The organism is Achromobacter xylosoxidans (assembly GCF_002192695.1).
GTDB lineage: Bacteria > Pseudomonadota > Gammaproteobacteria > Burkholderiales > Burkholderiaceae_B > Achromobacter > Achromobacter xylosoxidans_C.
Map to the genome: position 1 here is coordinate 54,826 of NZ_MTLG01000120.1, position 41,362 is coordinate 96,187.

At 66.8% G+C, this 41,362-nt stretch carries 42 protein-coding genes (1 of these 42 cut by a window edge); 18 read left to right on the forward strand and 24 right to left on the reverse strand.

Annotated elements, in window-relative coordinates:
* The 4 genes from rimO to BRO63_RS30190 form a co-directional block, all read right to left on the reverse strand.
* A protein-coding gene (gene rimO / locus BRO63_RS30175) for a 30S ribosomal protein S12 methylthiotransferase RimO (protein WP_088143298.1) crosses the window boundary here: on the reverse strand, positions 1-452 show its 5' portion. The gene continues 886 nt to the left of window position 1, outside the view; only the first 452 of its 1,338 coding nucleotides appear in the window; its start codon is at positions 450-452; its stop codon lies beyond the left edge, outside the window.
* A gap of 179 nt (positions 453-631) precedes the next feature.
* A complete protein-coding gene (locus BRO63_RS30180) occupies positions 632-889 on the reverse strand; it encodes a helix-turn-helix domain-containing protein (RefSeq protein WP_088143258.1) in 258 nt (85 codons plus the stop codon).
* 523 nt (positions 890-1,412) lie between these two features.
* Positions 1,413-2,435 (reverse strand): HEAT repeat domain-containing protein, encoded by a 1,023-nt coding sequence (locus BRO63_RS30185; RefSeq protein ID WP_088143259.1) that lies wholly within the window; start codon positions 2,433-2,435, stop codon positions 1,413-1,415.
* Positions 2,436-2,515: 80 nt separating this feature from the next.
* Positions 2,516-3,208: a HEAT repeat domain-containing protein gene (locus tag BRO63_RS30190; protein WP_088143260.1), complete on the reverse strand. Its 693-nt coding sequence runs from the start codon at positions 3,206-3,208 to the stop codon at positions 2,516-2,518.
* A 214-nt stretch (positions 3,209-3,422) separates the two neighbouring features.
* Between BRO63_RS30190 and BRO63_RS30195 the strand changes: the two genes are divergently transcribed.
* Positions 3,423-4,160, forward strand: a complete 738-nt coding sequence (locus BRO63_RS30195; RefSeq protein WP_088143261.1) for a hypothetical protein — start codon at positions 3,423-3,425, stop codon at positions 4,158-4,160.
* Here BRO63_RS30195 and BRO63_RS30200 read toward each other — a convergent pair.
* The 13 genes from BRO63_RS30200 to BRO63_RS30260 all read right to left on the reverse strand — a co-directional run bounded on the left by BRO63_RS30200 (position 4,126) and on the right by BRO63_RS30260 (position 15,944).
* The gene (locus BRO63_RS30200; protein ID WP_088143262.1) at positions 4,126-4,497 is read right to left on the reverse strand and encodes an ATP-binding protein; all 372 of its coding nucleotides are present in this window, start codon (positions 4,495-4,497) and stop codon (positions 4,126-4,128) included. The two genes, BRO63_RS30195 and BRO63_RS30200, sit on opposite strands and share 35 nt — an antisense overlap.
* A complete protein-coding gene (locus BRO63_RS30205; protein ID WP_088143263.1) occupies positions 4,466-5,017 on the reverse strand; it encodes a cob(I)yrinic acid a,c-diamide adenosyltransferase in 552 nt (183 codons plus the stop codon). Before BRO63_RS30205 ends, BRO63_RS30200 begins: the two co-directional genes overlap by 32 nt.
* Before the next feature lie 67 nt (positions 5,018-5,084).
* On the reverse strand, positions 5,085-5,837 hold the full coding sequence (locus BRO63_RS30210; RefSeq protein WP_088143264.1) for an SDR family oxidoreductase: 753 nt from the start codon (positions 5,835-5,837) through the stop codon (positions 5,085-5,087).
* Positions 5,838-5,848: 11 nt separating this feature from the next.
* Positions 5,849-7,282 (reverse strand): aldehyde dehydrogenase family protein, encoded by a 1,434-nt coding sequence (locus BRO63_RS30215; RefSeq protein WP_088143299.1) that lies wholly within the window; start codon positions 7,280-7,282, stop codon positions 5,849-5,851.
* A gap of 70 nt (positions 7,283-7,352) precedes the next feature.
* A complete protein-coding gene (locus BRO63_RS30220; protein WP_088143265.1) occupies positions 7,353-8,429 on the reverse strand; it encodes an isopenicillin N synthase family dioxygenase in 1,077 nt (358 codons plus the stop codon).
* A gap of 72 nt (positions 8,430-8,501) precedes the next feature.
* Positions 8,502-9,743, reverse strand: a complete 1,242-nt coding sequence (locus BRO63_RS30225) for an ABC transporter substrate-binding protein (RefSeq protein ID WP_088143266.1) — start codon at positions 9,741-9,743, stop codon at positions 8,502-8,504.
* Positions 9,740-10,039: a hypothetical protein gene (locus BRO63_RS30230; RefSeq protein WP_143219527.1), complete on the reverse strand. Its 300-nt coding sequence runs from the start codon at positions 10,037-10,039 to the stop codon at positions 9,740-9,742. The genes BRO63_RS30225 and BRO63_RS30230 overlap by 4 nt, the downstream gene beginning before the upstream one ends.
* Before the next feature lie 45 nt (positions 10,040-10,084).
* Positions 10,085-11,050 carry a Bug family tripartite tricarboxylate transporter substrate binding protein gene (locus BRO63_RS30235; RefSeq protein WP_088143268.1) on the reverse strand — a complete coding sequence of 322 codons (966 nt, stop codon included), beginning with the start codon at positions 11,048-11,050 and terminating at the stop codon, positions 10,085-10,087.
* A 17-nt stretch (positions 11,051-11,067) separates the two neighbouring features.
* Entirely contained in the window at positions 11,068-12,012 is a 945-nt protein-coding gene (locus BRO63_RS30240; protein WP_088143269.1) for an ArgK/MeaB family GTPase, read from the reverse strand.
* Positions 12,009-13,136: a CaiB/BaiF CoA transferase family protein gene (locus BRO63_RS30245; protein ID WP_088143270.1), complete on the reverse strand. Its 1,128-nt coding sequence runs from the start codon at positions 13,134-13,136 to the stop codon at positions 12,009-12,011. The genes BRO63_RS30240 and BRO63_RS30245 overlap by 4 nt, the downstream gene beginning before the upstream one ends.
* Positions 13,133-13,549, reverse strand: a complete 417-nt coding sequence (locus tag BRO63_RS30250; RefSeq protein WP_088143271.1) for a cobalamin B12-binding domain-containing protein — start codon at positions 13,547-13,549, stop codon at positions 13,133-13,135. Before BRO63_RS30250 ends, BRO63_RS30245 begins: the two co-directional genes overlap by 4 nt.
* On the reverse strand, positions 13,546-15,168 hold the full coding sequence (locus tag BRO63_RS30255) for an acyl-CoA mutase large subunit family protein (RefSeq protein WP_088143272.1): 1,623 nt from the start codon (positions 15,166-15,168) through the stop codon (positions 13,546-13,548). Before BRO63_RS30255 ends, BRO63_RS30250 begins: the two co-directional genes overlap by 4 nt.
* On the reverse strand, positions 15,165-15,944 hold the full coding sequence (locus tag BRO63_RS30260; protein WP_088143273.1) for an enoyl-CoA hydratase/isomerase family protein: 780 nt from the start codon (positions 15,942-15,944) through the stop codon (positions 15,165-15,167). Before BRO63_RS30260 ends, BRO63_RS30255 begins: the two co-directional genes overlap by 4 nt.
* A gap of 182 nt (positions 15,945-16,126) precedes the next feature.
* On the opposite strand from BRO63_RS30260, the gene BRO63_RS30265 reads away from it, so the two are divergent.
* Complete coding sequence (locus BRO63_RS30265; RefSeq protein WP_088143274.1) at positions 16,127-16,879, forward strand: IclR family transcriptional regulator; 753 nt, start codon at positions 16,127-16,129, stop codon at positions 16,877-16,879.
* Between the two features lie 28 nt (positions 16,880-16,907).
* Here the strand turns inward: BRO63_RS30265 and BRO63_RS30270 are convergent, their stop codons facing one another.
* The gene (locus BRO63_RS30270) at positions 16,908-17,540 is read right to left on the reverse strand and encodes a LysE family translocator (RefSeq protein ID WP_088143275.1); all 633 of its coding nucleotides are present in this window, start codon (positions 17,538-17,540) and stop codon (positions 16,908-16,910) included.
* A 92-nt stretch (positions 17,541-17,632) separates the two neighbouring features.
* Here BRO63_RS30270 and rsmB point away from each other — a divergent pair, with 92 nt between their 5' ends.
* The 7 genes from rsmB (at position 17,633) to BRO63_RS30305 (ending at position 27,067) form a co-directional block, all read left to right on the forward strand.
* Positions 17,633-18,970, forward strand: coding sequence for a 16S rRNA (cytosine(967)-C(5))-methyltransferase RsmB (gene rsmB / locus BRO63_RS30275; RefSeq protein WP_088143276.1), 1,338 nt, complete (start codon positions 17,633-17,635; stop codon positions 18,968-18,970).
* 40 nt (positions 18,971-19,010) lie between these two features.
* Positions 19,011-19,601: a DUF4390 domain-containing protein gene (locus BRO63_RS30280; protein WP_088143277.1), complete on the forward strand. Its 591-nt coding sequence runs from the start codon at positions 19,011-19,013 to the stop codon at positions 19,599-19,601.
* Complete coding sequence (locus tag BRO63_RS30285; RefSeq protein WP_088143278.1) at positions 19,598-21,913, forward strand: sensor histidine kinase; 2,316 nt, start codon at positions 19,598-19,600, stop codon at positions 21,911-21,913. Before BRO63_RS30280 ends, BRO63_RS30285 begins: the two co-directional genes overlap by 4 nt.
* Before the next feature lie 11 nt (positions 21,914-21,924).
* Positions 21,925-22,617, forward strand: coding sequence for a response regulator (locus BRO63_RS30290; protein ID WP_088143279.1), 693 nt, complete (start codon positions 21,925-21,927; stop codon positions 22,615-22,617).
* Positions 22,614-23,993 (forward strand): Trk system potassium transporter TrkA, encoded by a 1,380-nt coding sequence (gene trkA / locus BRO63_RS30295; protein WP_059378200.1) that lies wholly within the window; start codon positions 22,614-22,616, stop codon positions 23,991-23,993. The genes BRO63_RS30290 and trkA overlap by 4 nt, the downstream gene beginning before the upstream one ends.
* A 51-nt stretch (positions 23,994-24,044) precedes the next feature.
* Positions 24,045-25,514 (forward strand): TrkH family potassium uptake protein, encoded by a 1,470-nt coding sequence (locus tag BRO63_RS30300; RefSeq protein ID WP_088143280.1) that lies wholly within the window; start codon positions 24,045-24,047, stop codon positions 25,512-25,514.
* A 308-nt stretch (positions 25,515-25,822) separates the two neighbouring features.
* Positions 25,823-27,067: a YbdK family carboxylate-amine ligase gene (locus BRO63_RS30305; protein WP_088143281.1), complete on the forward strand. Its 1,245-nt coding sequence runs from the start codon at positions 25,823-25,825 to the stop codon at positions 27,065-27,067.
* A 62-nt stretch (positions 27,068-27,129) separates the two neighbouring features.
* On the opposite strand, the gene BRO63_RS30310 is transcribed toward BRO63_RS30305, so the two are convergent.
* Positions 27,130-28,062 carry a methyltransferase domain-containing protein gene (locus BRO63_RS30310; protein WP_088143282.1) on the reverse strand — a complete coding sequence of 311 codons (933 nt, stop codon included), beginning with the start codon at positions 28,060-28,062 and terminating at the stop codon, positions 27,130-27,132.
* 89 nt (positions 28,063-28,151) lie between these two features.
* On the opposite strand from BRO63_RS30310, the gene BRO63_RS30315 reads away from it, so the two are divergent.
* Together BRO63_RS30315 and BRO63_RS30320 are read left to right on the forward strand one after the other, a co-directional pair.
* Positions 28,152-28,850, forward strand: a complete 699-nt coding sequence (locus BRO63_RS30315) for a ComF family protein (RefSeq protein WP_373557804.1) — start codon at positions 28,152-28,154, stop codon at positions 28,848-28,850.
* Between the two features lie 80 nt (positions 28,851-28,930).
* Positions 28,931-29,401 (forward strand): tRNA (cytidine(34)-2'-O)-methyltransferase, encoded by a 471-nt coding sequence (locus BRO63_RS30320; protein ID WP_088143284.1) that lies wholly within the window; start codon positions 28,931-28,933, stop codon positions 29,399-29,401.
* A 50-nt stretch (positions 29,402-29,451) separates the two neighbouring features.
* Here BRO63_RS30320 and BRO63_RS30325 read toward each other — a convergent pair whose 3' ends face one another.
* Genes BRO63_RS30325 through BRO63_RS30345 form a run of 5 tightly spaced genes read right to left on the reverse strand, consistent with a single transcriptional unit; the run spans position 29,452 to position 32,894 of the window.
* Positions 29,452-30,444, reverse strand: a complete 993-nt coding sequence (locus BRO63_RS30325) for a Bug family tripartite tricarboxylate transporter substrate binding protein (RefSeq protein ID WP_088143285.1) — start codon at positions 30,442-30,444, stop codon at positions 29,452-29,454.
* A gap of 48 nt (positions 30,445-30,492) precedes the next feature.
* Positions 30,493-31,575, reverse strand: a complete 1,083-nt coding sequence (locus BRO63_RS30330; protein ID WP_088143286.1) for an NAD(P)H-dependent glycerol-3-phosphate dehydrogenase — start codon at positions 31,573-31,575, stop codon at positions 30,493-30,495.
* An 18-nt stretch (positions 31,576-31,593) separates the two neighbouring features.
* Positions 31,594-32,124, reverse strand: a complete 531-nt coding sequence (gene secB / locus BRO63_RS30335; protein ID WP_088143287.1) for a protein-export chaperone SecB — start codon at positions 32,122-32,124, stop codon at positions 31,594-31,596.
* A gap of 38 nt (positions 32,125-32,162) precedes the next feature.
* Positions 32,163-32,420 carry a glutaredoxin 3 gene (gene grxC / locus BRO63_RS30340; RefSeq protein ID WP_088143288.1) on the reverse strand — a complete coding sequence of 86 codons (258 nt, stop codon included), beginning with the start codon at positions 32,418-32,420 and terminating at the stop codon, positions 32,163-32,165.
* 51 nt (positions 32,421-32,471) lie between these two features.
* Positions 32,472-32,894, reverse strand: a complete 423-nt coding sequence (locus tag BRO63_RS30345) for a rhodanese-like domain-containing protein (RefSeq protein ID WP_173145064.1) — start codon at positions 32,892-32,894, stop codon at positions 32,472-32,474.
* 162 nt (positions 32,895-33,056) lie between these two features.
* Between BRO63_RS30345 and gpmA the strand changes: the two genes are divergently transcribed.
* From gpmA to BRO63_RS30380, 7 genes are all read left to right on the forward strand, one after another.
* Complete coding sequence (gene gpmA, locus BRO63_RS30350; protein ID WP_088143289.1) at positions 33,057-33,809, forward strand: 2,3-diphosphoglycerate-dependent phosphoglycerate mutase; 753 nt, start codon at positions 33,057-33,059, stop codon at positions 33,807-33,809.
* 7 nt (positions 33,810-33,816) lie between these two features.
* Complete coding sequence (locus BRO63_RS30355; RefSeq protein WP_088143290.1) at positions 33,817-35,436, forward strand: murein hydrolase activator EnvC family protein; 1,620 nt, start codon at positions 33,817-33,819, stop codon at positions 35,434-35,436.
* Between the two features lie 59 nt (positions 35,437-35,495).
* Positions 35,496-36,941: a S41 family peptidase gene (locus tag BRO63_RS30360; RefSeq protein ID WP_088143291.1), complete on the forward strand. Its 1,446-nt coding sequence runs from the start codon at positions 35,496-35,498 to the stop codon at positions 36,939-36,941.
* Positions 36,938-37,693: a HesA/MoeB/ThiF family protein gene (locus tag BRO63_RS30365; protein ID WP_059378175.1), complete on the forward strand. Its 756-nt coding sequence runs from the start codon at positions 36,938-36,940 to the stop codon at positions 37,691-37,693. The genes BRO63_RS30360 and BRO63_RS30365 overlap by 4 nt, the downstream gene beginning before the upstream one ends.
* A 107-nt stretch (positions 37,694-37,800) precedes the next feature.
* A complete protein-coding gene (locus BRO63_RS30370) occupies positions 37,801-38,988 on the forward strand; it encodes a GGDEF domain-containing protein (RefSeq protein ID WP_088143301.1) in 1,188 nt (395 codons plus the stop codon).
* A 101-nt stretch (positions 38,989-39,089) separates the two neighbouring features.
* A complete protein-coding gene (locus BRO63_RS30375) occupies positions 39,090-39,809 on the forward strand; it encodes a FadR/GntR family transcriptional regulator (protein ID WP_088143292.1) in 720 nt (239 codons plus the stop codon).
* Entirely contained in the window at positions 39,806-41,218 is a 1,413-nt protein-coding gene (locus BRO63_RS30380; RefSeq protein WP_088143293.1) for an FAD-binding oxidoreductase, read from the forward strand. Before BRO63_RS30375 ends, BRO63_RS30380 begins: the two co-directional genes overlap by 4 nt.
* Positions 41,219-41,362 lie beyond the last annotated feature (144 nt).

Sequence of the window (41,362 nt, forward strand, 5' to 3'; positions counted from 1 at the left end):
GATATCTTCAGATAGGCGTAGTGGCGCGGCGTGAGCTTGATGCCTTGCGGCGGCACCAGGTCCAGGTAGGGGTTGTGGTCCTTCTTGGGCGGCGCGGCTTGGTGCACCGCGCGCACCACCTCTTCGTATTGCTGCGGGCCGGTCACGGCCAGCACGCTGGGGTGCACGTCGCGGATCACCGATTCCTCGACGCCCATGCAGCCGGTCACGATGACCTTGCCGTTCTCGGCCAGGGCTTCGCCGATGGCCTCCAGCGATTCTGCCTTGGCGCTGTCGATGAAGCCACAGGTATTGACGACGACCACGTCCGCGTCGTTGTACTCGGGCGTGACTTCGTACCCTTCGGTGCGCAGCTGGGTCAGGATGCGTTCGGAGTCGACCAGGGCTTTGGGACAGCCCAGGGAAACGAACCCCACGCGTGGGGTTCTGCCGTCGGCGTTGGCGGCGGCGATGGTGTCGGCCAGGGTGGAGGCGGCGGACGCGTTCGCGTCAGCGTTGTTGGCCTTGCCGGGGCCTTTGCCAGGCCGGGAGGTTTCGAGGATTTCCAATATCGTTCACCAAAAAATCGCGCGGCAAGCATGTCGCGCGGCGGATGTGTTGTTCGTGTCGGGGGAGGCCGGGGCGGCAGGCCTCAAGATTCAGTATGTTCGTTGGCGCGCCACGGGGGCAGTTCTCGCAGGGTCTCGGGGTGCAGCATCGCCACCTGCAGCAGGGTCTTCGCCGCGCCCGAGGGGGTGCGCCGTCCTTGTTCCCAGTCTTGCAGCGTGCGTACGCTCACGCCCAGCAGTTCAGCGAAATCCGTTTGCGGCAGGCCCACGCGGCTGCGTGCTTCGCTGACATGCGACGCCTGCCACGATGCGCCGCGCGCCGTCGGGGCAGCGTTCTTCATGGCTCTTCAAAAGTCGGGCGCCTGTGTGGCGTCCCAGGAGGTCATGCCGTCGCACCATAAAGGGGGCGACGGCGAATTTTTAATTATACGGCATTGCCGTAGGTAATGTGCGGCAGGGACGAGACTGTGTCCGATATTTCGAAGCGGACATTGCGGCTCGCAGGCCAGGTCCTTGATATTTGGGACAGGATCGCATCGATCCTTGACCGATTTCTTTGCACCCATGCATAGTTCTTCCAACGCAACCCGCCACACGTGTTATCCACGGATAACGTACCTCGCTCAGAGGCCGTGCAAAAGGCGGGTTTTTCACGTCCATGGCCTGTGTAGCAACAATGACGCATGACGCGCAGGCCGCTTATCCCGCGCCGGCGCGAAAAGACCGCGTTCGCAAAAGGCCATTCATCACGATCTGCAATCGTTGTTGGAGCGCTTTCCCGACATTCCAGTCGAGCTGGGGTTGGGCTTCCCGCCCAATTGGCGGGAGCAGCCCGGTTGGTCGTCCTTGTCTTCCATCCCGAGACTAGCGCGATGATCCGTCGGTCATGCCGCTACGTACACCAATGACATAAGCAGCGCCGCGCGCAACTTCCGGCTGCGGATCCGCCGCCAGCCGCGCTAGCAGCGCTGTCGCCGCCGCGCCTGGAATCTCCGCAAGCGCCTGCGAGATGCGGACACGGGCCTGAACCGGCTGATTGCCGTCGGCCGCCGCAGCTTCGAACCGCGACACGATTTGCTGGGCGACCGTGGAATCCTCCGCGAGCCCGGCCAGGGCATCGGCCGCTTCGACATCGTGATCGCCGGCGACGATCTGTTCGATCAGCAGGGGAATGGCATCATGCGCGCCCCGTGCGCCGAGTGTTCGGGCGGCCCGGTACCGGATATCTGCATCGGAGTCCGCCAGTGCCGCTCGCAACAGGTCGAACGCCTCGTCGCTGCCCAGATAGGCAAGCGCCACCACCGCGCGCTCGCGCACCTTGGCATCGGGCAGGCGCAGGGCGGCCGCAAGCACGCCGATGCTGTCGCCTTCGGCTCTGGCCAGGGCCCAGCGCAGGGCGCCCGCAACGTTCTGGTCGGGCTCCTGCAGCAAAGCCTGGGCCACCCGTTCGCCCAGCGGCGCGCCGCAGGTCGCCGCATCCAGCGCTGCGCGCTGCCGCAGCGGCGGATCCGCCGAGTCCAGTTGGTTCAGCAATTGGACGATATCCAGTACCTTGGGCCAGTCGGCAGGAGCCGCCGCGCGCACCGCGCTCAACCGCGCCAGCAGCTCCTGCTCCGCGGCCAGGCGCTGCTGGCTGCGGGAGATGAGTTCGTCGATGAGGGTATCGGGCAGAGGGCCTTGCTGGTCCAGCGCCTGGCCAACCTCGGAAAGCGCCAGGCCCAGTGTGCGCAGGCTCTCCACCTGGAAAAGGCTCCAGACATCGGCTTCCGAATACTCGCGATAGCCCGCCATGGTGCGGCCTGAAGGTTTGAGGATTCCGAGCGAGTCGTAGTGCCGCAACATGCGCGCGCTGATCCCCGAACGCCTGGCCAGTTCGCTGATGCGCATGAATGCTCTCTCCAGTGTGATCTGCGCCGCAATCTGCAGATCCGCGCCTGCGGGGACGGTTGCGGCCGTTGCTCGGATAATTATCGCTGCCCGGAAGGTCGCGCGGAATCGCTGGCGCACGGCAATGACGGCGCCAAAGTCCGGGCGTCCGCGGGGTCGAGCACGAACGGGCCTTCCGGATCCGCGATCAGCCTGAGGGTGGCGCGTGCGTGGACGCGCACCGCCGGGCGCTTGTGTTCCGCGGCGGCGGCTTGGAGGAGGGCGATTGCGGCGTCTCCAAGCATCGCCAAGGCGTGGCTGAGGCTGCGCTTGAGATCCGTATCGCCGCGCCCCAGTTCGAGCATGAGCTCTCGCGCCAAGCCGTCGCGTTGCGAGACCGGCGCCAGCCCGGCCGCGGTGCGCCATGCGGTTCGAGCGACCTCCGGATCCGGGTCATGCAAGTGCGCGCGCGTGATGGCGGACCAACTGCCAGGATCGCCGATCTTCGAAAGCGTGTGCAGCGCCTGGCTGCGCGCCTGGGCGCGCGGCGAGCTCAGCTCTGCCAACAGCAAGGGCAGGGTGTGGACCTGCGAGTGCCGCGTCAGCGCCCAGGTGAGCATGTCGCGCACGAAAAAATCCAGCTCGGCGCCGCAGCGCGCCACCAGCAGCGGGACGTGGGCAGGATCGGGGAGCGTCCCGGCGCGCAGCGCGGCCGCCAGGCGGACCGATGCGTCCGGATTGCCGAGCGCCGCAGCCAATGCGGCATGGGAACTGCCGGGGTCTTGGTGGGTCATGGTATGCCTCCTTGTCCGGCAGTGGACACCTTCACACTGTGAGAGGGTCAAGCGGGCTGGCAATCGGGCGGACGGAGGTGAGGGCCTGGCGCTGGATTGTCTTGAATGCCGTCGAGCAGGACGAAGGCCGTCTGATTCTTTTGGCAGTTGTTCAGGCGCAGGCTTGTGAGCTAAATTTATTGAAATATTTCAAATTTTTATAACAAGTAAACGCATGACCATGGATATGAGCTTCCCTTCAGTTCGTCGAATCGCCGCGCTGGTGACGTGCGTCAGCGTGATCAGCGGCTGCGCCGCGCATTCCGCCAAACTTACGCCGCCGGCGACCTCGGCCCAGCACATTCGGCTGCAGGATCCCGTTGCTTTCGATAGCACGTACGCCGGAGCGGTAAGCGAGTTCCGGCTGGCTGCCGGCGATTACCGGCCCATCGGCGAAGACCGGGACGGGGCGTACTACAAGGGCCCGCCCTTGTGCTTCAGGCTGGTCTGGACCAAGGTCAGCTGGGCTATCAAGGACTCCATGTTGAACCGCGGCGTATTTGCGGATTGCGGAATTTATGTGCCGAAGAATGCGGAACTGCCCGCCAAGGGTTTCATGAATCCTGCCACGCAGACCGCGTATTTGCCGCCAGAACAAATGGCGGCGGAAAACGCGCGCCAGGCGGCTGCATTGGATCAAGCCCGTGCATTGGCAGAAGCTGCGAGCGCCAAGGCAGCGCAAGACAAGGCCGTGCAGGATTTGTCGATACAGGTACCGGTGCAAATGGCAGTTGCGCCGCCTGTTGGCGTATCGCCGCTTCAGGCCGGCGTGGGAGGGGCCTTGGGAATGGGTCTGGTCCAGGCCATGATTGCAGCAGACGATGGCGATATCGCTTTCCTATCGAAGCAACCTACGGGCAATACGCTTCGTCAGGCCGTCAAGTTTGTAGACGGGCCGGCAGTCGCTCCTTGATGTTGTTGTGGGCATCGTGGGCGATGGTCGTCGCCGTTGGAAGGACGGCCATCGTAAATCCAAAAATATTGACGCCATCCGCACTGCACGCAAACACGTCTCCCCGGTGGACGGCCGCGACGGCCTTGACGATCGCCAGCCCCAAACCATGATGCTTGCCGCCGTGGCTGCGCGCGGCCTGTGCCCTGAAGAAGCGTTCGAACAGACGCGGCAGGGTTTGCTGGTCGACGGGCGTTCCGCAATTGGCGACGCCAACGTGGGCGAATCCGTCTAGACCGCGCGCTGACTCAGGATGGTTCGCCGCGCTAGCGCGAATGCCGGCTGCTCCAATACACATCCGGTAAACCCTGCCGCCGGTTCGCGTCGCGGGCCAGCACGAACATCAGATCCGAAAGCCGGTTGAGGTACTGCCGCGCCGTGGGGTTGAGCCCCTCGGTGCGGCCCAGCGCGACCACCGCGCGTTCGGCGCGGCGGCAGACGGTGCGGGCCATGTGGAATTGCGCTGATGTGCGCGAGCCGCCCGGCAGGATGAATTCCTTCAGGGGCGGCAGGGCGGCGTTGTAGTGCGCGAGGCGAGCGTCCAGATGGGCGATCTGCGCCTCGTCCAGCGCCTGATGCCCCGGGATGCAGAGTTCGGCTCCCATATCGAACAGATCATTCTGGATGACGTGCAGATCCGTCGCGACTTCGTCGGCCAGGTTTTCCGCCAGCAATACGCCGATGACGCTATTCAGTTCGTCCACATCGCCCAAGGCGGCGATACGGGGTGCGTCCTTGGGCGTGCGCGATCCGTCGCCCAATCCGGTGGTGCCGCCATCGCCGGTGCGGGTGGCGATGACGGATAAGCGGTTGGCCATGGTTTCACTCCTGGGTTGGACCGCGCGCGGCGCGCACGCAAACGTCTGAGGGGCTTGAGCCCCTGGCCTAGATGGAGCGTCCGCCGTCGACCGGGACTTCGACGCCGGTCAGGAAGCGCGCTTCGGTGCTGGCGAGGAACACGGCCACGTTCGCCACGTCGTCCGGGTCGCACATCCGGCCCAACGGTATCGTCGACACGAACCGCGCCCGGTTCTCGGCATTGTCGGTTACGCCCATGAAGTCGTTGAGCAACCCGGTGGGCGCCATGACGGGCGAAATGAGATTGACGCGGATGCCGTCAGAGGCGAGTTCGGCCGCCATCGATTTGGTCATGACCCGGACCGCGCCCTTCGAGCTGTTGTACCAGGTCAGGCCGGGACGCGGGCGGATGGCCCCGACCGATCCCACGTTGATGATCACGCCATCCTTCTTTTCCCGCATCAGGGGGATGACCGCCTGCGCCATGAGATAGATCGACTTCACGTTGACCGCGAAGACACGGTCGAAGCTTGCTTCGTCCACGTCCAGCATGGGCTGGTTGCGGTGCGTGGTGCCGGCGTTGTTGATCACGATATCGGGCGCGCCGAAGCGCTCGACGCAGTGGCGCACCATGGCCCGTACCTGGTCGCCATTGCTGACGTCGCATGCGACGGCGCTGCCGTACTCGCCCACTTCCTTGGCGACCCGCTGGGCGGCTTCGAGATTGAGGTCGGCGAGGACGACCTTGGCGTTTTCCTTGGCGTAGGCGCGGGCGATGGCGGCGCCGAAGCCGCTGCCCGCTCCCGTGATGATCGCGATCTTGTTGCTCAATCCGGACATGGTGGCAATCCTTATTCGTAGTGTTGAACAATGGTCTTGGTCGTGCTCATTTCTTCCAGGGCGAGAAACCCTTTCTCCCGGCCGTAGCCGCTTTTCTTGACGCCGCCGAAGGGCAGTTCCACGCCGCCGCCCGCGCCGTAGCAATTGATGAATACCTGGCCGCTGGCGATACGCTGCGCCAAGCGGGACTGGCGGCTGCCGTTCTCCGTCCAGACGCCCGCGACCAGGCCGTAGTCCGTCGCATTGGCCAGCCGCAGGGCATCGGCTTCATCGCTGAACGGCATGACGGACAGCACGGGGCCGAAGACTTCGTGGCAGGCCAGGCGGTGCTCGCGCGGTACCGGACCGAACAGCGCAGGCTTGACGAAGTAGCCGCCGCGGGGCGTGTCCGGCGCCAGGCTGCCTTCGGCCAGCAACGGCACTCCCATGGCGGCGGCCTCGGCAATGAAGCCCTGCACTTTGTCGTGCTGCCTGGCGTTGATCAGCGGGCCGCAATCCAGATCCATCTCGGGCGTGCCGACCTTCAGCGCTTTGAAACTGGCCGCGATGACGTCGACAAAGCGGTCGTAGACACTCTGCTGCACCAGCAGGCGGCTGCCGGCGGAGCAGGTCTGGCCCGCGTTCTGGACGATGGCCCGGACGATGATGGGCGCGGCCTTGGCCAGGTCCGCGTCGTCGAATACGATCTGCGGCGATTTTCCGCCCAGTTCCAGCACGCAGGGCACATGGTTGCGCGCGGTGGCTTGCTGGACCTGGATGCCGACTTCCGGGGACCCGGTGAAGGTCGCGAAGTCGATGCCAGGGTGCGAGGTCAGCGCCGCGCCGGCTTCCGCGCCATAGCCCGAAACGATGTTGAGCGCGCCGGGCGGCAGTCCGGCCGCTAGGGCAAGTTCGCCCAGCTTCAGGGCGGTGAGGCAGGCGTCTTCCGAGGGCTTGACCACGGCCGCGTTGCCCATGGCCAGCGCCGGCGCCAGCGTGCGCCCCATCATCTGCGCGGGATAGTTCCACGGAATGATGTGGGCCGTGACGCCGTGCGGTATGCGGACGACGCTGACGTTGTAGCCGGTCAGATACGGAATGGTCTGTCCGTGGACCTTGTCTGCCGCGCCGCCGTAGAACTCGAAGTAGCGCGCCACCGCCTTCGCGTCGGCGCGCGCCACGGACATGGGTTTGCCGGTATCGCGCGCTTCCAGCTCGGCCAGTTCCTCGCCATGGTCCAGGATGAGTTGCCCCAGGCGTTGCAGGATGCGGCCGCGCTCCGTTGCCGTCATGCTGCCCCAGGGGCCTTCCAGCGCGCGGCGCGCCGCCGCGACCGCCAGCTCCACGTCCGCCGCCCGGCCGCGCGCGATCCGCGTGAAGGCCTCCCCGCTGCAGGGATCGATGACATCTATCGTTTCGCCGTCGAACGCATCGACCCATTGGCCGTCGATCAATAATTTGTTCACGCGCTGCTCCTTGAAGTTGAGGCAGCGGCAGCGGCCATGAAGGCGCGCCGCCACCGGCAGCTACACGTCGTCAGGCCTGCGAGCGGATGCCTTCGGGCTCGACTTCGCTCATGAACTTGGGATCGTTGTAGTGGTACAGATCGTCCAGGTAGGGCACGAAGAAGTCGTAGAAGGAGCGGGAGTCGTACTTGGCCTTTTCGCCCGGCTTGACACAGGCCGGGATGGGGCCGACGCTGGCGTCGTCGTCGGGGTAGAAGAAGAACGTGAGCGCGTAGCGCTTCATCGGCGGATTGACCACGCGGTGGGGCGTGGCGATGAAGCGGTCATTGGACAGGCGGTTGAGGACCTGGCCGGTGTTCACGATCAGCGCGTCCTTGACGTAGGTGACGTTGAGCCATTCCTTGGACGGCGTCATGACCTGCAGGCCGGGCACCGGCGTCATAGGCAGCAGCGTCAGGAAACTGCCGTCGGAGTGCGGGGCCAGGGCGTACTGGCCTTCCTCCATGCGTTCTTCCGGATGGTAATAGGCGCAGCGCTGGTAGTATTCCGGCGCCCTGAACATGTCGCTGAAATACTCCGCCGGCAGATCCAGCGCCCGCGCATAGATCGGCAGCAGCTTGAGCGCGAGCGCCTCCATGGAGGTCTGGTACTTGAACAAGGTCTTGCGGAACTCGGGCAGGCTCTCGGGCCATTGGTTCAGGCCACGATGCCGGACATTGGCCACCACCTTGGGATCATCGGCTGCGCGGTTGCGCATGAAGAGCCAGGCGGCGTTGGTGTCTTTCTTGGTGTTGAGCGCGATCTTTTCCTTGATCGCGGTCGATTGCAGGATCGATGCCTTGGGCGGCAGGTAGCCCTGGTGATGGAAGCCGACCCGGTGCCTGAGCTTCTCTTCCATCGGGATCTCGAAGAGTTGGGCGGTCTGACGGAACGATTCGTCGATGAGTTCCTGCGGAATGCCATGGTTGACGATGGCGAAGAAGCCCAGGTTCTCCTGGATCCAGCGCACGTCCGCCGCCAACTGCTCGAGCGCGCCGGGCTCGCCGGCCAGATAGGGGCCGACATCGAGGATGGGCAGTCCCTTGCCGCTCTCGATGGCTTCCCTGACGTTTTCCGAAGCGCTTACCTGATTCACTGAAGTAGTCATGATCGATGTCTCCTTGATGTATTGGCAATTTCCCAACCACTCTGGTCTTCAAACACTCGGACGGCGTTTTCATCAGTTCCAGAATTTGCACTTGGATTCCGCCTTGGAGGCAAACGCCTGCTCTCCCGGAATCATCTGCACCTGCTTGTAGTAGTCCCAAGGCCCCTTGGATTCGGCCGGGCTCTTGATTTCCATGAGCCGCAGATCGTGGACCATGCGGCCGTCCTCCCGGATGTAGCCGTTCTGGGTGTACATGTCGTTGATTTTGTCGTTCCTCATCTGCGCCATCACGTCCTCGGCCTGGCTGGTGGCCGCGTGCTGGACGGCTTGCAGATAATGCAGCGTTGCCGAGTAGCTGGCCGCCTGCATGCTGGTCGGCATCTTGTTCATCTTCTGCTGGAAGCGGGCGGCCCAGGCGCGCGATTTGTCGTCCGAGTCCCAGTACCAGGCCTCGGTCAGGTTGATGCCGCGGGTCTGCTCCAGGCCCAGGGCGTGGACGTCGGTGATGAACAGCATCAGGCCCGCCAGCTTCATCGACGAAGACAGGCCGAACTCGCTCGCGGCCTTGACGGAGTTGATGGTGTCCGCGCCGCCGTTGGCCAGTCCCAGGACCTGTGCGCCCGAGGCCTTGGCCTGCAGCAGGAAGGACGAGAAGTCGGGCGTGGACAGGGGATGGCGCACGCTGCCCAGCACGCTGCCGCCATTGGCCTTGACGACCTCCGTGGTTTCTTTTTCCAGCGACTTGCCGAAGGCGTAGTCGACCGTCAGGAAGTACCAGGTCTTGCCGCCCTGGCGGGTCATGGCGGTGCCGGTTCCGCGGGCCAGCGCCACCGTGTCGTAGAGGTAATGCACGGTGTAGGGCGAGCATTCCTCGTTGGTGAGCTGGGCCGCGACGCCGCCCGTGACGATGACGATCTTCTTTTTCTCGGCCGCGACCGTGGCGATGGCCAGGCTGGTGCCCGAGCTCGGACCGCTGATGATCATGTCCACCCCTTGGGTGTCGAACCAGCCGCGCGCCGCGGTCGCCGCGACGTCGGGCTTGGCCGAGTGATTGGACGTCACGACTTCGATCGCCTTGCCGTTTACCTTGCCGCCGAAATCGGCGATGGCCATCCTGACCGCTTCGGTGATGCCGGCGCCGCCCATGTCTGAATAGATGCCCGACATGTCGGCCAGCACGCCGATCTTTACCACGTCGCCGCTCGCCTGGGCCCATCCGGGGGTACAGGACGCGATGCAGAACAGGGACGCCATGATGCGGCGGCCCGATGGCGTGAGCTTGCGCAACGAACAGCTATAGGAAGAAGTTTTCATTCCTGTCTCCTGGAGTTCGGTTCCGCCGGCGTTATGTCGTCGGTCGGTTGGTCCATCGTGCCGCGGCGCAGCGTCAGGACCTTCTGCAACTGCGTCGGGTCGGCCATGTGGCTGGCTACTGCGTGGCAGTAGTCCCACAGCGTCTCGTCGACGTTGGCGCCCAGCTGTACTGCGTTTTCCAGCCGCAAGACGGCCAGGCGGTCATGCTTGAATCTCACACTGCGCTGCAACAGGGACAGCGCGGCCGAACGCGCGTCCTGCAACTGCGTCGCCGACGCCTGGGCGCGGGTTCCCACACGCTGCGTCTTCTTCCACGACCGGATCAGCGCGCGCGACATCGGTCAATCCACCTGCGCGCCCGAGGCGCGCACCACGTCGCCCCACTTCAGCGCATCGGCCCGCAGGATTCTTGCGAACTCGTCCGGTTGCGTGATGTAGGGTTCGGCGCCCTGGGCCGCGAAGCTGGCCGCGACTTCCGGCGTGCGCAGGATGTCGTTCACATCGTTGTTGATCTTCCGGACGAGAGCCGGCGGCGTGCGTCCCGGGGCCATGAGGCCGAACCACGGATTGACATCAAAGTCCTTGAAGCCGGCCTGCGCGATGGTGGGAATGCTGTCGAATGCGGCGGCGGGACGTGCGCTGGTGACCGCGATCGGATAGAGGGTGGAACTCTTGAGGGCGCCGATGACGGACGGCAGGCTGGTGAACACGACCTGGATCCGTCCGCCCATCAAGTCCTGCAGCGCCGGCGCCGCGCCCCGGTAGGGTATGTGCGCGAGCTTGACGCCGGTGGCGGTGTTGAACATCTCGCCCAGCAGGTGATTGACCGAGCCATTGCCAGCCGAGCCATAGGTGACGTGTGAAGTGCGCGCGGCGGCGACCACCGCGGAAACGGTCTTGAGCGGTGAATCCGCCTGGGTCACCATCACGAAGGGCAGGGTGGCCAGCGTGGCGACCGGCGCGAAGTCCTGAACCGGATCGAAGGCAAGCTTGCGGTACAGCGCGCCATTGATGGCCTGGGTGCCGACATAGCTCATCAGCAGCGTGTAGCCGTCGGGCGCCGCGCGGACGACCAGCTCCATGCCCACATTGCCGCCCGCGCCGGGGTGGTTTTCGACCACTACCGGCTGGCCCCATTTCGCGGTGAGCTTCTGGCCGATGAGGCGGGCCAGCACGTCGGAGGCGCCGCCGGGCGTCTGCGGGACGATGATCCTGACCGGCTTGGCAGGAAATGCCGCGTCTGCGCCCGCGGCCGGTGCGGCGATGCAGACGGCGGTCAACAACGATGCGAGCAGGCGTGCGAGCATGGCGGGTCTCCGAGGAGTCAAAAGTCGAGCGTGTTGCCGGCCGTGGCGAGTATTCGATCCATCTGCTGGCGCAGCGGCGCGTCGAACAGTGCCTCGTCCGCATGGGCGATGGCATGCGCGATGCGCATTTCGAGCATGCGCCGCAGCCGGTAGCGCAGCCGCTGGGCGCGCAGGCGTTGGCGCCGCTCCGGGTCGGTGGCGCGCCAGGCCTGGTGCCGGTCTATGGCTTGCGATAGGGCGCGGATCGAGTCCGGTTGCGTGGAGGACGCCAGCAGTACCGGTGCGCGCCAAGCGCCCTCGGGCCGCGGGCTTACCGCGGCGATGCGCTGTATGTCGGTGGCCATTTTTTTCGCGCCCGGCAGGTCCGACTTGTTCACGACGTAGATGTCGGCCATTTCCATGATGCCGGCCTTCATGGCCTGGACCACGTCGCCGCTTTCGGGCAGCAGCACCAGGACCAGCGTGTCGACCTGCGCGCGCGCCGCGTACTCGGCCTGGCCGATGCCGACCGTCTCCAGCAGCACCTCGTCGAAGCCGAACTCGTCCATGATGTCGAGCATCTCCGGCAGGTTGTCGGCCAAGCCGTCGCACGTGCGCCGCGAGCCCAGCGAGCGGATGTACAGGTCGCCGATGCCGGCCAGGTCGTCCATGCGGACGCGGTCGCCCAGGATCGCGCCGCCGCTCTTGGGGCTGCTCGGATCCACGGCCAGGACGCCCAGCCGTCCAGTTGGCGCGCGTTCCAGCGCCAGGTGCCCGACCAGGGTGCTCTTGCCGGCGCCGGGAGCGCCGGTGATGCCGATCCGGCGCGCGGCGTGCGCCGTCGCATCGCGCAGCGCGAACCGCGCCACTTCGGCGGCGTCGGCGTTGGCCATGCGCGTGAGCGCGCGGCTCAGCGCCCAGCGGTCCAGGGGCGGCGCGCTCACGGGACGGTCTTCACGCTTGGAGAGGCCCGGCGCGCTCATGTCTTGACCCTGCCCAGCACTTCGTCGCCGTGCTCGTCCAGCAGGGGGGGCAGGCCATAGACGGGCGCGTATCCCTGGAAGCGGATCGGGCTGGCCACCGCCTGCAACGGCAGGTTGCCGTCGCCCAGCGCGACGACCAGTTCGCGGGCGGCGGCGATGTCGCTGGAGAGTGCGGCATTCAAGGTGCCGACTTCGGCCACCACCACGCCCAAAGGACTCAGGCGACGCACCCAGGCTCTGGCAGGCGCCTGGCGCAGTACCTGCGCAATGGCGGCGATGACCTCGGCCCGGTGCTTACGGCGTCCCGCCATGGTGGCGAACTTCGCGTCCGCGATCCATTCGGGGCGGCCGATTTCGCCGCAGAAGGTCTTCCAGAATTTGTCGTGGGTGATGAACAGCGTGAGCCAGCCGTCCGCCGTCGCGAAAATCTGCGCCGGCACTACATAGGGGTGCGACGAATCGGCCAGGCGCTCTATGGTTTCGCCTGCGTTCAGCGCCGCGCCCGCCAGGTAGTTGAGCTGCGAGAGCATGACGTCGTACATGGCGACGTCGACCTGGCCGCCTTGGCCCTGCACGATCTTGGCCAACAGCCCGACCGCGGCAACCAGGCCCGCCGAGTTGTCCACCGCCGAGTAGCCAGCCTTGGTGGGCGGAGCCTCGGGATCGCCGGTCAGCGCCATGACGCCCGTCATCGCCTGGATGACGTAATCGTAGGCGGGGTTGTCCGCATAGGGACCATCCAGCCCGTAGCCGGTCAGCGCCACGCAGACCAGGCGTGGGTTCCAGCGCCGCAACGCGTCGTAGGTGAGACCGAGCTTGCGGATCGCCGCAGGCCGCAGGTTGGTCACCAGGGCGTGCGAGGTTTCGACGATGCGACCCAGCGCGGCGCGCCCCTCGTCGCAAGCCAGGTCCAGCACCACGCTCTTCTTGTTGCGATTCAGGCTGGCGAAGTAGGCATTGTGCGGGCCCACGAAGTGGGGGCTGACGCTGCGGCCGATGTCGCCTTCGGGCGTTTCGATCTTGATGACCTCGGCGCCCATGTCGGCCAGCATCAAGCCGCAGTAGGGGCCGGCCAACATATGGCCGACCTCGATGATCCGGATCCCCGCCAGCGGCGCGTTCATGACAGGCTCTGGGCCAAGGTGCGGACCATGTCGTCCAGCGCCATGTCGGCGGTAAAGATTGCGGCCACGCCCAGTTCTTTCAGGTAGGGCCAGTCTTCGGCCGGAATGGTGCCGCCGACGAAGACCTTTACTCCGTGCGCCCGCAGTTCGCGCAGCTGCGCCATGACTTCGGCGACCAGCTCGCGGTGGCTGCCGGACAGGATGCTCAGGCCGACCGCGTCCACGCCTTCGTCCACCGCGACCTGCGCGATCTGCAGCGGACTGCGGCGCAGGCCGGTGTAGATGACTTCCGCGCCAGCGTTGCGCAGCGTCAACGCGACGATCTTGGCGCCGATGTCGTGGCCGTCCAGGCCGGGCTTGCCGATCAGGATACGCTTGGCCGCCAGGGCGGCAGAGGTCTGTGGGGCGCTCATAGATTCACTGGCTCCTTGAATTCGCCCCACTTTTCCTTCAGGCGCTCCACCATTTCGCCGACGGTGGCGTAGGCGTGGCAGCACTCCACGAGGTAGGGCATGATGTTCTCGTTATCCTTGGCGGCCACGGCGGAAAGCCGGGACAGCGCGCGGTCGACCTCGGATTGGCGGCGCGTGTCCAGCACCCGCTGGTATTTCTCGAGCGCGCGTTCGGCCACGGTCGGGTCCAGCTTGAAGACCTCGCCGACCTTGATTTCCTCGTCTGCCTTCCTGAAGTAGTTCTGGCCGATGATCACGTTTTGGCCGGAGTCGGTGTTGAGCTTGCGCTCCAGGCCGCGCTCGGCCAGGCGCAGCTGGATCCAGCCGTCCTCGATGGCCGGGATCACGCCGCCGTAGGCGTCTATCTCATCCATTACCTTGGTGATCTGCTCTTCCATCCGGTCGGTGTGCTGCTCCAGGAAATAGCTGCCGCCCAAGGGATCGACCGTGCGGCCTATGCCGCTCTCGAAAGCGATGATCTGCTGCGTGCGCACGGCCAGCTCGGCCGAAAATTCAGTGGGGATCTGGAAGGCTTCGTCGAAGGCGCAGGTGAAGATGGATTGCGCGCCGCCCAGCACTGCCGCCATGGTTTCCACCGCCACGCGCGCCACGTTGTTGTAGGGCTGCGGCGCCACCAGCGACGAGCCGCCGCACACCACGCCGAACCGGAAGTGCTGCGCCTTCGGGTCCTTCACGCCGTAGCGTTCCTTCATGAGGCGGGCCCAAAGCCTGCGGCCGGCGCGGAACTTGGCGATCTCGTCAAAGAAGTCCATGTGGACGTAGAAGAAGAACGACAGGCGCTTGGCGAACTTTTCGACGTCGCCGCCGCGTGCGCGCAGTTCGTCCACGTAGGCCAGGCCGTTGGCCAGTGTGTAGGCCATTTCTTCAGCTGCGGTCGAGCCGGCATCGCGCACGTGGGCGCCCGCGATGCTGATGGGGTTGAAGCGCGGCGAGACTTCGTTGGAATAGAGGATCGAATCCGCGATCAGCCGCATCGAGGGGCGCACCGGGAAGATCCAGGTGCCGCGCGCCACGTACTCCTTCAGGATGTCGTTCTGGATGGTGCCGGTGAGCTTGTCGCGCGGGACGTTCTGCTTGTCGGCCACGGCCAGATACATCGCATAGATGATGGCGGCCGTGCCGTTGATCGTGAACGAGGTCGAGATCTTCGACAGGTCCAGATCCTTGAACAGGATCTCGGCCTCGCTCAGGTTGGAGAGCGAAACCCCCACCTTGCCGATCTCCGGACGCGCCATCGGGTGCACCGGATCCAGGCCGCACTGCGTGGGCAGGTCCAGTGCCACGGACAGGCCGGTCTGCCCCTTTTCCAGCAGGAACTTGTAGCGCTCGTTGGACTCTTCGGCGGTGCCGAAGCCGGAGTACTGGCGGATGGTCCAGAGACGGCCCTGATAGCCGTCGGGGAAGATGCCCCGCGTGTACGGGTACTCGCCGGGGATGCCGATGCGGGCTGGGTCGACGGCGTCGGCGCCGACGCTGGTCGGCACTTCGATGCCGCTGGCGCTGGTGGAACTCAGCTGCGGTTCCATGTCGCGCGTTTCGCGGTTCTGTTCGGCGCTCATTTCGAACTCCTCGCAAGAAACGCGTCGGACGCGCGCCAGTGATCGTCGTGCAGCCAGGTATGCATCACCTGTTGCCGTTCGACGGCGCGGCGCGCTTCATACGAGGCGCCTTGGCGCCAGGCTGCGGTTTGCGCCTTGATGGCCCGCAGCACCTGCGGCGCGCAGAGCCGCAGCGGCTTGAGGAAGGCTTGCATGTCCGCGCCCGCCAATCCGTCCGAAACGATGGCGTCGGCCAGGCCCCAATCCAGCGCCACCGGTGCGTCTATCAGTTCGCCGCGGCTCATCATGCGCATCGCGCGGGCGCTGCCCGCCAGCTGGCACAAGTCGACCCCGCCACCCCATACCGACGAGATGGCCAGCCGCGCCTGGATGAAGCCGATGTGCGCGTGGCTGGCCAGCATGCGCATGTCGCACGCCAGGGCCAGTTCGGCGCCGCCGCCGATCGCGTCGCCGTTCAGGTAGGCCAGCACGGGCACGGGGCAGTTGCGCACCGCGTCCAGCGCCGCGCGGGACTGCTCGGCCATGTCCGTGGTGGCCGCTACGTCGCGCACCTCGGCCAGTTCCACCAGATCGCCGCCGGCTGCAAAGTACCGGTCGCCGGCGCCGGTCAGGACGATGAAGCGAGTGTCTGTCCGCCTGCCCGCCGCAAGCACCGCCTGCCCGAGTTCGGCGAGCACCTTGCGTGCAAGCGCGTTGTGCTTGTGCGGGCGCTCGATGGTGATCCACACCTCGCCGCCGGCGCGCTCTTCTACCGCGATGTCCTTGTTCGTCTGCACGCTTTCTGATCTCCGTCGAGGTGTTGCGTGCTGAGGATGGTATGAAGCAAAATATTCGGGAACAAGGACAGTTGTTCGGTATTACGAACAAAATCCTGCGGCAAATCGGAAACGGAACGGATTTATCGGATTTATTCAGCGGGCTGAATTGCGGCCATCTCACTTTCCAAAAAGGAAGCGCCATGTCTGGAGTCACGGTGACCGGAGTCGAGCGAGTGCTTGACGTCTTTGAAGCGTTTCAGGCCAACGAACGGCCCTTATCGCTGACTGACCTGGCCGAGGCGGCTGGCATCCCCAAGAGCACCTGCCACGCCATCGTGTCGACGCTGACGGCGCGCGGCTACCTGTACACGCTGAACCGTCCGCGCACGCTGTATCCCACCAAGCGCATGTACGACGTGACGAGCGACATCCTGGCCAAGGACCCGTTCATCGAGCACGTCACCCAGGTGCTGGAGCGGCTGCGTGATTCCACCCGCGAAACCGTGATCCTGGGCAAGCGCCTGGGGGACTCCGCGATCTACCTGCAGGTCATCGAAGGGCTGCATTCGATCCGCTATTCGGCCAAGCCCGGCGAGTTCAAACCGCTGCATTCGAGTTCCATCGGCAAGGCCTTCCTGGGCACCCTGAAGGAGCGCGAGCTGCGCGCATGGATGGAGGACCAGCAGTTGGCCGCGATCACGCCGGAGACCAAGACCGAGCATGCAGCGCTGATCCAGGACATCCTGGAAAGCCGGAAGAACGGCTATTTCGTGACCCGGGGCGAGAACGTCTACGACGTGTGGGCGGTCGCGACCACGCTCACGATTAACAACGAGACGCTAGCCGTCGCGGTGGCCGGACCCAAGCACCGCATGGAAGGCAACGTGGCGGAATGCGCGAAGCTGCTAGTGGCGACCTGCAGCTTCCTGTCGCGGCAGCTGGGGCGAGCCTAGGCGGCTGTCCGGGCGGACTGAATGCCGTTCAAGGCGCGCTGCGCCGGTACAGCGCCAGCGTCCCGGCCAGCCCGATCAGCAGTCCCCCGCAGACGCGGTTCAGCCAGCGCAGGCCGGCGCCCTGGAAGGCGCGCACCATTTGCGCGCCCAACGCCGCATAGGCCAGCATCACGGCGATGTTCATCAGCGCCATGACGCCGGCCAGCACGGCGTACTGCGCCAGCAGGGGCGCGGCCGGATTGATGAACTGGGGCAGGAAGGCCGACATGAACAGCAGCGCCTTGGGGTTGGTCAGCGCCACCGCGAAGCTGCGCAGGCCCAGCGCCAGGCCAGCCGGACGCCGGGCGTCCGGCTGGGCGGCAGGCATGACCAGCGCGGCGTCCGAGCGCAGCATCTTCCAGCCCAGGTAGGCCAGATAGGCCGCGCCCACCCATTTGATGAGCTGGAAGGCGATTTCGGACGCCGCCAGCACCACGCCCAGGCCCGAGGCCACCGCGCCGATCAGGACCAGGTCGGCCAGCACGGCGCCCGCCATGCCCCAGCAGGCGGCGCGCACGCCGTGGCGCGAACCGTTGCTCATGGCGAGCAGGACGGTGGGGCCTGGCGTGATGATGGTGACGGCCGAGGCCAGGACGAAGAGCAGCAGGGTGGCAAGGGTCATGAGGGGCTCCGTGGCTGGGGCCAGTGTGCCGCGACAGCCGCCGTTCGTCCAGGTCCGGCTACCATAGCGGTCTTATCTCCTGAATTTGCACCATGTCCACGCGTTCCGACTCTCCCAATCTAGCCCCTCCGCTGTCCTCCGTCCTGCTTTCCAGCGCGGAGGTGGTCGAGCGCGTGCTGGACGGCCGCTCCCTGACCGATGCGCTGGCCGAGGTGGAATCGTCCCTGCGGCCCGCCACGCAGGCCGTGTCGTTCCATGCGATGCGCTATCTGGGCTGGGCCGACGCCGTGGGCCGCGAGATGGTGCAGCGCTATCCCAGCGTGCTGTTCGAATCCCTGCTGCTGGTCTCGCTGACCCTGCTGAAGGAAGAGGGCGAAGCCGCGGCAGCTCTGCCGGGAATGCCGGTCTATGCCGCGCATACGGTGGTGGACCAGGCCGTGACGGCCGCTACCCGGACCCGTGGCCTGGCATCCTTTAAAGGCATGCTCAACGCCTGCCTGCGCCGCTTCCTGCGGGAACGCGCGGCGCTCGAAGCCGCGGTCGCCAACAGCCCCGAAGCCCAATGGAACCATCCCGGCTGGTGGGTCAAGCAGCTGAGCGTGGCCTATCCGCAGGAATGGCGCGAGATCCTGGCCGCGGCCAACCTGCCCGCGCCGCTGACCCTGCGCGTCAACCGCCGCCGCGCCAGCCGCGAGCAGGTGCTGGCTGCTTTCCAGGCCGCCGGCCTTGCGGCCGAGCCCGTGGGCCAGTCCGGCCTGGTGTTGGCGACGCCCAAGCCGGTCACGCAATTGCCCGGTTTTGCCGAGGGCTGGTGGTCGGTGCAGGACGCCGGCGCGCAATTGGCGGCCGAACTGCTGGCGCCCGCCGACGGCATGCGGGTGCTGGACGCCTGCTCGGCGCCGGGCGGCAAGACCGCCCATCTGCTGGAGCTGGCCGATATCGACCTGCTGGCCCTGGATGCCGACGCCGGCCGGCTGGCCCGCGTCGGGCAGAACCTGGACCGGCTGGGCCTGGCAAGCGATCGTGTCCAGTTGCAAGCGGCTGATGCCGCGGACCTGGATGCCTGGTGGGACGGCAAGCCGTTCGACGCCGTGCTGGCCGACGTGCCCTGCACGGCCTCGGGCATCGTGCGCCGCCACCCGGACATCCGCTGGCTGCGGCGCGAGAACGACGTGCGGCGCACGGCCACCCTGCAGGCCAGCATCCTGGACGCGCTCTGGCGCACCGTGGCGCCCGGCGGGCGGCTGCTCTATGTGACCTGCTCGATTTTCCCGATCGAGGGCACGCGCCAGGCGCTGGAGTTCATGCAGCGCCATCCCGACGCGAAACGCCTGGAGGCGCCCGGGCAATTGCTGCCTGTTGCGGTCGATGCAACACCCGCGGCCCAGCACGACGGGTTTTTCTACGCCTTGTTTGCCAAGCAGTCCTGAATCGCCAAGAATAGGGGGCATGACGTAGTTCCGGTGCCGTATGTCCATTATTCCGCGCTTATTTCTCGGGTTGTTGCTCGCATCTGCCTTGCTTTCCTTCGTGCCGGGCAGGCAGGCGCATGGGGCTGAACCCAGGGTCACCGAAGTTCGCCCGGCGGTGCGCGACGGCAAGCTGGAAATCGACGCGGACATCGAGTTCGAACTGAACCAGCAACTGCGGGACGCGGCCCAGCGCGGGGTTCCGCTCTATTTCACCGCCGATCTCAACATCAACCGCGAGCGCTGGTGGTGGTTCGACAAATCCCTGGTCGACACCTCCCGCACCTGGCGCATCATCTATAACGCCCTGACCCGGCAATGGCGGGTCGGCGTGGGTGAACTGACCTTCCCGGTCGCCTCCCTGGACGACGCCATGGGCGTCATCCGCCATATCCGCAACTGGTCGGTGGGCGATGCCGACGAGTTCGACGCGGGCGTGCTTTACGGCGGCCAACTGCGCTTGCGCCTGGATACTTCGCTATTGCCGCGGCCCTTCCAGGTCAACGCCTTGAACAGCAGCTCGTGGGTGCAGGCGACGCCCTGGCTGGACTTCACCTTCGTGCTCAGCGACAAGGAGAAAGACCCATCATGAGGCTGTTGCTTCGGCTGGCCCTGATGGTTGGCGCCGCGAGCGGCCTGGCATTGCTGGGCCTGTTGGCGTGGTCCACCGGCAATGCCTCGCGCTTTGCGCGCTACTACGACACGCTGCTGGTGCTGAACGGCATTTTTGCGTTGGCGCTCTTTGTCTGGGTGGTGGCGCTGACCGTGCGGCTGGCCCGTCAGATCCGCCGGCGCCAGTTCGGCGCGCGGCTCACGGCCCGGTTTTCCCTGGCCTTCGCCCTGATCGGCGTGGTGCCCGGCGCCCTGATCTACACCGTGTCGGTGCAGTTCATGTCGCGTTCGATCGAATCCTGGTTCAACGTGCGGGTGGACACGGCGCTGGAAGCGGGCCTGAACCTGGGCCGCGCCGCGCTGGACTCGCTGCTGGCCGATCTGGATGCCCGCGCGCGCTCCATGGCCGTGGAGCTGAACCGCAACTCTGACAGCGGCGTAACGCTGGCCTTGACGCGGCTGCGCGAGGCCAATGGCGTGCAGGAGGCCATGGTGTTCACCGGCAGCGGGCGCATGGTCGCGTTCTCCACCAGCCAGTACGGCCAGTTGCTGCCGGCGATGCCGCCGTCCACGGTCATGAACCAGCTGCGGCTGGCGCGCGGCTATTCCGCCGCCGAAGCCGATGATCCGGTTACGCCTGGCGCCGAGGGCGGCCTGCATCTGCGGGTGGTGATCCCGCTGACGGGACCCGACCGCTACGACAATCTGCTGGGACCGGCGTCCGAACCGCGCTGGCTGCAGCTGTTGCAGCCCGTGCCCGAGCAGATCGCCCACAACGCCAATCTGGTGCAGCAGGGCTTTCGCGACTACCAGGAGCTGGCGCTGTCGCGGCTGGGCCTGCGCAAGCTGTACGGCATCACCCTGACGCTGGCCCTGCTGCTGGCGGCCTTCGGCGCCATCGCCGTGGCGCTGTCGCTGTCCAAGCGGCTGGTGCGGCCGCTGCTCAGCCTGGCGGGCGGCACCCAGGCCGTGGGCGTGGGCGACTACCGGCCCCTGCCCGAACCGCCGGAGCGAGACGAAGTCGGCCAGCTCACGCGCTCGTTCAACGCCATGACGCGCCAGCTGGACGAGGCCCGCCGCATGGTCGAGAGCAACCGGCAGCAGCTGGAACGCTCCAACGTCTATCTGGAAAGCGTGCTGTCGAACCTGTCCTCCGGGGTGCTGGTGTTCGACGAATCGTTCCGCGTCACGACCGTCAACCAGGGCGCCCAGACCATCCTGGGCGCGGACTTGCGCTCGGTGATCGGCCGTCCGCTGGAGACGGTGGGCGGCATGCTGGAGTTCGCCAACATCGTCCGGCAGGCGTTTTCCGCCCATGCCGCGGTGGGTTCCGAGCGCCAGCACTGGCAGCAGCAATTTGAAATCGCTCCGGGGCAGGGCGAGGGGGCGGCCCCGGCGCAGCCCCTGACCCTGCTGGCTCGCGGCACGCATCTGCGCGTGGACGGGCGCGGCAACGGCTACCTGGTGGTGTTCGACGACATCACCGAGGTGATCTCGGCCAACCGGACCGTGGCCTGGGGCGAGGTCGCGCGCCGCCTGGCGCACGAGATCAAGAACCCGCTGACGCCGATCCAGCTGTCGGCCGAGCGTCTGGCCATGAAGCTGGAGGGCAAGCTGCCCCCCGCCGAGGCGCAGATCGTGGAACGGTCCACCAATACCATCGTCAACCAGGTGGCGTCGCTCAAGCAGATGGTGGACGACTTCCGCGAATACGCCCGCACGCCGCCGGCCGTGATGCAGCGCATCGATTTCAACGCCCTGGTGGCGGACGTGCTGTCGCTGTACGGCTGGGAGCCCGAAGGCGGCTCGCCGCGGCTGGCCGAGAAGGCCTTGAACCTGGACGTGACGCTGGCGCCTGACCTGCCTCTCATCGAGGGGGATCCCACCCAGTTGCGCCAGGTGATCCACAACCTGATGTCCAATGCCCGCGACGCCATCGCCGAGCAGGGCGGACTAGGGCGGGTCAGCGTGACCACGCAGCTCATGCGTAGCGAGCAGCCCGACCGGGCGGCCCATCAGGCGCTCAGATTCACGGTCGCCGACACCGGGCCGGGCTTTCCGCCCCAGGTCATGCAGCGCGCGTTCGAGCCCTACGTCACCACCAAGTCCCACGGGACTGGGTTAGGATTGGCAATCGTACGCAAGATCGTGGAAGAACACGGCGGGCGTATCGACCTTGCCAACCGCAAGGAAGGAGGCGCGCGGATCTCGATCTTGTTGACCCGGCTGGCTTCCGAGGCCGATACAATAGACGCGACCGCGCAAGAAAAGGATAATGCGGCTACGCAATAGGTGGATGCTTTATGGCCAGAATTCTGGTGGTTGACGACGAAGTCGGTATACGCGAGCTTTTGTCGGAAATCCTATACGACGAAGGACACACGGTCGAGCTGGCTGAAAACGCGGCGCAAGCGCGCGCCGCACGCTTGCGCATGCGCCCCGATCTGGTGTTGCTGGACATCTGGATGCCCGACACCGACGGCGTCAGCCTGCTCAAGGAGTGGGGCTCGCAAGGCCTGCTGGACATGCCCGTGATCATGATGAGCGGCCACGCCACCATCGACACGGCGGTCGAGGCCACGCGCATCGGCGCCATGGATTTCCTCGAAAAGCCGATCACGCTGCAGCGCCTGCTGAAGACCGTCGCCGCCGGCCTGGCCCGCGGCCGCGCGCCGCACCCGGCGCCCGCCGCCGCGCATCCGGCCGCCTCCAACGCCGCCGTGGCGCTGGAAGACGAACTGGATCCCCCGGTTTTGGCCACCGCGCCCGCCAACGAAGTCCCGGTCACCTCCAACGGCCAGTTGGGCAGCATCTCGCTGGACCAGCCGCTGCGCGAGGCCCGCGATGAATTCGAACGCATCTACTTTGAATACCACCTGGTCCGCGAAAGCCACAGCATGACCCGCGTGTCGGAACGCACGGGGCTGGAACGCACCCACCTGTACCGCAAGCTCAAGCAATTGGGCATCGAGTCCGCCCGCAAGCGGAGCTCATGAAGATCCTGATCATGGGCGCTGGTCGCGTAGGCACCAGCGTGGCCGAGAACCTGGTGTCCGAAGAGAACGACATCACGGTGATCGATTCGGATCCTGTCCAGCTCCAATACCTGCAAGAACACTTCGACCTGCGCGTCGTCCATGGCGACGGCTCGCAGGTATCGGTGCTGGAGGCCGCCGGCGCCGCCGACACCGACCTGCTAATCGCCTGTGCGGCCTCGGATTCGGCCAATATGGTGGCCTGCAAGATCGCGCGCCAGCTGTTCAACATTCCCCGCCGCATCGCCCGCATCCGCTCGGTCGAGTTCGCCGAACACCCGGAACTCATGAGCGAAGAGGGCTTCTGCATCGACGCCCTGATCAGTCCCGAGCGCAGCGTCACCACCTATCTGCACAGCCTGATCGAGTTCCCCGAAGCCCTGCAGGTGGTGGAGTTCGCCGAAGGCCGGGTCAGCGTGGTGACCGTGCGGGTCGGGGCGGGCAGCCCGATGGCCCATTCCCCGGTCGACAAGCTGCGCGACGTCTGGCCCGACGTGAAGGCGCGCGTCATCGACGTGCTGCGCGGCGGCCGGCCGCTGCGGGCGGGCAGCGGCACCGTCATCGCCCCGGGCGACGAGGTGGTGCTGGTGGTGGACTCGCGCGACGCGCGCCGCGCGGTGCGGCAGCTGCGCGAGGCCGAGCGCGCCGTGCGCCGCGTGATGATCGCGGGCGGCGGCAATATCGGCCTGCGGCTGGCGCGCCAGCTGGCCGAGGAAAAATACAGCGTCCGCATCATCGAGCGCGACCAGAAGCGCTGCGAATACCTGGCGACCCAGTTACCCGACAGCGTGCTGGTCCTGCACGGCAGCGGCACCGACGAAGCGCTGCTGGAACGCGAGAACATCGAGGACATGGACACCTGGCTGGCGCTGACCAGCGACGACGAGGACAACATCATGTCCTCGCTGCTGGCCAAGCGCCTGGGCGCGCGCAAGGTGATCGCGCTGATCAACCGGCAAGCCTATGGCGAACTGATGCAGGGCAGCCATATCGACATCGCCGTGTCGCCGTCCCAAGCCACCATGAGCGAACTCCTGCGCCACGTGCGCCGCGGCGACGTGGCCGCCGTTCACCGGTTGCGCCAGGGCGTGGCGGAAGCGCTGGAGGCCATCGCCCACGGCGACCGCTCCACCTCCAAGGTGGTGGGGCGCGCGGTCGGGCAGATCAGTCTGCCCAAGGGCGCCAGCATCGGCGCCCTGGTGCGGGAAGACGAGATCATCCTGCCGGACGCCGATACCGTGATCGAATCCGACGACCACGTCATCGTCTTCGTGCCCTCGCGCCGGCAGATGCCGCGCGTGGAAAAGCTGTTCCAAGTCTCGGCGTCCTTCTTCTGATGCGCGCCGCCTCCCTCCTTCTGCGCGGGCCGCGCGCGGCCGGATAGCTCCATGAAGCGCGTCCTGGGCACCCTCTACATCCTGGGCCTGACAATGGTGATGTTCGCCCTCACCATGCTGATCCCGCTGACCGTCGCCTACGTCGGCGGCGACGGCGCGCGCGAGGCCTTCCTGGACGGGTTCCTGCTCTCGGTGGGCATAGGCGGCGGCCTGGCCGCGATAACGCGCCGCGCCCGCTGCGAGCTGCGCGCGCGCGATGGCTTCGTGCTGGTGTCGGCCGTGTGGGCGGGCCTGCCCCTGTTGGCGGCCATTCCGCTGCTGCTCTACTTCCATGGCGCTGGCTTGCCGCTATCGTTTACCGGCGCCTACTTCGAAGCCATGTCGGGCCTGACCACCACCGGCGCCACGGTGTTGACCAACCTGGACACCTTGCCCCCGTCCATCAACCTGTGGCGGGCCACGCTGATCTGGATCGGCGGCATGGGCATCCTGGTGCTGGCGGTGGCCATCCTGCCCTTGCTGGGGGTGGGCGGGCACCAGGTGGTGCGGGCGGAAACGCCCGGACCCATGAAGGATGAACGGCTCACGCCCCGCATCGCCAGCACCGCCAAGGCGCTGTACGCGGTCTATTTCGTGTTCTCCATCCTGTGCTTCCTGGCCTACCGGGCGGTCGGCCTGTCGTGGTTCGAGGCCTGGTGCCACATGGCCACCACGATGGGCCTGGGCGGCTTTTCGACCTGGGACGACGGCTTTGCCCACTTCGATTCGGTGGCGGTGGAAATGGTGGCGATGGTGTTCATGCTGATCGCCGGCATCAACTTCGCCACCCATTTCAATGCCTTCCGCCAGCGCAGCCCGCGGGCTTATGTGCGTTGTCCGGAGGCGATCCCCTACCTGGTCGTGGTGCTGGGGGTCGGCCTGGTGATTTCGGTGTTCCTGTTCTGGAAAGGGGTCTATACCGACCCGCTGCAGGCGCTGCGCTACGGCATGTTCAACACGATTTCCATGGCTACCACCACGGGCTACGCCAATACCGACTTCGCGCAATGGCCGCTGTTTGCGCCGTTGACCATGCTGCTGCTGTCGGGCTTTGCGACCTCGGCCGGCTCGACCGGGGGCGGCATCAAGATGATCCGGGCGATCCTGCTGGTCAAGCAGGCCCGCAATGAGCTGGTAACAATGTTGCACCCGCACGCCGTCAGTCCGGTGCGCATCAACGGCCGGGCGGTCGAGACCCGGACCATGTCGTCCGTGCTGGCCTTCATGTTGTTCTACGGGCTCTCCATCGCGGTTTTCACCAGCCTGCTGCTCTTGTCCGGCCTGGACCCGATCACGGCCTTCTCGGCCGTTTTCGCCAGCGTCAACAACACCGGCCCCGGCTTGGGGCCGGTCGGCCCCATGGGCAACTTTGCCGTCTTGTCCGATTTCCAGATCTGGGTCTGCACCTTCGCGATGCTGATCGGGCGCCTGGAATTGCTGACCGTGCTGGTGCTGTTCACCCCGATTTTCTGGCGCAAATAGCCTAGGGATAACCCTTTAAAGGGTTGTCCCACCCCTTCCCGAAAGCCCCTTCCACGCTGGCTATCCGGCCGTCGCGGGCCGGGAGCCCGCGCCGTTTCTACGCCGTGAGCGCTCGCTCACTTTTCTTCACAGGGAAAAACCGATTGCTTCGTGATGTTGCACATAAATGTCACGATTTTCCATCTTCTTGCCACAAAACAGCGGCTATCATGCGTGCACAAGCTGCCGTCTAGTGCCCCCCGGGATGTTGCCGGGCTTCAAGGTCGAACGGCGCACACCCTCATCAAACATTCAGAAAGGAGTCCGAGATGGAACAGATCCCGTTCATTTCGTCGGCCCCCAACACCCTGGGCATCGAGCTCGAGCTGCAACTGATAGACCCCCGCAGTTTTGACCTGACCGCAGCCTCTGACGAGCTGCTGGCCCAAATGGCCAACCACCCCATCGCCGACCGCGTTAAACCGGAAATCACGCGGTCCATGATCGAACTGAATTCCTCGGTGCACGAGCACCCCATGGGCTTGCTGGCCGAGATGCGCGAGATGCGCGACGCCCTGATCGAAGCGGCGGACGCCGTGGGCGTGTCGGTTGCCGGCGGCGGCGCCCATCCCTTCATGCGCTGGCAGGAACGTTCCATTTCGGACACCCCGCGCTTCCAGTACCTGGCCGAAATGTACGGTTACCTGGCGCGTCAATTTACGGTCTTCGGCCAGCACATCCACCTGGGCGTCAAAAGCGGCGACGATTCCATCAAACTGTTGCGCCGCCTGTCGCCCTACGTACCGCATTTCATTGCGCTGTCGGCGTCCTCGCCGTACTGCGAGGGTGTGGATACCCTGTTCTCGTGCTCGCGCCTGAACGCGGTCAACAGCTTCCCGCTGGCCGGCCACATGCCGCCCGAAGTGAAGGACTGGTACCAGTTCGAGGCCCATCTGGCGCAGCTGCGCGCCTATGGCCTGGCGGAGAGCATCAAGGACCTGTACTGGGACATCCGCCCCAAGCCGGAGTTCGGCACGGTCGAGATCCGCGTGTGCGATACGCCGCTGACGGTCGAGCGGGCTTGCCAGCTGGCGGCCTTCGCCCAGGCGCTGGCGGTGCTGCTGATGCGCGAAGGCGATCCAGGCGACGGCGCCTGGCTGTCCTATCGCAGCAACCACTTCCAGGCTTGCCGCTTCGGCCTGCAGGGCAGCTACGTGACGCCTGACGGCCAGCGCCTGCGCCTGATGGACCATCTGCGCAACCTGTTCCAGCGCCTGATGCCGGTGGCCGAAGAGCTGGGCACGGGCGACATGATCGCCGCCTTGCGCGATGAGTCCATGCGCAGCGGCAATGATTCCCGCTGGCTGCGCAGCCAGTTCCATCGGCTGCGCGACCTGCCGCTGGTGGTCGAAGCCATGTCGAACGCATGGCGCGGCGTGGCTGCGCCCGGGGTAGGGCCCGCCGAACCCACGGCAGTCTTGAGGCGCCGCATCCGGGCGACTTCCGAACCCATGACGGCCTTGCCGGCTTCCGAGCCTGGGGTCAGCGTGCCGTTGCCGGAACGGCTGCACTAGGGGGGAAGGCCGGCGCCCGCAAAGCGCCGGCCCTGCCGGTCAGCCGTGTTCCGCCCAGCTGATCAGGGCGTGCGGTGCCGGCCGCCGATTGCGCTGACCGACAACCGCGTTTCGCCGGCCGTGTTGCGATGCGCGGCGGCCCGCCAGGCGTGGCCGTAGGCGACTTCGATGCTCAGGACGATCAGGCCGTCGGGCCGACGCTGCGCTTCCAGCGCGGCACAGAGGCGGTCGCGCCAGTCGCGGCCGACCAGGCCGCCGCGCCGGCCTTCGGCGGGGTTGCCGCCCAGCGCGCGCACGTCCTGCAGCAGTTTTTCGGGGCTGCGGTAGGTCAGGGTCAGGATCTCCTGGTCCATGACCGGGTCGGCGAAGCCGTTTTCCACCAGCAGGTCGCCGAAATCATGCATGTCCACGAAGGACGGCGTGGCCGTGCGCAGTCCGGCATCGTCCAGGGCCTGGCGCAGTTCGCGCAGCGTGGCCGGTCCCAGACAGGAGAACATCGCCAGCCCGCCCACTTTGAGAATGCGCCGCCATTCCGCCAGCACGGCGTGCGGGGCGCGGTGCCAGTGCATGGCCAGGTTGGACCACACCAGTTCCAGCGATTCGGGCGCCAGGCCGCTAGCCGCCAGGTCGGCGTTGATGAAGGCCGGGGCGGCCGGGCCGCGGCGCGCCAGCTTGCCGATCCAGGCCGACAGACCGCCGGGGGCGTGGCGCTTGCGCGCCTGCTCCAGCAGCGGTTCGCAGTTGTCCAGGCCGGTATAGGCGGCGCCGGGATAGCGTTCGCGCAGCAGCGGCAGGTTGTCGCCCGCGCCGCAGCCGGCGTCCAGCATCACCAGGGGCTGGACCCGGATGTATTGCAGGCGGCTCAGCATGCGGCGGGCGACTTCCCCGTACAGGAACTGCGCCTCGGCCAGGTCGCCGCGGCGGGCGAATTGCCGGGGCACGTCGGCGCTGACGAGGGGCAGGGTGGGGAGCGTTGCGGATTCTGGCAGGGACATTTCGGTCGCGCCCGCGTCTATCTCGCGGGCGGATCATGGTTTCATGAGGGATGGCATCCATTATTGCGCATCCCGGCCGCGGCTTCCGATTGTCCCTACGGACCATGGGGCGGTGGCTGCTGTCGCGGGTCGGCTGCGACTGCCCGCTGTGCGGCGCGCGGGTGGCGGGAGCGCGGCTTTGTGCCGGCTGCGAAGCCGACATCTGCGAGGCCCCGCCGCGCTGCCCGCGTTGCGCGCTGTGGTTGCGCCCGGACGCGCCGCATTGCGCCGCCTGCCTGGGCGCGCCCCGGGCGTTTTCGCGCACGCTTGCCGCCTTCGACTACGCGCCGCCCGCCGATACCCTGATCCTGATGCTGAAGACCCGGCTGCGGCTCAGCATGGCGCCCGTGCTGGCCCGGCTGATCGCCGCCGCCGTGGTCCGTGGCGGCCCTCTGCCGGATGGCGCCTTGCTGGTCGCCATTCCCGCCAGCCGCGCGTCCCTGCGCCTGCGCGGCATGAATCCGGCGGGCGAGATCGCGCGCAGCCTGGCGGCCGAGCTGGGGCTGCCGCTGGCGCGCGGCGTGTTGAGGCGGCGCCGCGAGACCCCCAGGCAGACCGCGCAGGGCCGCCATGCGCGCCGGCGCGGCGCGCAAGACCTGTTCTATTGCGTGGGCGATCTGCGCGGCCGGCCGCTGCTGTTGGTGGACGACGTCATGACCACCGGCAGCACCGCCAACGCGGCCGCCGCCGCGCTGCTGGCCGCGGGCGCGGCGGAGGTCACGGTGCTGGTGGCCGCGCGCACGCCTTGAGCCGGCCTGAAGGCAAATCGGCGACAATTCCCGGTATGCGGCGAACTTCCCGCCGCAAGCCGTCCCGAGTCCCTAGCGCCATGTTCCACGTCATCCTCGTCTGCCCTGAAATCCCTCCCAATACCGGCAACGCCATCCGCCTGTGCGCCAATACGGGCGCGCAGCTGCATCTGGTGCGCCCCTTGGGCTTCGAACTCGATGACGCGCGCATGCGCCGCGCCGGGTTGGATTACCACGAATGGCAGCCGGTCCGGGTGCATGACTCGCTGGAGGAGGCCCTGGCCGACACCGGCGCCGCGCCGTCCAGCATCTACGCGCTGACCACGCACGCGCAACGCAGCGTGGCGGACATCGGCTTCAAGCCGGGCGACGTATTCGTGTTCGGCCGTGAAACGGCCGGGCTGTCGGACGAACATCAGGCGATGTTCCCGCCCCAGCAGCGCCTGCGCCTGCCGATGCGCGCCGGCCAGCGCAGCCTGAACCTGTCCAATGCCGTCGCGGTGACGGTGTTCGAGGCCTGGCGGCAGCAGGGGTATGAAGGGGGCGTGTGACGGGGGCGCGCTGAATCCGGCGCGCGTGGCCCGTCACTGCGGCGTCGCGATCAATCCAGCGACAGATTCAGCTTTTCGATCACCTGGTCCCAGCGCGCCTTTTCATTCTTGATGCGGGCGGTCAGGGCTTCGGGCGTGGACGGCGCGGGCGTGAAGTACTGCAGAGCCAGCTGCTTGCGTACCGCGTCGCTGTCGATGATGCGCGCCAGCTCGCTGTTGAGCCGTTCGACGATGGGCGTGGGCGTACCGGCGGGAACCAGCACGGCGTTCCAGGAAATGGCTTCAAAGTCGGGATAGCCCTGGGACGCCATCGTCGGCACGCCCGGCAGCGCCTCGCTGGGCTGCAGGCTGGTCACGGCCAGCAGCTTGACCTTGCCGTCGCGGGCCTGGGGCACGGCGATGGCCGGCACCATGAAGCCGGCCTGGACGTCGCCGCCGATGATGGCCGAGATGACCTGCGGGAAGCCGGAATAGGGGATGTGCGCCAGGTCCACGCCCGCGCTTTCCTTGAACATTTCCATCGCCAGGTGAGCCGAGCTGCCCGGGCCGACGGAACCGTAGTTCAGCGAATTGCCGCGGCCCTTCACCAGCGCGACGAAATCCTTGACGTTGTCGACCTTCAGGCTGCTGGGCACGACCAGCACGTTGGGGCTGGTGCCCACCAGCGAAACCGGTTGCAGGTCGCGCAGCGGATCGTAGCCCAGCGTCTTCTTGTACAGCGTGGGCGCGGTGACCAGCGGGCCGTTGATCGTGTAGAGCAGCGTGTAGCCGTCCGGCTTGGCCTGCGACACGATGCGGGTGCCGATGTTGCCGCCGGCGCCCGGCTTGTTGTCGATCACGATGGGCTGGCCCAGCGCCTGCGACAGCGGTTCCGAGATGGTGCGCGCCAGGATGTCGGGCGACGAGCCGGGCGGGAACGGCACGACCATGTGGATCGGACGGTCGGGCCAGTCGGCATGGGCGGCGGCCGGCAGGATGGCGGCCAGGCTCAGGCAGAGGCCGCGTAGCAGCGGGCCGACCCGGAACTTGCGGGCTTGCGTCATGAAGGATGTCTCCTCGGGGTTGTGCGTCGTATTTGTTTTTGGGGCGGCTCAGTGGGGCCGGCTGTCCGGCGCCGCTTCCGTCTGGCTGGCTACCCCGCTTTCATAGCGGGCGTCGCGCGCCAGCAGGGCGGACACGGCCGTCATGGGGGCCACGCCGTCGAACAGCACGGCGCAGACGGCTTCGGTGATGGGCAGTTCGACCCCGATGGCGCGGGCGCGGTCCAGCGCGGCGCGCGCGCAGCGCACGCCTTCGGCCGTGATGCCGCTGGCCAGGATGTCAGCCAGCTTGCGGCCGGCGCCGATCTCCAGGCCCACGCGGCGGTTGCGCGACAGCTCGCCCGTCGCGGTCAGCACCAAGTCGCCCAGGCCGGTCAGCCCGGCGAAGGTTTCGGCCTGGGCGCCCAGCGCCACGCCGAAGCGGGTCATCTCGGCCAGGCCGCGGGTGATCAGCGCGGCGCGGGCATTGGTGCCCAGGGCCAGGCCGTCGCCGATGCCGCAGGCGACGGCGATCACGTTCTTCAGCGCGCCGCCCACTTCCACGCCGACCAGGTCGGTGCTGGCATAGACGCGCAGCGCCGCGCCGTGGAAGGCAGCCGTGGTGGCCTCGCGCAAGGCGGGGCTGTCGCTGGCCACGGTCAGCGCCACCGGCAGGCCCTGCGCGACTTCGCGCGCGAACGAGGGGCCCGACAATGCGCCGCCGGTCGCGCCAGGCAGGGCCTCGCGCATGATTTCGTGAGGCAGCCTGGCCGTGTCGGCTTCAAAGCCCTTGCAGGTCCAGACGATGGGGGTGTCCTGCAATCCCAACGCAGGCAGCCGGCGGGACAGCTCGCCGCAGATGGCGGTCAGGCCGGCCACGGGCACGCCCAGCACGATCAGGCGGCGTGCGCCGTCCTCTTGCAGGCTGCGCAGCGCGGCGTCGAGATCGGAGGAGATATTCAGTGCCTGCGGCAGGGCGATGCCCGGCAGGTAGCGCGCGTTTTCGTGCGAGGCGGCCATGTCGGCGGCCTGCGCGGCATCGCGCGCCCAGAGTACGGTGGCGTGGCGGCGGCTGGCGGCCGCCGCCAGCGCGGTGCCCCAACTTCCCGCACCCAGGACGGCGACGCGCAAGCGTGGCACAACGGGATTGTTCATGGAGGGGCCGTGGCTTGCTTACTGGCGGGTCACGCCGGGGGGCAGGATGATGCCCGAGTCGCTGCCGTTGCCGTTGGCGGCGCCTTGCTGCTGTTGCAGCTCGGCCAGGCGCTGCTCGTACAGGGCCTGGAAGTTCACTTCGGTCAGGTGCAGCGGCGGCATCGAGGTGCGGGTGATCGCGTCGGCGATGTTGGCGCGCAGGTAGGGGTACAGCATGGTCGGGCAGACGATGCCCAGCAGCGGGTCGAGCTGTTCTTCGGGGATGTTGGCAGCCTCGAAGATGCCGGCTTGCGTGCCTTCGACCAGGTACACGACCTTTTCGTTGATGCGGGTGGTGACGGTGACGGTGACCGTGGTTTCGAACACGGTTTCAGCCAGGCGCTGGCCGCCCACGGTGATGCTCACCTCGACCTGGGGCGCTTCCTGCTCCAGGAAGACGTGGGGCGCATTCGGCATTTCCAGCGAAAGGTCTTTCAGGTAGACGCGCTGCAGATTGAACGAGGGCGCGTTGCCGCCTTCTTGCTGGGTGTTTTGGTCTTGATCAGCCATGAGTGTTTCCGTTGGTGGGAGGGGCAAAAAGGGGGCGATTAGCTGGCCAGCATGGGGGCAAGGCCACCCGAGCGGTCCAGGGCCATCAGGTCGTCGCAACCGCCGACATGGGTATCGCCGATGAAGATCTGCGGGACGGTGCGCCGGCCGGTGCGTTCGATCATGACCTCGCGCTGGGACGGGTCCCGGTCGATCTGGATGATTTCCAGGTCGGTCACGCCGCGCTGCTCGAGCAAACTCTTGGCGCGGGCGCAATAGGGACAATAGTCCTTGCTGTACATGACGACTTTATTCATGGGCGCTCCTGTGGGTACAAGAATAGGTAGATGGGGGCGGGGCCCTTGGCTTCAACCCTTCTGGGTCACCGGCAGGCTGGCGGCCGACCAGGCGCGCATGCCTCCGTCCAGCGGCACGACGTCGGCAAAGCCCTGGGCGCGTAGCTTGGCGGCGGCGCGGGCCGAATCGCGGCCATTGTCGCAAACCACGACCAGCGGCTTGTTCTTGGGCAGCGAGGCGGCCTTTTGCTCCAGGTCGGCAGCCGGCACGTTGCGGGCCTGGGCGATATGGCCGGCCTGGAACTGCTCGGCGGGGCGCACGTCGACCCAGACGGCCTGGCGCTGGTTGACCATCTGGATGGCCTCGGTCGTGCTCACGGCCGAACCGGTGCGGCCCTTGCGCAGGGCGGGGATGGCCAGCATGATGCCGGAGATCACGGCAACGGCGACGATGAAGACGTTGTTTTTATCGATCAAGAATTGCAAAAGGTCCACGGGGCATCCTGAAGTACGGCGACTAGCCTGGTATAGGCGAACCCTGATGCGCCGCGCCGCGGAAATGGGCGGGTGCGCCGGGGCAAAATCAAGGGCAAAATCGCTCAATTATAAAATGAGCGCATTCTTTCACTTTAACCCGCGTTACAAGCGTCCCAAATCATGCACAAACTCGTTCTGATGCGCCACGGCGAAAGCCAGTGGAATCTGGAAAACCGCTTCACCGGTTGGACCGACGTCGACCTCACCGACACCGGTCGCGAACAGGCCCGCAAGGCCGGCGAACTGCTCAAGAAAGAAGGCTTTACCTTCGACCTGGCCTACTCGTCGCTGCTCAAGCGCGCCATCCGCACGCTGTGGATCGCCCTGGACGCCATGGACGCCATGTATACCCCGGTCGGCGTGACCTGGCGCCTGAACGAACGCCACTACGGCGCGCTGCAAGGCCTGAACAAGGCGGAAACCGCCGCCAAGTATGGCGACGAGCAGGTGCTGATCTGGCGCCGCGCCTACGCCATCGCCCCGCTGCCGCTGGCGCTGGACGACGAGCGCCATCCGCGTTTCGACAAGCGCTACGCCAAGGTGCCGGCCGACCAGCTGCCCGCCACCGAATGCCTGAAGGACACCGTGGAGCGCGTGCTGCCGTTCTGGAACGAATCCATCGCCCCGGCCATCCGCGCCGGCCGCAATGTCCTGATCGCCGCCCACGGCAACAGCCTGCGCGCCCTGATCAAGCACCTGGACAACGTCTCGGACGAAGACATCGTCAACCTGAACATTCCCACCGGCCAGCCGCTGGTGTACGAATTGGATGATGACCTGCGCCCGATCCGCCACTATTATCTCGGCGATGCCGCCGAGATCGAGGCGGCCATGGCTGCGGTGGCAGCCCAGGGCAAGGCTAAGAAGGACTGATATTCCTATGCGTCGCGCGGCAGGGTTGTTGTTGGCGGTCATGCTGACCGGTGGGGCGTTGTCGGCTCGCGCCGCGCCCAACGACCTTGCCGGCCGCCAGTCCGACGCGGAAAAGCAGCAGGCCGCCTTGCGCGACCGCATCGAGAACCTGCAAAAGGATATCGATGACCGCGAGGCTGCCCGCAAGGAAGCCGCCGACGGGCTCAAGCAGTCCGAGTCGGCCATTTCCAAGATCAACCTGCGCCTGCGGGAGCTGGCCGAGGCCAACCGCCAGGCCCAGGCCGACCTGACCGGCCTGGAAAAGCAGATCGGCGCTCAACAGGTCGTGCTGGCCAAGCGCCGCACCGAACTGGCCGAACAGCTGCGCACCCAGTACACCAGCGGCCTGTCGCCCTGGACGGCCCTGCTGTCGGGCGATGACCCCCAGGTGCTGGGTCGCAACCTGGGCTATCTGGATTACGTTTCACGGGCCCGCGCCGACGCCGTGCAGGCGCTGCGCGAGGACATCGAGCGCCTGGCCGCCCTGCAGGGGCGGGCCGACGCCCGCCGCGCCGAAATCGAAAAAGTCGTGGCCGAAACCTCCGAGCAGAAGACCGCGCTGGTCGGTCAGCAGAAGGAGCGCGCCACGCTGCTGGCGCAGCTGGAAGGGCAGATCGCCGCCCAGCGCGCCGAAGCCAACAAGCTGGGACGCGACGATCAGCGCCTGTCGCGGCTCATTACCGATCTGGACGCGGCCATCGCCAAGCAGATCGAGGATGCCCGCCGCGCCGAGGAAGCGCGCAAGCGGGCCGAGGAAGTACGCCGCGCGGAAGAGGCGCGCCGCGCCGCCGAGGAAGCCAAAAAGCGCGCGGACGCCGAGCGCCGCGCCGCCGAGGACGCCCGCAAGAAGGCCGAGGCCGACCGCAAGCTCGCCGCCGACAACGCGAAGCAGGCCGCCGACAACGCCAAGCGCGAGCGCGACGCCCGAGACGCGCGCGATGCGGCCCAGGCGCGCGAGCAGGTCGAAGCCGCCTCGCGCCAGAGCCGCGGTCCCGTGGCCGTGGCCGATCCGGATGCCGCCGGCCTGCGTCCGGCCGAGCAGAAGCAGTCCCGCCTGACCACGCCCGAGCCGCCTCAGGCCAAACCCGCGGAACCGCCCAAGAAGGCGGAACCTCCAGAGGAAAAACCCGCTCCAAGCCGTATTGAGCCCGCTCAGCAGACCCAGACCCAGACCGCGCGCGCCGCGCCGGTGGGCGGCGGCAATGGCTTGCGCCATGGGCTGTCCATGCCGGTGCGCGGCCAGGTGCAGGGACGTTTCGGGGTCGACCGCCCGGACGGCGGCGTATGGCGCGGCGTGGTGCTGCGCGCGGCCGAAGGCACGCCGGTCAAGGTGGTGGCCCCCGGCACGGTGGTCTACGCCGATTGGCTGCGTGGTTTTGGCAACCTCATCATTGTGGATCATGGGCAGCAATACCTGACCGTCTATGCTTACAACCAAAGTCTGCTCAAACGGGTGGGAGATTCGGTGACGGGTGGCGATACCATCGCTACGGTCGGGGCGACCGGCGGCCAAGTGGAATCCGGCCTATACTTTGAAATTCGCCATCGTGGCGCTCCTGTGGATCCGGCACAATGGCTGGCGCAGTAGATTGATGTCGTTGGTAATTACCAAACCCCATCGGCGAAAACAAAATTCGGGAAGTGTGCATGGGCACTCGTAAGTTTCGCGGTTTCGGTCTGATTGCCATCGGTGCGGTGGCTGGTGTGTTGCTCAGCGTAGGCGTGACTGCGGTCGCCCAGCGCGGCAGCCCTCTGCCACTGGACGAACTCAGGCAGCTGAGCAATGTGTTCGCCGCCATCAAGAACAACTACGTCGAGGCCGTCGACGACAAGACCCTGATCGACAATGCCATCTCCGGCATGGTGTCGAACCTGGATCCGCACTCGGCCTACCTGGACGCCGACGCCTTCCGCGAAATGCAGACGGCCACGCAAGGCGAATTCGGCGGCCTGGGCATCGAGGTCGGCGCCGAAGACGGCTTCGTCAAGGTGATTTCCCCGATAGAAGACACGCCCGCCGCCCGCGCCGGCGTGATGGCCGGCGACCTCATCATCAAGATCGACGACACGCCCACCAAGGGCATGACGCTCAACGACGCCGTCAAGCTGATGCGCGGTGCGCCCAAGTCGCCGATCACGCTGACCATCATGCGCGCCGACCGTCCGCAGCCCATCGTGCTGAAGATCGTGCGCGACATCATCAAGGTGCGCAGCGTGCGCAGCAAGATGCTGGACAACGGCATCGGCTACGTGCGTATCGCCCAGTTCCAGGAAAAGACCGGCTCCGACCTGGCCAAGCAGCTGAAGGACCTCGGCGCCAAGGAAGCCCCCAAGGGCCTGGTGCTGGATCTGCGCAATGACCCGGGCGGCCTGCTGACCAGCGCCATCGGCGTGTCGGGCGCGTTCCTGCCGCCCGACTCGGTGGTGGTGACCACCGACGGCCGCACCCCCGACGCCCGCCACAAGTACCTGGCCACGCCGTCGGAATACGCCCGCGGCGAAAGCAACTACCTGTCCGGCCTGCCGGCCTGGACCAAGACCGTGCCGATGGTGGTGCTGGTAAACGTCGGCTCCGCCTCGGCCTCCGAGATCGTGGCCGGCGCGCTGCAGGACCACAAGCGCGCCAAGGTCCTGGGCAACCGCACCTTTGGCAAGGGCTCGGTGCAGGTGATTCTGCCGCTGTCCGAAACCACCGCAGTCAAGCTCACCACCTCGCGCTACTTCACGCCCAGCGGCCGCTCCATTCAGGCCACCGGCATCGAACCTGACTACGTCGTCGCCGACACGGCCGAAGGCGACCTGTTCCGCCTGCCGCGCGAAGCCGACCTGCAGCGCCACCTGTCCAACCAGCAGACCGCCAACGAAGTGAAGTCCAGCGCCGGCGAAGACAACGTCGACGTGCCGACCAAGGTGTTCGAATTCGGCGGCAAGGACGACTTCCAGCTGCAACAGGCCCTGAACGTGCTGGCCGGCAAGCCGGTGCAAAAGGGTTCGGCCCGCGCCCAGGCCAAGGCTGACGCCAAGGCCGGCGGCGGCACGCCCCAGCGCATGAAGATCACGCCGACCGGAGTCGAGCCCAGCAAGGACAAATGAACGACGAGCAACTGCTGCGCTACGCCCGCCACATCCTGCTCGACGAGCTGGGAATCGAAGGGCAGGAAAAACTGCTGGCGGCGCGTGTGCTCATCGTGGGGGCGGGCGGACTGGGTTCCCCCGCCGCGCTCTACCTGGCCACCGCCGGCGTGGGCGACATCACCCTGGCCGACGACGACGTCGTCGAGCTGAGCAACCTCCAACGCCAGATCCTGCACACCACCGCCAGCGTCGGCCGCCACAAGGCCGAGTCCGGACGCGACATGCTGGCGGCCTTCAATCCGCAGACCCGGGTCCATGCCCGCGTCGAGCGGCTGGAAGGCCAGGCCCTGTCCGATGCTGTCGCCCAGGCGGACCTGGTGCTGGATTGCACCGACAACTTCGCCACCCGCCACGCCATCAACCGCGCCTGCGTGCAGCACCGCAAGCCGCTGGTGTCGGGTGCGGCCATTCGTTTCGACGGCCAGGTCAGCGTCTATGATCTGCGCGACGACAACGCGCCCTGTTACCACTGCCTGTTTCCCGAAGCCGACGACGTCGAGCAAGCCAATTGCGCCACGATGGGCGTGTTCGCGCCGGTCGTCGGCATCATTGGCAGCATGCAGGCCGCAGAAGCCTTGAAGCTGCTGTCCGGCGTGGGCGAAAGCCTGTCCGGCCGCCTGCTGTGGCTGGACGTGCGCACCATGCAATGGCGCAGCGTCAACGTCCAGCGCGACCCGGAATGCGCCGTCTGCGGCCATCGCGGGCACTGATTCCCTGCCCGGGATTGGCCCCGCGGACAATATTAAAGGTTTGAAATACCTGCTATAACGCCAGCCAGCCTACCCGAAAGTGGGTAGACCGCTTGGGACGTGACCGCGTGGATACAGCACTGAAGTTCAGTTTGCCCAAATGGCGCCTGACGCGTTGGCTGACGCATTCCGGGCACGATACCCCTGCGGACATCCGTTCGGCCCTGATCGCCAGCCTGTTCGGCACGCTGCCCATTTTTGCGGGTGGCGTCATCAACACCCTCATGATCTCCGGCGTGGTCGCCTGGCGCCGCCCAGAGCCGCTGTACCTGTCATGGCTGGCGATGGAGGTGGTGCTGGCGCTGGTCCGCGTCCTGATCCTGCGGTCCGCCTTGCGCGCCGCGCCCAAGGGCGGCAATACCCATACCGACATCTACATCCTGCTGGCGCTGCTGTGGGCGTTTAGCGTGGGCTATGGCGTCTTCGTCACCTTCATCAACGGCGACTGGCTGGCCGCCACCCTGGCCGGGGTGTCCTGCGGCGCGATGGCTGGCGGCATCTGCTTCCGGAACTACGGCGCGCCGCGGCTGGTCGGCGCCATGATCTTCCTGAGCCTGGGGCCGATGTGCCTGGGCGCAGCCTTCACCGGCGAATACGTTACGGCCATCGTCTTCATCCAGATCCCGTTCTACCTGGTCAGCATGAGCGTTGCCTCGCACCGGCTCAACCGCATCCTGGTGTCGACCATGCTGGCCGAGCGCGACAGCGAACGCCGCGCCAGCGAAGACGCGCTGACTGGCCTGGCCAACCGCGCCGGCCTGCAGGCCGCGCTGGAGCGCGTCTGCACCAGCGCACGCGGCCAGGACAGCTCCGCGGCACTGCTGTACATGGACATGGACGATTTCAAGCTCATCAACGACACCTACGGCCATGCCGCCGGCGACCAGGTGCTGATGACCATTGCCCAGCGCATGCGCGCCATGCTGCGGGTGGACGACGTGGCCGCGCGCATCGGCGGCGACGAGTTCATCGTGCTGGTGACCGGCATCGACGCCACCGCAGCCTTGCGGCTGGGCGAACACCTGCTGCACGACGCCTCCCAGCCGATCACCCTGGCGGACGGCACGCGGGTCAGCGTAGGCCTTTCCATCGGCATTTCCATCGTGTCCGGCGCCAACCGCAGCCCGGAAGCGGCCATGCATTCCGCCGATGTCGCCCTCTACCGCGCCAAGGCGCAGGGCGGCCGCTGCTGCGCCGTGGCCGGGGCGGACGAGGCCGAGAAGACCGTCCCGGACAGCGAGCCCGCCGTCGCCTGAGCCGCGCCGCCCGCAGCAGTCCAGTAAGTCCTCATTCCAATTACATGCGGCTCACGTGAAAAGTTATCAGATAACCTGAAAAGTGCGCCTATAATGCCCGGATGCTGACCAAGAGCCTCACCCTGACCGAACAGGTTGCCCGCCAGATCGCCGCCGACATCGCCGCGGGCGCTTATCCCGTGGGCGCCAAGCTGCCGGCCGGCCGCGTGCTGGCCGAGCAATACGGCGTCAGTGCCGCGGTCATCCGCGAGGCCACCGAACGCCTGCGCGCCCAGGGCCTGATCCAGAGCCGGCAGGGTTCCGGCAGCACCGTGCTGTCGCGCACCGGCGCGCAGGGTTTCCAGCTGTCCGCCGGCATCGCCGTGGATCGCCAGCAGCTGGCCGGCGTCTACGAACTGCGCATGGAGCTGGAAGGCGGCGCGGCCGCGCTGGCCGCCCTGCGGCGCGACGACGCCGACCTGGCCGCCATGGCGCGCGCCCTGGCCGACCTGGAATCGCATCTGGAAGACCCGGAGCAGGGCGTGGAACACGACATCGCCTTTCACCGCGCCATCGCCGCCGCCACGCACAACAGCTGCTACCAGGACCTGCTGCAGTACCTGAACCTGCAACTCAGGCTGGCCGTCAGCACCGCCCGCAGCAACAGCCGCCGTCAGGCCGGCCTGACGGCCGCCGTGCACCAGGAACACGTGGCCGTGTTCGAGGCCATCCGCGACCGCGATCCTGAACGGGCGCGGCAGGCCGCCGCCCGCCATCTGCAACAGGCGGCCAGCCGCCTGCAACTCGATCAACTCTCTCCCGCCGCAAGGCAGACATCATGAGCGCATCCGACTTTACGCAACGCCTGGTCCAGGCCCTGGGCCCCGACACCGTCATCACCGCCGAGGCCGACATCGCGCCCTGGCTGTCCGACTGGCGCGGCCTGTATAAAGGCAACGCGCAAGCGGTGGTGCGTCCGCGCACAACCGCCGAGGTCGCCACCTGCCTGGCGCTATGCCAGCAGGCAGGCGTGCCGGTGGTGCCGCGTGGCGGCAACACCGGTTTATGCGGCGGCGCCACGCCGGATGCAGCTGCGGGCAATGTGGTGCTGAGCCTGGATCGCATGAACGCCGTGCGCTCCATCGACACCATTGCCAACACCATGGTGGCCGAGGCGGGCGCGATCCTGGGCAATCTGCGCCGTGCCGCGCAGGACGCCGGCCGCCTGCTGCCGTTGAGCCTGGCGGCGGAAGACTCCAGCCAGATCGGCGGCAACGTCGCCACCAACGCTGGCGGCGTGAACGTGGTGCGCTACGGCATGGCGCGCGAACTGGTGCTGGGCCTGGAGGCGGTGCTGCCTACGGGCGAGATCTTCCACGGCCTGCGCACGCTGCGCAAGGACAACACCGGCTATGACCTCAAGCAATTGCTGATCGGCTCCGAGGGCACGCTGGGCGTCATCACCGCCGTCGCCTTGCGCCTGTTCCCGCGCACCGACGTGCGTTCGGTGGTGCTGGCCGCCGTGGAGTCGCCGGCGCAGGCCCTGCAACTGTTCGAGATCCTGTTCGAACAATGCGGCGCGCGCCTGCAGGCGTTCGAGTACTTCTCTGGCGATTGCCTGGACCTGGTGCTGGCGCATGCCGCGGGCGTGCAGGAACCTTTTGATCAGCGCTATCCGGCCTATGTGCTGGTGGAATTGGCGGACACCGCCGACGAGGCCGCGCTCAACGGCCTGGTTGAAAACGTGATCGGCACGGCGCTCGAACGCGGCCTGTGCCTGGACGCAGCCGTGTCGGCATCGCTGGCGCAGTTGCAGGCGCTGTGGAAGCTGCGCGAGGAAATCTCCGAAGCCCAACGCGCCGACGGCCCGCACCTGAAGCACGACGTGTCGCTGCCGATCGAACGCATCCCCGACTTCATGGAATCCGCCGAAGCCCGCGTGCGCGCGCTGTACCCGGACATACGCCCCTTCATCTTCGGCCACTTCGGCGACGGCAACCTGCACTACAACCTGTCGCGCCCGGCTGGCGCGGACCGTGACTGGGTGGCCGTGCATGGAGCGGCGATCACGGATGCGGTGCTGGACGAGGTCAACCGCTATGGCGGCAGCATTTCCGCCGAACATGGGATCGGGCAGTTGAAGCGGGACCATTTCCTGCATAGCAAGGATGCGCTGGAGTTGCGGTTGATGCGGGAAATCAAGGCTGTGTTGGATCCTGCGGGGATTATGAATCCTGGGAAGTTGCTGTAGTTTTTTTGGGGCGTTTTTGAGCGGAGCTTCGTGGGCTGTTCGTCGGTGTGCATGAGCGAAGCTGCGTAGGCCGCACGGCGGCGCTGGCGGTGTGGCGGCGAGCGCCCACGATTGCGGTCCGGAGCCTTCGCTCCGGACTGCCCC

Bases quoted from the DNA above. Each gene is read 5' to 3' on its own strand.
- BRO63_RS30320 (WP_088143284.1), top strand. From the start codon at position 28,931: ATGTTCCACGTCATCCTCGTCTGCCCTGAAATCCCTCCCAATACCGGC.
- BRO63_RS30265 (WP_088143274.1), top strand. From the start codon at position 16,127: ATGTCTGGAGTCACGGTGACCGGAGTCGAGCGAGTGCTTGACGTCTTT.
- trkA (WP_059378200.1), top strand. From the start codon at position 22,614: ATGAAGATCCTGATCATGGGCGCTGGTCGCGTAGGCACCAGCGTGGCC.
- BRO63_RS30365 (WP_059378175.1), top strand. From the start codon at position 36,938: ATGAACGACGAGCAACTGCTGCGCTACGCCCGCCACATCCTGCTCGAC.
- BRO63_RS30235 (WP_088143268.1), bottom strand. From the start codon at position 11,050: ATGCTCGCACGCCTGCTCGCATCGTTGTTGACCGCCGTCTGCATCGCC.
- BRO63_RS30380 (WP_088143293.1), top strand. From the start codon at position 39,806: ATGAGCGCATCCGACTTTACGCAACGCCTGGTCCAGGCCCTGGGCCCC.
- BRO63_RS30250 (WP_088143271.1), bottom strand. From the start codon at position 13,549: ATGAGCGCCCCACAGACCTCTGCCGCCCTGGCGGCCAAGCGTATCCTG.
- BRO63_RS30220 (WP_088143265.1), bottom strand. From the start codon at position 8,429: ATGACTACTTCAGTGAATCAGGTAAGCGCTTCGGAAAACGTCAGGGAA.
- BRO63_RS30330 (WP_088143286.1), bottom strand. From the start codon at position 31,575: ATGAACAATCCCGTTGTGCCACGCTTGCGCGTCGCCGTCCTGGGTGCG.
- BRO63_RS30225 (WP_088143266.1), bottom strand. From the start codon at position 9,743: ATGAAAACTTCTTCCTATAGCTGTTCGTTGCGCAAGCTCACGCCATCG.
- BRO63_RS30255 (WP_088143272.1), bottom strand. From the start codon at position 15,168: ATGAGCGCCGAACAGAACCGCGAAACGCGCGACATGGAACCGCAGCTG.
- BRO63_RS30240 (WP_088143269.1), bottom strand. From the start codon at position 12,012: ATGAGCGCGCCGGGCCTCTCCAAGCGTGAAGACCGTCCCGTGAGCGCG.
- BRO63_RS30190 (WP_088143260.1), bottom strand. From the start codon at position 3,208: ATGACCCACCAAGACCCCGGCAGTTCCCATGCCGCATTGGCTGCGGCG.
- BRO63_RS30290 (WP_088143279.1), top strand. From the start codon at position 21,925: ATGGCCAGAATTCTGGTGGTTGACGACGAAGTCGGTATACGCGAGCTT.
- grxC (WP_088143288.1), bottom strand. From the start codon at position 32,420: ATGAATAAAGTCGTCATGTACAGCAAGGACTATTGTCCCTATTGCGCC.
- secB (WP_088143287.1), bottom strand. From the start codon at position 32,124: ATGGCTGATCAAGACCAAAACACCCAGCAAGAAGGCGGCAACGCGCCC.
- BRO63_RS30305 (WP_088143281.1), top strand. From the start codon at position 25,823: ATGGAACAGATCCCGTTCATTTCGTCGGCCCCCAACACCCTGGGCATC.
- BRO63_RS30280 (WP_088143277.1), top strand. From the start codon at position 19,011: ATGTCCATTATTCCGCGCTTATTTCTCGGGTTGTTGCTCGCATCTGCC.
- BRO63_RS30360 (WP_088143291.1), top strand. From the start codon at position 35,496: ATGGGCACTCGTAAGTTTCGCGGTTTCGGTCTGATTGCCATCGGTGCG.
- BRO63_RS30375 (WP_088143292.1), top strand. From the start codon at position 39,090: ATGCTGACCAAGAGCCTCACCCTGACCGAACAGGTTGCCCGCCAGATC.
- BRO63_RS30195 (WP_088143261.1), top strand. From the start codon at position 3,423: ATGACCATGGATATGAGCTTCCCTTCAGTTCGTCGAATCGCCGCGCTG.
- BRO63_RS30185 (WP_088143259.1), bottom strand. From the start codon at position 2,435: ATGCGCATCAGCGAACTGGCCAGGCGTTCGGGGATCAGCGCGCGCATG.
- BRO63_RS30300 (WP_088143280.1), top strand. From the start codon at position 24,045: ATGAAGCGCGTCCTGGGCACCCTCTACATCCTGGGCCTGACAATGGTG.
- rsmB (WP_088143276.1), top strand. From the start codon at position 17,633: ATGTCCACGCGTTCCGACTCTCCCAATCTAGCCCCTCCGCTGTCCTCC.
- BRO63_RS30180 (WP_088143258.1), bottom strand. From the start codon at position 889: ATGAAGAACGCTGCCCCGACGGCGCGCGGCGCATCGTGGCAGGCGTCG.
- gpmA (WP_088143289.1), top strand. From the start codon at position 33,057: ATGCACAAACTCGTTCTGATGCGCCACGGCGAAAGCCAGTGGAATCTG.
- BRO63_RS30270 (WP_088143275.1), bottom strand. From the start codon at position 17,540: ATGACCCTTGCCACCCTGCTGCTCTTCGTCCTGGCCTCGGCCGTCACC.
- BRO63_RS30205 (WP_088143263.1), bottom strand. From the start codon at position 5,017: ATGGCCAACCGCTTATCCGTCATCGCCACCCGCACCGGCGATGGCGGC.
- BRO63_RS30355 (WP_088143290.1), top strand. From the start codon at position 33,817: ATGCGTCGCGCGGCAGGGTTGTTGTTGGCGGTCATGCTGACCGGTGGG.
- BRO63_RS30310 (WP_088143282.1), bottom strand. From the start codon at position 28,062: ATGTCCCTGCCAGAATCCGCAACGCTCCCCACCCTGCCCCTCGTCAGC.
- BRO63_RS30325 (WP_088143285.1), bottom strand. From the start codon at position 30,444: ATGACGCAAGCCCGCAAGTTCCGGGTCGGCCCGCTGCTACGCGGCCTC.
- BRO63_RS30285 (WP_088143278.1), top strand. From the start codon at position 19,598: ATGAGGCTGTTGCTTCGGCTGGCCCTGATGGTTGGCGCCGCGAGCGGC.
- BRO63_RS30245 (WP_088143270.1), bottom strand. From the start codon at position 13,136: ATGAACGCGCCGCTGGCGGGGATCCGGATCATCGAGGTCGGCCATATG.
- BRO63_RS30200 (WP_088143262.1), bottom strand. From the start codon at position 4,497: ATGTGTATTGGAGCAGCCGGCATTCGCGCTAGCGCGGCGAACCATCCT.
- BRO63_RS30210 (WP_088143264.1), bottom strand. From the start codon at position 5,837: ATGTCCGGATTGAGCAACAAGATCGCGATCATCACGGGAGCGGGCAGC.